Source organism: Streptomyces paradoxus (assembly GCF_014202475.1).
GTDB classification, from domain to species: domain Bacteria; phylum Actinomycetota; class Actinomycetes; order Streptomycetales; family Streptomycetaceae; genus Streptomyces; species Streptomyces paradoxus.
The window spans coordinates 1-55,733 of record NZ_JACHGV010000003.1; the positions used below are offsets into that span (position 1 = coordinate 1).

Below are 55,733 nucleotides of genomic sequence, written 5' to 3' on the forward strand. Positions count from 1 at the left end.
CGCCCGGTTACATTCCGAACCCGGAAGCTAAGCCTTACAGCGCCGATGGTACTGCAGGGGGGACCCTGTGGGAGAGTAGGACGCCGCCGAACAATTTTTGGGAAAACCCCCGTATCTTCGGATACGGGGGTTTTCTGCGTTTAGGGTCGATGTCATGCGCTATGACCTGGTGATCTTCGACAATGACGGTGTGCTCGTCGACAGCGAGCCCATCTCGAACCGTTTGCTCGCGGCGTACCTCACCGAACTGGGGCATCCCACCTCCTACGAGGAGTCCATTCGGGACTACATGGGATCGGCGATGCACCGGATTCATGAGCTGGTGCTGGAGCGGACGGGGCAGCGGTTGCCCGAAGACTTCGACGACGTCTTCCACGCGCGGGTGTTCGCGGCGTTCGAGCAGGACCTGGTGGCCGTGGCGGGGGCATCCGGAGTCCTGGAGAAGCTGGCCGCGGACGGGGTGCCGTACTGCGTGGCCTCCTCCGGGAGCCATGAGCGGATCCGGGTGGGGCACCGGACGACCGGGCTCGACCGGTGGTTCGACGAGAAGCGGATCTTCAGTTCGCAGGACGTAGGGCGAGGCAAGCCGGCCCCTGATCTCTTCCTGTACGCGGCCGAGCGGATGGGGGTCGCGCCGGAGCGGTGTGTCGTCGTCGAGGACAGTCCGCTGGGAGTACAGGCGGCTGTCGCAGCCGGCATGGACGTGTACGGGTTCACCGCCATGACGCCGGCGGACAAGCTGGCCGGTGCTACCCGGCTCTTCTCCGACATGGGGGAGCTGGCCGACCTGCTGGTGTGAGCCGTTCCCGGGAGACCAGCGGAAGTTGAGGCAAATTCATCTTTGGCTGGATCTACCCACGGGTAGGCCGGGGCCCTACGCTCGCCGCCATGACTCATGTGCTGCGGCGCGGCAGGGCCTCGTTGGCGTTCAGCTTCCTGGTGCAGGGTGTCGCCTTCGCTCTGCTCGTGACGAGGATCCCGGCCATCCAGGACCGGTACGGGGTCTCCGACGCGCTGCTGCCGGCGTTCCTGGCCGCCGTGCCGATCCTCGCCGGGGTCGGGAGCGTGACCACCGAGCGGCTGGTGAAGCGGGTGCGGCCGAGCCGGCTGCTGCGGTGGTCCCAGCCCGTAGTGCTGCTGGCGCTGCTCGGGGTCGGGGCCGGGGAGCGGATGGTGGAACTCGGGGTCGCGCTGGCGGCGTTCGGGCTGGCCGTCGGTGTGCTGGACGCGTCGATGAACATGCTCGGGGTGAGCCTGCAGCGGTCGTACGGGCGCAGCATCATGCTCAGTTTCCACGCGGCCTACAGCCTGGGCGGGATCGTCGGGGCCTCGTTGGCGTGGGTGGGTGCGCACTGGCAGCTGGCGCTGTGGGTGTCGTATCTGCCGGTCGTGCTGGTGCTGTTGCCGGCCGTGCTGGTGGGGAGCCGGTGGTACGTCGACGACCGGGATGCGGGACCCGTGGCCGAGGAGGAGGCCGGGGAGGGGCAGGCGGTCGTCTTCAAGTGGCTGCTGCCGTTGTGCCTGGTGATGACGGTCGCGTACATCGGGGACTCGACGGTCTCCAACTGGAGCGCCAAGTACCTGCAGGACGTGCTCGGCAGCTCCGAGCAGATGGCCACGGTGCCGTACAACGTGTACATGGTCACCACGCTGCTGGGGCGGGCGATCGGGGACCTCGGGGTGCGGCGCTTCGGGGCGGTCGCGGTGGTGCGGGGCGGGGCGCTGGTGGCGGCGGGCGGGTTCGCCGTGGTCGCCGCCGCGCCGGGGGCGTGGGTCGGGATGCTGGGGTTCACGCTGCTGGGGCTGGGACTGTGCGTGCTGGTGCCGCAGACGTTCGCGGCGGCCGGCCGGCTGTTCCCGGGGGCCTCGGACGCGGCCGTCGCACGGCTGAACGTCTTCAACTATGTGGGGTTCTTGATCGGTTCTCCGTTGGTCGGGGCGCTCGGGGATCTGTGGAGCTATCGCGGGGCCATGCTGGTGCCGATGGTGTTGGTGCTGGTGACGCTCGTGTACGCCCGGTCGTTCGCGCCTCAACCGGACCGATACGGTGGCGGTCATGAGCGGCCGCGCACAGCTGATGTGGGACGAGGCAGTAACGGGCTATGACTTCGGTCCGGGGCATCCGATGGACCCCGTCCGGCTCGCCCTGACCCGGAGACTGGTCGACGCCTTCGGGCTGGACCGTGAGGTGGAGGTCGTCGCCGCGAAGGCGGCCGGGGAGTCGACGCTGCGGCTCGTCCACCGGGAGGACTACATCCGGGCGGTGAAGGCCGCTTCGGCTGATCCGGCGGGGGCGGACCAGTCGTACGGACTGGGGACGGTGGACGATCCGGCGTTCGCCGGGATGCACGAGGTGTCGTCGCTGATCGCCGGCCAGTCGGTCGGGGCGGCGGAGGCGGTCTGGCGGGGTGAGGCGCTGCACGCGGTGAACTTCGCGGGCGGGCTGCACCACGCGATGCCGGGCGGTGCCTCCGGGTTCTGCATCTACAACGACGCCTCGCTGGCCATCGCGCGGCTGCTGGAGCTCGGGGCGGAGCGGGTCGTGTACGTCGACGTCGACGTGCACCACGGGGACGGGGTGCAGGCGGCGTTCTGGGAGGACCCGCGGGTGCTGACGATCTCGCTGCACGAGCATCCCCGGACGCTGTTCCCGCAGACCGGGTGGCCGGAGGAGACCGGGGCGGACTCCGCGGAGGGCTCGGCGGTGAACGTGGCGCTGCCGGCCGGGACGGGGGACGCCGGGTGGCTGCGGGCGTTCCACGCGGTGGTGCCGGAGCTGATCGCGGACTTCCGTCCGCAGGTGCTGGTGACGCAGCACGGGGCCGACACGCACTTCGAGGATCCGCTGGCGCACCTGGCGGTGTCGCTGGACGCGCAGCGGGCGGTGCAGGTGGCCTGTCACGACCTGGCGCACGAGTACGCCGACGGGCGGTGGGTCGCCCTGGGCGGGGGCGGCTACGCGGTGGTGGACGTGGTGCCGCGCTCGTGGACGCATCTGGTCGCGATCGCGGCCGGCCGGGCCGTGGAGCCCGAGGCGATGATCCCCGAGGGCTGGCGGCAGGAAGTGTTCGCGAAGACGCGGCAGTTGGCCCCGGCGCGGATGACGGACGGGCGCTGGCCGGTGGACTGGTCCGGCTGGGAGGCGGGGTACGACCCGGCTGACCGGCTCGACCAGGCGGTGCTGGCGGCCCGGCGGGCGGTGTTCCCGCTGCGGGGGCTGCTGGCGTGAGGGGGTGACGCCGGGCGTAGGCCGAGCGTGCGGTGTTCGCGGATTTTCAGGACAGGTGGGGTTCCGGTCACGCACGATCTTCGTGTGCTGACCACCGATGCCCTGCGTGCGCACCTGGTGGGCGCGCGGCTCGCCGGGACCGTGGCGACGTCGCGGGAGGAGAGCCTGCGCCGTTACCGGCTCTTCGCCGCCCGGGACCCCCGGGTGCTGCTCGGCATCGATCCCGAAGGTGCCTGGGGGCAGCGGGAGTTGATCGAGCTGATGGCGGACCGGTGTGGGGTTTCGGCCGATTGCCGGCATGTTTCCGGCCAGGACGTGATCGATCCGGAGCGGACCCTCGTGGCGCTGGACGCCTTCGCGGAGCGCCTCGCCGAGGCCGCCCGGCGGAAGGCCCCCGTGCTCCTCGGCACCGGGCACCCGCACCGGCTGCTCGGTTTCTACGGCGCTCTGGCAGACGCGCTGTCGGCGGCGGGATGTGCCGTTCTCACTCCCGCGCAGGGTCGCCGTGTCGACATAACGACCCGGTTCGGCCTACGTACGTACAACCTCGACTACGTACGAGGAGTCGCGCTGGTGCGGACCCCCGGCACGGAACGCCCCGGTTGTGAGCCCGGCGCACATACGCACTCACCTCTCCCGGTTCGTACCGTACTGGCCGCTTGTGCGGAGGCCGGCGGGCCCCTTCCCGAGCTGGTGATCGGAGACCACGGGTGGGCCTGCGGGGCAGGTCAGCTGGGGTTCGAGGCGATCGGGCCGGCCGATACGGACGACCCGGCGCTGTTCGTGGGGGAGGCCGAGGGGTCCGTGTCCGTCGTCGTTCCACTTGATGACGGCGTGCGGTCCGATTACTACCTGCCGCTTACCCGCTACGTACTCAATCGGGCGTGTCTGTCACAGTAGGCCGCCGATGGGTGCACCTCTTCCCCACTCGCATCACTGGCCCCTACATTGGGGAGTGAGCACGCAGCGACGAAGAGTCACCGGAAGGGGAAGCCGGTGGCCGTCGAGTGCGGAAGGTTCAGGTGTGTCATGGCTGCAGCTGGCGAGAGGCCTCTGAACGAGGTTCAGTTCCTTACCGTGGCGGAAGTCGCCTCGGTGATGCGAGTGTCGAAGATGACCGTGTACCGACTGGTGCACAGCGGTCATCTGCCCGCGATCCGTGTGGGGCGGTCCTTCCGCGTCCCGGAGCAAGCGGTTCACGAGTACCTCCGCGAGAGTTATGTGGGGGTGGAAACCGTCTGACGGCTGGGTCGGGGCGATCCCCACAGGGCACTTCGGATCTCCCCGGCCTCCTCGATTACGACCTCAGCGCTCGGACGGGTAGGCTGGCCCCTCGTAGGTCGTATGGGCCCATGGCGCCCAAACACCGAGTGATGAGAAGTGAGCGAGGGTAGTCGTGGGCTCTGTTATCAAGAAGCGGCGCAAGCGGATGGCGAAGAAGAAGCACCGCAAGCTGCTCAAGCGCACGCGCGTTCAGCGTCGCAACAAGAAGTAAGTTCGCGACGCGGACGCCGCGAGAGCGTTGCTGTGGCCCCCCACCACCGGTGGGGGGCCACACGCATATCCGTTCCGGCGTCCGGCGGTTCCGGTCACTTCGCGCATCGGGCGGTCATCACAGCGCGACAACAACCCGCTAAGTTGGCCCCACGGGGGAACGCGTCGGGGGGCGAGAGGTTCTGGAAGGAAGGCGCTGATCTTGGGCAAGGTCGTGCTCGTGACCGGAGTGGCCCGCCAGCTGGGGGGCCGGTTCGTCCGGCGGATCCAGCGGGACCCCGAGGTGGAACGGGTCGTCGCCGTGGACGCGGTGCCCCCCGAGCACCATCTGGGCGGTGCCGACTTCATCCAGGCCGACATCCGGCAGCCCGGGATCGCGCGGGTGCTCGCCGAGACGGGAGCCGACACGATCGTCCACCTGGACGTGACGGGCACGCCGCTGGGCAGCGGCAACCGGGCCTCCCTGAAGGAGACCAACGTCATCGGCACCATGCAGCTGCTCGGTGCCTGCCAGAAGTCCCCGTCCGTGCAGCGGCTGGTCGTGAAGTCCAGTACGAACGTCTACGGCTCCGCGCCCCGCGATCCGGCCGTGTTCACCGAGACGACCCCGCCCAAGTCCCTGCCCAGCGGCGGCTTCGCCAAGGACACCGTCGAGGTCGAGGGCTACGTCCGCGGCTTCGCGCGCCGCCGGCCCGACGTGGCCGTGTGCGTCCTGCGGTTCGCCAACATCCTGGGCCCGACCGCGGACACCCCGCTCGCCTCGTACTTCGCGCTGCCGGTCCTGCCGACCGTGTTCGGCTACGACCCCAGGCTGCAGTTCGTGCACGAGGACGATGTGATCGAGGTGCTGCGGATCGGCTCGCACGAGCCCCGGCGCGGCACGCTCAACAGCGGCACCTTCAACATCGCCGGCGACGGCGTGCTGCTGCTCTCCCAGTGCTCCCGGCGCCTCGGGCGTCCCACCGTGCCCCTGCTGCTCCCGGCGGTCACCTGGGCGGGCTCGCTGGTGCGTACCCTGGGGATGACGGACTTCTCGCCCGAGCAGATCCGGCTGCTCACGCACGGCCGGGTGGTGGCCACGGGCCAGATGCGCGAGACGCTGGGATTCCAGCCCAAGTACACGACCGCGGAGACGTTCGCGGACTTCGCCCGCAGCCAGGGGCCCGGACTCCTGCCACCGGAGGCCCTCGCGGGGGCCGTCGACCGGATCGCCGACCTGCCCCTCGCGGGCGGCGGACACCTCCCGACGCAGAGCGCCAACTGAGGAGCGCATCAACGATGGCGGACGCCAAGGTCATTCCGTTCGACGACGACCGGTCCCGGGGGAGCGCCGCGCAGCGTCCCCAGCGGCGCCGGAGCGCCGGGAACCGTCGCCCGGGCGCGGAGTCCGTGCCGGTACGTGAGGTGCAGCCCCTGCCCACCAGGGCTGTTCCGCAGGATGATGTTCCTGTGACTTCCGAGGAACAGCCGACGGAGCCTTCCCGGGGCGGCGAGGGCGGGCTGGAACGGCGCATCGCGGGCGGCCTGGCCTTCCTGCGCCGCCGCCTCACCGGGGACTACGAGGTCGACGACTTCGGCTACGACGAGGAGCTCACCGACCAGGTCCTGATGTCCCTGCTGCGCCCGCTGTACGACACGTACTTCCGGGTCGAGGTGAAGGGCGTCGAGAACATCCCGTCCGAGGGCGGGGCCCTGATCGTCGCCAACCATTCCGGCACGCTGCCGATGGACGGCCTGATGATGCAGGTCGCGGTGCACGACAACCATCCGGCGGGCCGGCATCTGCGCCTGCTCGCCGCCGACCTGGTGTTCATGCTCCCGGTGGTCAACGAGCTGGCCCGCAAGCTCGGTCACACCCTGGCGTGCGCCGAGGACGCGTCCCGGCTGCTGGAGCAGGGCGAACTGGTCGGGGTGATGCCGGAGGGCTTCAAGGGCCTCGGCAAGCCCTTCGCGGACCGCTACAAGCTGCAGCGCTTCGGCCGCGGCGGTTTCGTCTCGACGGCTCTGCGCGCGGGGACGCCGATCGTGCCCTGCTCGATCGTCGGGGCGGAGGAGATCTACCCGATGATCGGCAACGCCAAGACGGTCGCCCGGCTGCTCGGGTTCCCGTACTTCCCGATCACGCCGACCTTCCCGTGGCTCGGGCCGCTCGGGGCGATCCCGCTGCCGACCAAGTGGACGATCCAGTTCGGCGAGCCGATCCCCACGGACGGTTATCCGCCGGAGGCGGCCGAGGACCCGATGCTGATGTTCAACCTGACCGACCAGGTCAGGGAGCAGATCCAGCACACGCTGTACAAGCTGTTGGTGCAGCGGCGGTCGGTGTTCTTCTGAGACGCGGGGGCGCCCCCTGTCGAAGGGGCGCCCCCACCGTCGCCGTCTAGTCCGCGTCCTCGCTGTCGATGCCCAGGCCGGGCAGCAGGCCGGGCAGGAGCGGCGGGAGCGTCACGTCCGGCTCGGGGACGGGTGTGTCGCCCTCCGCCGACGGGGAGGTGCTCGCCTCGTTGTCCTTGGGCGGGTCGAGGAGGCCGCCGGTGTTGCCGCCGAGCAGGCCGTCGCTGTCGCCGCCGGAGCCGGCCGAGCGGCTGGGGCTGCCGCCGTTGCCGGTGCCGCCCTCGTCGCTGTGCCTGCTGCCGCCGCCGTCGCTGGGCCGGGCCGAGCGGTCGGTGCCGGAGGAGCCGCTGGGGGCCGCCTCGGTGGCGCCCTGCCGCTTGCCGTCGCCGCCGCTCGTGGCCGGGGGCTCGGGCAGCAGGGAGCGCAGCGGGGCGACATCCTCGTCTATGGCGTCGAACACCGACGACACCTGCTCGCTGACGTCCCCGAGTTGGACGGGCAGTCGCTCACGCAGTTCGCCCCAGGTCTCGCGGTGGGAGCGCGAGAACGCGGACAGGGCCTGCATGGGGCCCAGGGAGTCCGGGTCGCGCTCGTACGCCTCGCTCAGCAGCCGGTGGCCCTCGGACGCGTCGTGCCGCATGCCCGACAGGGCGCGGCGGATCTCGCCGAGGGACTCGTGGTCCAGGGGGCCGCTGCGGCCGCGCTCCATCAGGCGGCGGGCCTCGCTGAGCCGGGTGGAGGCGTGGTCGAGGTAGACCCGGCCGCGTTCGTCCGCCCCGTCGGCGAGGCCGAGCTTGACGTCCTCGATGCCGCGCTTGAGGCCGTAGAGCGAGTCGCCGGGCAGGGCGTCCGAGCTGGCGGCGGAGACTCCGCCGAAGGCGCTCGCGGCCACCCCGACGCTGAGTCCGCCCGCGGTGAGGCCCTTGGCGAGCCGGGAACGCGGCCGGAACTTCTTCAGGGAACCCGCGCGGTGCGCGCCGCGGGCCCGGGATCGCTGCTCGGGGACCGCGCTGTCCGTCGCCCCGCCGCCCGCGGTGCCCTCCTGGAGCATCGCCTCGAAGGCGGCCACCAGCTGGGCCCGCTGGACGACCTTGACCTCCGGGTCGAGCTCCGGCTTGGGCAACGCGCCGAGACCCGAGGCGAGCGCCAGATGGCGGGCCTGTTCACTCGGTTCCGCGACTGCCGGGGCCGGTGCCGATCCTTCGGGCTGCCCGGCCGCCGGGCCCTGCTCGGACTGCTCCTCCAAGGCCTGGGCGAAGGCGTTCGCCCGCCGGTGCGCCGATACGTTCGCGATCACTGGCGGCACCTCCTCTCGTCATGACGGTCGACTCCCCAGGGGGTCCTGAGGGTTGCACGCCCTGACCACGACCACACGATCGAGTGATCGGAGTCGGCCAGGGGGTGACCACAGGGAGCCTGCATCCCGCACAACGAGCGGCGCGGCACTTGGGTTACGGACGCCGGATGATCGGATGCCGAAGTCAACGGACTTTCACGGAACGTGAGTTGATGGTCGCCGAGCGTGCGGGGCGGTCAGCGGGCGTCTTCCGGGAGGAGCCGGGCGAGGGTGCGGACGGCCCGGTACTGGAGGGTCTTGATGGCGCCCTCGTTCTTGCCCATCACCCGGGCGGTCTCGGCGACGGAGAGGCCCTGGAGGAAGCGGAGCGTCACGCACTCCTGCTGCTGGGGGTTGAGCCGCCGCACGGCGTCGAGCAGGGCGGCGTTGGAGAGGGACTCCAGGACGGAGTCCTCGGGGGAGCGCTCGACCTCGTTGGCGTCGAGCATCTCGCCGGTGGTGACCTCCAGCCGGAAGCGGCTGGACTTGAAGTGGTCCGCGACCAGGTTGCGGGCGATGGTGACCAGCCAGGCGCCGAAGTCGCGGCCCTGCCAGGTGAAGGTGCCGATGCGGCGCAGGGCGCGCAGGAAGGTCTCGCTGGTGAGGTCCTCGGCCGTCGCCTTTCCCCCGACCCGGTAGTAGATGTACCGGTAGACGGTGTCGCTGTACTGGTCGTAGAGGCGGCCGAAGGCGTCGGACTCGCCGGCCTGGGCGCGCTCCACGAGGTCCATCATCCGGGCGCTGTCGCTGTCCGCCGCCGGGCGGCGGGCGGTGGCCGCCCCGGACGGGCGGCCTCGTCTGCCGACCGCGGCGCTGCCGTCGGCCAGTGCGTAGCACGGGCCGACGGGCGCGGCGGTGGCGAATGCGGGGACGGCGTACGCGGTGGGGACGAAGCCGCGCAACAGGTCTTGGACCCTTGCGCGCAGCGTAGCCAGGCCCGAGGCGTCAACCCCGACGTGTGGGTACACGGGACTCCCAGAGGCAGAGCTTCCATCACGTGCAGTGCGGGACCTTTCACCCGTCGTAGCGACGGAGGGGTACCGGTTTGCGTCTGAGGAGAATAACGCTTCGTGTAGGCACTGCTACACCGAGTTGCTCAAATCACCGATTACGTCGCTTCCGTAACCGATTGACGCCGGATCAAGTGCGGGAGGGTGAACGGTTGTTGATCGGAAAGCTTCGGATTGCAGCTGAGTCCAGGGCGTGTTGTGGCCGTGTGCAGCCAAGAGGACTGGACACGAGGTTGTGGGGGTACGCCTGTTGGATTTACGGCGATTGTCAGGCCGCAAACATCCGTGTCCCGGTTTGATCAGGTGGTCAGCGGCGGCGGCGGTGCAGGGCGATGGCGGCCGCCGTACCGCCGGCCACCGCGCCGACGCCCGCCGCGGCGGGGATGCCGACCTTGGCCGCCTTGCGGCCCGTGCGGTAGTCGCGCAGGCGCCAGTCCAGCTCGCGGGCGTGCTTGCGCAGCTTGCTGTCCGGGTTGATGGCGTAGGGGTGGCCGACCAGCGAGAGCATCGGGATGTCGTTGTGCGAGTCGCTGTAGGCGGCGCAGCGGCCGAGGTCCAGGCCCTCGGCGGCGGCCAGGGCGCGGACGGCCTCGGCCTTCGCGGGGCCGTGCAGCGGTTCGCCGACGAGCTTGCCGGTGTAGACGCCGTCGACGGACTCGGCGACCGTGCCGAGGGCGCCGGTCAGGCCGAGGCGGCGGGCGATGACCGTGGCGATCTCGACGGGCGCGGCCGTCACCAGCCAGACCTTCTGGCCCGCGTCCAGGTGGGCCTGGGCGAGGGCGCGGGTGCCGGGCCAGATGCGCTCGGCCATGTACTCGTCGTAGATCTCCTCGCCGATCGACTGGAGTTCGGCGACGCGGTGGCCCTGGACGATCGACAGGGCCGAGTCGCGGGCCTCCTGCATGTGTTCGGGGTCCTCGACCCCGGCGAGCCGGAACCACGCCTGCTGCCAGGCGAACTTCGCGAGCTCGCGCGTCTCGAAGAACTTCCGCTTGTACAGGCCCCGCCCGAAGTGGAAGAGGGCGGCGCCCTGCATGACGGTGTTGTCCAGGTCGAAGAAGGCGGCGGCCCGGTCGTCGCCGTGCACCGGGAACTGCGGTTCCTCGGTCGTGCCGGCGGCTTCCTGTGTGGACTTGCGGGCTGCCTCCGCCGAGGCCTCGCCTGCCAAAACGCTCCGCGCCGTGGCGGAGCGCCTACGGGGAGTGAGCCATCCGAGAGCGGCCATGGCGTGAGCATAGCCAGTTAGTTCGGGGGTTCCGGAGTCGGAAGGTTGGAAGCCTGTGAACTCTCGGCAAGCGTGTCGTTAAAGATGCCGCGCGGGGCGGACGCGGCCGGCGCGTCCTCTGGCGCTTTCGCGAGGGTTCCGCTTGCCCCCGGGCGCGCGACAATGGCCGACATGAGTCCCCTCTTCCGTCGCACGCCCCCTCGGGACCGGCTCGTCACCCTGATCCGCAAGCCCGGCTGTCATCTGTGTGATGACGCACAGGTCGTTGTGGAGAAGGTGTGCGGTGATCTCGGAGTCCCCTGGGAGCAGAAGGACATCACCGAGGATCGGGAACTGCACGACCAGTACTGGGAGCAGATCCCCGTCGTGCTGGTGGACGGCAGGCAGCACACGTTCTGGCGCGTGAACGAGGGCCGCCTGCGCAAGGCGCTGACCGACTGATCCCGCCCGGTGAGCGACTGACCGATCAGTCCAAAGTGGCCGCCGGGTCGCTTAGGATCGATGGCGGCTTGGTCTCGGGGGCGGGATTCACTGAGGAGAGTGTGCGGTTTTGCCCCCGAAAGACAAGGAACGGTGGTGCGTATGCGCCGGTTCCCTGCGCGTGCGCCGGGGGCGCGTGACCCCGGTCACGTTGGCCGGGCAAATCGGACACCATCTTTGTGCACGCGTTCACAAAGACATAGCCTGCTTTCGACGGGGCGGTCATGTAGGGACGTATGACCGCCTACAGCCCCGCTCTACCCGCAGGAGCACCGTGGCAACTGGCCGAACTCACCGACCGGCGACCCGCAGCCGAGGGATTCCCGAGGCCACCGTCGCCCGGCTTCCGCTGTACCTCCGCGCTCTGACCGCGTTGTCGGAGCGCTCGGTTCCCACGGTCTCCTCCGAGGAGCTCGCGGCCGCGGCGGGGGTCAACTCCGCGAAGCTGCGCAAGGACTTCTCCTACCTCGGCTCCTACGGGACCAGGGGTGTCGGCTACGACGTCGAGTATCTCGTCTACCAGATCTCCCGCGAACTGGGGCTCACCCAGGACTGGCCGGTTGTGATCGTCGGTATCGGTAACCTCGGCGCGGCCCTCGCCAACTACGGCGGTTTCGCCTCCCGCGGTTTCCGGGTCGCCGCGCTGATCGACGCCGACCCGGCCATGGCCGGCAAGCCCGTCGCCGGGATCCCGGTGCAGCACTCCGACGACCTGGAGAAGATCATCCAGGACAACGGCGTGTCGATCGGTGTCATCGCCACCCCCGCCGGTGCCGCCCAGGCGGTCTGCGAGCGGCTCGTGGCCGCAGGTGTCACCTCCATCCTGAACTTCGCGCCGACCGTGCTGTCCGTCCCCGACGGCGTCGACGTGCGCAAGGTCGACCTCTCCATCGAGCTGCAGATCCTCGCCTTCCACGAGCAGCGCAAGGCCGGGGAGGAGGCCGCCGCCTCCGACGGGGGCGCCCCCACCGCCGCCGCCCGCAGCGACTCCGCCGACCAGGGACCTGACGGGGACATGCCCGCCGTGATGCCGGCATGAGCCTCCTCGTCGTCGGACTCAGCCACCGCAGCGCCCCGGTCAGCGTCCTGGAACGGGCCGCGCTGAACGCGGACGCCCAGGTCAAGCTGCTCCAGGACACGGTCGCCGCCGAACCGGCCACCGAGGCCGCGGTGCTCGCCACCTGCAACCGCATCGAGCTCTACGCCGACGTGGACAAGTTCCACGCCGGTGTCGCCGAGCTGTCCACGCTGCTCGCCCAGCACAGCGGGGTCGGCCTGGAGGAGCTCACTCCCTATCTCTACGTGCACTACGAGGACCGGGCCGTCCACCACCTGTTCTCGGTGGCCTGCGGCCTGGACTCGATGGTCGTCGGCGAGGGGCAGATCCTCGGCCAGATCAAGGACTCCCTGGCCCGGGCGCAGGAGCTGCACTCCGCAGGCCGCCTCCTGAACGACCTGTTCCAGCAGGCCCTCCGGGTCGGCAAGCGCGCCCACTCCGAGACCGGCATCGACCGCGCCGGCCAGTCCCTGGTCACCTTCGGCCTGGAGCAGCTGGCCCGGGGCGGCGACGTGCAGCAGTGGGCCCGGGGCAAGAAGGCCCTGGTCATCGGGGCCGGTTCGATGTCCTCCCTGGCCGCGGCCACGCTCGCGCGGGCCGGGGTCGCCGAGATCGTCGTCGCCAACCGCACCTTCGACCGCGCCGAGCGCCTCGCCCAGATCCTCATGGAGGGCGACGACACGGACGTGGCGGCCCGCGCGGTACCGATGGAGTCGGTGCCGGCCGAGCTGACACGTGCCGACGTCACCGTCTCCTGCACCGGCGCGACCGGTCTGGTCCTGACGGCCGAGTCGGTCGCCGAGGCGATCGAGGGCCGCACGCCCGCGACGTCGGCCGTGCCCGGCGAGGACGGTCCGGGCGAGCCGGGCGGCGAGTCCGGCCCCGCGGCCGGCCAGGCCGCGCAGCGCGGCGGAGCGTCCGGCACCAGCCTCGGCACCGAGGACGGCTGTCCGCTGGAGCTGTCCGCGGTGCAGGGCACCGCCGGATTCTCCGTGCTGGGCGAGGCCGCCGTGGCCGGAATGGCCGCCGCCGATCTGGAGCAGCACGCGGCGTGGGTGGACAACGGCACGGCGGGCGGCGACCGGCGCGCCGCGGGCGGCCCGGCCCGGCCGGGCCCGGCCGGCACGCTCGACCCGGCCGCGGACACCGACGCCATCGCGGCGCTCGCCGCGACCGTCGCCGCCGTCGGCCGGATCCCCGAGCGCCGCAGGCCCGAGCCGGTCGAGGAGCCGCAGCGGCCCGAGCCCGTGCTCTTCCTGCTGGACCTCGCGATGCCGCGCGACATCGACGCGGCCGTGCACCGGCTGGCCGGGGTGCGGCTGGTGGACATCGAATCGCTGGCGGAGGCCTCCGCGGGCGCTCCGATGGCTGCCGATGTGGACCAGGTCCGGCGTATCGTCTCCGACGAGGTCGCGGCCTTCGGGGCAGCACTGCGGGCCGCGCACATCACCCCGACCGTGGTCGCCCTGCGCACCATGGCCGCCGATGTCGTGGCCGGCGAGATCGCCCGGCTGGACGGACGGCTGCCCGGTCTCGACGACAAACACCGAGCGGAGATCACCCAGACCGTGCGGCGCGTGGTCGACAAACTGCTCCACGCGCCGACCGTGCGGGTCAAGCAACTCGCGGCCGAACCCGGCGGCGCCGGGTACGCGGACGCGCTGCGGACCCTGTTCGACCTCGACCCCGAGACGGTGGCCGCCGTCTCCCGGGCCGAGGACAGCACCACCGAGAAAGACCGAGGGCCGGCATGAGTGACAAGGCGCTGAGGCTCGGCACCAGGCGCAGCAGGCTCGCCATGGCCCAGTCCGGGCAGGTGGCGGAAGCCGTGAGCCGCGTGACCGGGCGGCCCGTCGAACTCGTCGAGATCACCACGTACGGCGATGTCTCGCGCGAGGCGCTCGCCCAGATCGGCGGCACCGGCGTGTTCGTCACCGCCCTGCGTGACGCGCTCCTCAAGGGCGAGGTCGACTTCGCGGTGCACTCGCTGAAGGACCTGCCGACCACGCAGCCCGACGAGCTGGTCGTGGCCGCCGTGCCGGTGCGCGAGGACCCGCGGGACGTGATCGTCGCCCGGGACGCGCTGAAGTTCACCGACCTGCCCTCCGGGGCCCGCATCGGTACGGGCTCGCCGCGCCGCATGGCGCAGCTCAACGCGTACGCCCGCAGCCACGGCCTGGACATAGCGACGGTTCCGATCCGCGGCAACGTCGACACCCGCATCGGGTTCGTGCGCAGCGGAGAGCTCGACGCCGTCGTGCTGGCCGCCGCCGGACTGAACCGGATCGGCCGCGGTGACGAAGTGACCGACTTCCTGTCGGTCGACACGGTTTTGCCCGCCCCCGGCCAGGGGGCCCTGGCGATCGAGTGCACCGCGGGCAACGCGGACCTCATCGCCGCGCTCGCCGAACTCGACGACCCGTTCGCGCGGATCGCCGTGACGGCCGAGCGATCACTGCTCGCCGCCCTGGAGGCCGGCTGCAGCGCCCCCGTGGGCGCTTTGGCCGACTTGCCCCCACTCTCGGATCCGCTCGAGCGGGGGGACCCCCAGGCCGACGGGCAGATTGTCAAGGAAATGCGCCTGCGCGGCGTCGTCGGGACCACCGACGGCACGCGCATGGTGCAGCTGTCCACCACCGGTCCCGCGCCCGAGACGCACGACGGGGCAATGGCGCTCGGTCGCGAACTCGCGGCCGAGATGCTCGCCCAGGGCGCGGCCGGTCTGATGGGGGAGCGAGCACAGTGAGCCCCACCGCCCTTTCCGCCGGTCCTGAACACGGGCACGTCACCTTCCTGGGTGCCGGACCCGGAGATCCGGGACTACTGACTCTGCGCGCCGTGGAGGCGCTGGCGAACGCGGACGTCCTCGTCGCCGAGCACGAGGTGCTCGACGTCGTACGTCAGCACGCCAGGCAGGGCGTGTCCGAAGTGCACACGGACCCGGATCCTTCCCAGGATCCTGCTCCGGGCACAGGAGCGCCCCAGCTGACGGTAGTTGACGGCACGTCAACCACCGCGGCCGTCCCCGTGGTGCGGGATGCCGCACATCTTGTCATGGAGGCCGCGCGGGGCGGCAGGCGGGTCGTGCGTGCGGTGTCCGGGGACCCGGGCCTCGACACGTACGCCGCCGAGGAGATGCTGGCGTGCGCCGCCGCCGGGGTGCCCTTCGAGGTCGTCCCCGGCATCGCGAGCGCCGTCGGCGTGCCCGCCTACGCCGGTGTCCCGTTGCGGGACGCGCAGGGCGCGGACGTGCGGTTCGTGGACGCGCGGACGGCGTCGGACCGGTGCTGGACGGAGGTCGGGGCGTCGGACGGCACGGTCGTCGTGTCCACGACGCTGGACTCCGTCGCCGCGGCGGCCGGCGAGCTCGTCTCCGCCGGGCGCAAGCCGGACACCCCGATGACGGTCACCGTCGCCGGTACGACCACCCGGCAGCGCACCTGGTCCGCCACGCTGGGCACGATCGCGCAGACGCTGAAGCAGGCCAAGGTGCTGCCCTCGCCCGACGGCGGCCGGCCGGTGATAGCCGTGGTCGGTGAGCGTTCCGCCGCCGCCCAGCGCGACCAGCTCGCGTGGTTCGAGTCCAAGCCGCTGTTCGGCTGGAAGGTGCTCGTGCCGCGGACGAAGGAGCAGGCGGCGTCGCTCTCCGACCAGCTGCGGTCGTACGGGGCCGTGCCGCACGAGGTGCCGACGATCGCCGTCGAGCCGCCGCGCACGCCCCAGCAGATGGAGCGCGCGGTCAAGGGGCTCGTCACGGGCCGCTACGAGTGGATCGCCTTCACCTCGGTGAACGCGGTCAAGGCCGTGCGGGAGAAGTTCGAGGAGTACGGGCTCGACGCGCGGGCCTTCGCGGGCATCAAGGTCGCGGCCGTGGGCGAGCAGACGGCGAAGGCGCTGATCGCGTTCGGCGTGAAGCCGGACCTGGTGCCGAGCGGTGAGCAGTCGGCCGCCGGTCTGCTGGAGGACTGGCCGCCCTACGACCCGGTCTTCGACCCGATCGACAGAGTGTTCCTGCCGCGTGCCGACATCGCCACCGAGACGCTGGTGGCCGGGCTGATCGAGCTCGGCTGGGAGGTCGACGACGTCACGGCCTACCGGACCGTGCGGGCCTCGCCGCCGCCGGCGGAGACCCGTGAGGCGATCAAGGGCGGTGGCTTCGACGCCGTTCTCTTCACCTCGTCCTCGACCGTGCGGAACCTGGTCGGCATCGCCGGCAAGCCGCACAACGTCACGGTGATCGCCTGTATCGGCCCGGCCACGGCGAAGACCGCCGAGGAGCACGGGCTCCGGGTGGACGTCATGGCTCCGGAGCCGTCCGTCCACAAGCTGGCGGAAGCCCTGGCCGACTTCGGCGCGAAGCGCCGGGTGGCGGCCGTGGAGGCCGGCGACCCGGTGACGCGGCCGAGCGAGCGGCGGCCGGGGGCCCGGCGCAGGCGGTCGACGACGTAAGTAACTCCGGCTACGGCTACGCGGGAGTCACCGCGTGGCCGTAGCGCAGCAGGTTCTCCGGGTCGTAGACGGCCTTGTCGTGGCGCAGGCGTTCGTACACCTCGGGGGTCCAGGCCCGGGCGCGGTCCTGTTCGTCGCCCGGGGTGCCGTGGATGTTGACCATGGTGCGGCCCGTGCCGTACGGGGTCATGGCGGTGTAGAGGCCGCGCGTGGCCCGTTCGACGGCCTCGGCCACGGGTGGGGCGGGCATGATCCCGACCGACTCCATGAAGTAGCGGGCGTCGCGGGCGCAGACGGCGTCCTCGACGGCGGACGGGCGGGACAGCGCGCCGCCCATGTGCCGCAGTGAGGCGACGAGCAGCGGGTGGTCGGCGCCGGCGCCTGGGCCGACCTGCTCCAGGAACGTGTCGATGGCGTCGGGGGGCAGGTCCCGCAGGAGCATGCAGCACTCCCGTGCCGGGAGCGGGTCCTGGGGTTCCATGTGGATGCGGTCCAGGGCCGCGTAGTCCATCTCCTCGACCGTGTCGACGGCCACGGGGGCGGCCGCCCGCAGCGGCGCGATCATGGCTTCGGCTTCGGCGGCCTCGCCCGGCCAGGCGATCGCCACCCGGGCCCAGAAGCCACCGCGCAGGGGTTCCGGGATCTGCGGGATCGGCGGCAGGCGCAGGACCGAGAACATGCTGCACATCTCGTCCGGGACCGTGCGGGTCCAGTCCGTCCAGGTGTGCAGCAGGGTCTCCGCGTGCTCGGCGTGGCAGTGGATGCCGCCGCCGTAGAGCCGGGGCAGGGGCAGCAGTTCGGTGACGAGCGAGGTGACGACGCCTACGTTGCCCTTGCCGCCGCGCAGGGCCCAGAACAGTTCCGGTTCGTGCCGGGGGTCCGACTCGCGCAGGCGCCCGTCCGGGGTGACGACCTGGAAGGAGCGGACCAGGTCGGCGGCGAAGCCGTAGGCCCGGCCGAGGACCGGGAGTCCGCCGCCGAGGGTGTAGCCGACGACGCCCGCGTCGGTGGAGGTTCCGCAGAGCCCTGCCAGGCCGTGGGGGGCGGCCGCGGCCATGACGTGGCTCCACTTCGCGCCCGCGGCGATGGTGGCGGTGCGGGTGGTGGGGTCGACGTGGACGTCCGTCATGCGGGACGTGTTGATCAGCAGGCCGTGCTCGATCGGGAAGTTCGCGCCGTGGCCGGTGGCCTGGACGGCGACGGGGGTGTGGGTGGCGTGTGCCCAGCGCATCGCGGTGACGACGTCGTCGGAGCCGGTGGCGCCTATGACCACGTCCGGGGTGTGGAGGGAGGCCAGGTTGAAGCCGGTTACCTCGTCGGCGTAGGCGCGTTCGCCGGGGCGTAGGACCGGGCCGTGGATCTCTGAGAGGGCGAAGAGATCGGGGATTTGGTGGGGGGCGGTCATCGCGTCCTCCGTGGGGGCGGGTACGGAGGGACGGCGGCGGTGGGTGTGGGCCGGCCGTCGGGGTCCTTGTCCTTGCTGTTTCAGGATGGACCTGGGGGTGTGGGGGCGCATGCGGGGGCTGTGGGTTTCGGGGGTGCTCGAGGTTGTCGCTCGGGCCGGGTGGGTCCGCAGCCCGGCGTAGCGGGGTGCCTCCGCAGCGGGGGCGGGCCGACAAGGCGTCGGTATCGGGGGGTTTGGGGCGGGCGTAGCGTAGGGGCATGACGACGTACGGATCTTTTCCCGGTACTCGGCCGCGGCGGCTGCGGAGCAACCCCGTGATGCGTCGGATGGTCGCCGAGACCCGGCTGCACCCTGCCGATCTCATTCTTCCGGCCTTCGTGCGGGAGGGCATCGGCGAGCCCGTGCCGATCACCGCCATGCCCGGGGTCGTGCAGCACACCCGGGACAGCCTGAAGAAGGCCGCCGCGGAGGCGGTCGCCGCGGGGATCTCCGGGATCATGCTGTTCGGCGTGCCGGAGGAGTCGAAGAAGGACGCGCTCGGGACGCCGGGGACCGACCCGGACGGCATCCTCCAGGTCGCCCTGCGGGACGTGCGGGCCGAGGTGGGTGACGACCTGCTCGTCATGTCCGACCTCTGCCTCGACGAGACCACCGACCACGGGCACTGCGGCGTGCTCGACGAGCAGGGGCGGGTCGACAACGACGCGACCCTGGAGCGGTACGCCGAGATGGCCCAGGTGCAGGCCGACGCCGGAGCCCATGTCGTCGGGCCCAGCGGGATGATGGACGGCCAGATCGGGGTCGTCCGTGACGCCCTCGACCAGATCGGGCGGGAGGACGTCGCCATCCTCGCCTACACCGCCAAGTACGCCTCGGCCTTCTACGGGCCCTTCCGGGAGGCCGTCGGCTCGTCCCTGCGGGGGGACCGGAAGACCTACCAGCAGGATCCGGCGAACGTCCGGGAGTCGCTGCGCGAACTCGCCCTCGACCTGGAGGAGGGCGCCGACATGGTGATGGTCAAGCCGGCCGGGCCCTACCTGGACATCCTCGCCCGGGTCTCGGACGCCGTGGACGTGCCCGTCGCCGCCTATCAGATCTCCGGCGAGTACTCGATGATCGAGGCCGCCGCCGAGAAGGGCTGGATCGACAGGGACCGGGCGATCCTGGAGGCGCTGACCGGCATCCGGCGGGCCGGGGCGCGCAGCATCCTCACCTACTGGGCCACCGAGGTGGCCCAGAAGCTCAAGGACCAGTAGGTCTCAGGCTTCAGTAGGACAGCGCGTCGTCCATGTCGCGCAGCCAGTAGGTGACCTTCAGCGTGCTGTCGTAGTACACGCCCTTGGCCGGCAGGGCGGGGAGCGCCGAGGGGCCGCCGTCGCTGTTCGGCGTGCGGCCCTGGAAGCCGACCGTGAGCTTGCGGCCGGTCGTGCCCCATTCGCCGCTGCCGTCGGCCGCCGACAGTGAGACGCCCGCGTAGCCGGACTCGCCGGGGGCCAGGGTCGTCACCGCCTGCGGCTTGGAGTCCTTGATCGGCTGCGGGACCCACTGCATCTCGTCGAAGCGCAGCACCGGGTAGTAGGTGAGGTCGCACGGCTTCGATCCGGTGTTCTTCACCGTGAGCAGCATGTGGTTGAGGGGGCGGGGGACCGGCTTCGCGGTGACGGTGGTGTTGGAGCCGTTGCAGGAGACGCGGGTCTCCGTGGGGCTCTTCACGGCCTTCTTGGCCTTCGCCGCCTTCGTTGCCTTCGTGTCCTTCGTGGTCCGGGTACCGGTCGTGCCGCCCGCGCCCCCGCCGCTGTTCGCGCCCTCGGCCGGGTCCGTCGCCGTGACTGCCTCCGAGGCCGGCTCGGGCCGCGCGGCGCTCTCGTCCTTGGTGCCCGTGCCGTCCTGGCACGCCGTGAGGGCGAGGGCGGCCAGGAGGGCGACGGGGAGGGCGTGGTACTTGCGCATGACTGCGTTTCCTTTCGGACAAAGGCGGTTGGGAAGCAGGCCCGGGCGGGTCGCGCTGCCGGTGTGCCGGGAGCGGCGTGCTTGGATGACCAGAGCTTGTGCGGTGCTCCGTCCCGGCCGCCAGACCCGGCGGACGACCCGGGACGCTGGAACGCCCGCACACGCTCTGACCAGGGAGAACAGTCATTCCCTGGAACGGGGGAACGGGACACGGGGGATGGAGGATCGGTGTCGGAAGGCACGGCCGCGGCTGATTTCGCCGCGCAGTTGGGGGAGTTGAAGGAGCGCTCGGGGCTGAGCTACGGGGTGCTCGCCAAGAGGCTTCACATGAGTACGTCCACGCTGCACCGGTACTGCAACGGGGATGCCGTGCCGACCGACTACGCGCCGGTGGAGCGGTTCGCCCGGCTCTGCAAGGCGTCACCGGGGGAACTCGTCGAGCTGCACCGGCGGTGGGTGCTGGCGGATGCGGGGCGGGTGCGGAAGGGGAGTGGTGGTACGGGGGGTGAGGGTACGGCGGGGAGCGGTTCTTCGGGGGTGGCCTCTCCGGAATTGACCTCTCCGGAGACGACTTCTCCCGAGGCCGACGTTCTCGCGTCGGACAGCGGCTCTCCGGGTGAAGGCGAGTCGGAGGGGCCCGCGCGGCGGCGACACCGTCGCGCCCTGCTCGCCGGTGTCGCCGCGGCCGTGGTTCTCGGCGGGGTCGGTCTCGCCGTGGCCGTTCCCTCGGGCGGGTCCAAGGACGAGGGGCGGCGCGGCGCGGCGGTCTCCGGCGCTGGTGGCGGGCAGGAGGGGAAGGGAACAGCGGCTTCCGGGTCTCCGCCGGCCGGTTCATCGTCCGCGGGCGGCAAGGACAAGGGTACGGGGCAGGACAAGGACGGGAAGGGCAAGGGGGAGGGACCGGCCTCCGCGGCACCCACCTCGGCCTCCTCCGGCAGCGGCGGCGGCAAAGACACGGGCAACGGCGCCGGCCGCCCCGGGCGTGACACCGCCCCCGCCTCCGCTCCCCTCACCGTGAACACGGAACCGCACGCCTGGGAGGCCCCCTGCTCCCAGCGTTACTTGATCAATCTGCCGCCGGAACGGGTCGGGCCGCCGCCGCCGGAGCAGGACGCGCCCGGCTGGGTGGCGGCGACGGGGGCCGTGCCGTCGGGAGAGCAGTTCCTGAAGCTGACCGTGCAGGGGACGGGCGAGGAGACCGTGGTCGTCAAGGGGCTGACGGTCCGTATGGCCGGGAAGCGGGCGCCACTCGCCTGGAACGACTACGCCATGGGGTACCCGGGCGTCGGCTGCGGCGGTGGCGTGCCGACCCGGTTCTTCACGGTCGCCCTCGACGCCGCGCGCCCCGGTGTCGTGCCCGAGGCGGGGCACGCGAACTTCCCGTTCAAGGTGAGTGAGTCCGATCCGGAGGCGTTCTACATCCGGGCCGACGCCTCCGCGTACGACGTCAGCTGGTACCTGGAGCTGCGCTGGTCCAGCGGCGACCGGTCGGGCACGTTGACCGTGGACGACCACGGCCGGCCTTTCCGTACGAGCGGCAACAACGGGCGCCCGGCGTACGAGTTTCCGCTGGGCGGCGAGAAGTGGGTCGACGAGGGGACGACGGAGTAGCCCCGGGGGGTGCTCCGTGCGGTCGTGCTGCGCGGGCACCGTCAAATCGGTTGAACCGTTAGGTTGTTGACCGTCGTAGTGGTTGTTGATTGAACCACCTACTTTCAGGGAGACGTCGATGTCCGGAGCCCTCAGCCAGGATCCCGCCGAGCTGCAGAGGAGGATCGACAGCAGCAAGGCGCACCCGGCCCGGGTCTACGACGTGTTCCTCGGCGGCAAGGACCACTACCCCGCCGACCGGGACGCGGCCGCCGCCGCGCTGGCCGCCAACCCGCGCGGGTACCTCGACGTACGGCACAACCGCGACTTCCTCCGGCGCGCGGTGACCACGCTCGTGGAGCAGGACGGCATCCGGCAGTTCCTCGACATCGGGACCGGGCTGCCCACCGCCGAGAACGTGCACCAGATCGCGCAGCGCGTCGCGCCGGAGTCGCGGGTCGTGTACGTCGACAACGACCCGGTGGTGCTCGCGCACGCGCGCGCCCTGCTCACCACCGGTCCCGAGGGGCGCACGGACTACATCGACGCCGATCTGCGGGACCCGGCCCGCATCCTCGAACAGGCCGCCAAGACCCTGGACTTCGAGCGGCCGGTCGCGCTCTGCCTGGTCGCGATCCTGCACTTCGTCGCGGACGAGGAGGCGTACCCGCTGGTGAGCGGGCTGCTCGACGAGCTGCCCGGTGGCAGCCGGCTGGTGCTGAGTCATCTCACCGAGGACCTCAACCCCGAGAACATCCGCGCGGTCCAGCGGACGTACACCGAGCGCGGGTTCACCTTCGTGCTGCGTTCCCGGGCCGACGTCGAGCGGTTCTTCTCGGAGAACCGGCTGGAGATCACCGAGCCGGGGGTCGTCCCCGCGCACCGCTGGCGGCCCGACCATGCCGCCCCCGTCCCCGAGCAGCCGGACGCGTCCTTCCTCGCCGGACTGGAGGAGATCGAGAAGGTGCGGTACCACGACATCAACGACGTCACGGACGCGGACATCAACGTGTACGCGGCGATCGGCGCGAAGGGCTGAGACCAGGGGCTGAGCCTGGTCCCTTCCCGGACGGCCTCCGTGCGGTCCGGGCGTCCGGATCCCGGAAAGCTGCTTGTAGACGGCACGTATCTCTCTAGGCTGCGGGCAACAAGGCGTCACCGCAGCCGAAGGAGCCGTGTCATGACCGTCGCCGAGCCCCCTCCCACCCGCTCCTCCGTGCCTCCGCTCGCCGCACGGGCCCGGGCCGTCGGCGGCTCGCCCGTACGGGACATCCTCGCCGTCACCGCCCGCCCCGAGGTGATCAACTTCGCGGGCGGGCTCCCGGCACCGGAGCTGTTCGACACCAAGGGCATCGCCGCCGCGTACGAGGCGGTGCTCGCCGAGGCACCCGCACGGGCGCTGCAGTACTCCACGACCGAGGGCGAACCCGCCCTGCGGGACGCGCTCGCCGCCCGCACCACCGCACGCGGCCTGCCGACCGGGCCCGACGACCTGCTCGTCACCACCGGCAGTCAGCAGGCCCTCTCCCTCCTGGCCACCGCTCTCGTCGAACCCGTGGACACCGTCCTCGTCGAGAACCCCTGCTATCTCGCGGCACTTCAGGCCTTCGGCTTCGCCGGGGCGCGGGTCCTGGCCGTGCCCGGGGACGAGCACGGCCTCGACCCCGGGGCACTGGAGGAACTCGTCGTGCGTGAGCGGCCCAAGCTGCTCTACACCGTGCCCACCTTCCAGAACCCCACCGGCCGGACCCTGCCCGCCGGGCGGCGCGCCGCAGTGGCCGCCGTCGCCGCCCGGCACGGACTGTGGATCGTCGAGGACGACCCCTACGGTGAGCTGCGCTACGACGGTGAACGCCTGCCGTGGATCGCCGCCCACCCGGGCGCCGAGGACCGGACGGTGCTGCTCGGCAGCTTCTCCAAGGTCATGGCACCCGGGCTGCGCCTGGGCTGGCTGCGGGCACCCGGCGAGCTGCGGCGCGCCTGTGCCGTCGCCAAGCAGGCCGCCGACCTGCACACCCCGACCGTCAACCAGTTCGCCGCGGCCCGCTACCTCGCCGACAACGACCTGGACGCCCATGTCGCCCGTGTCGCCGGCGTGTACCGCGAACGCCGCGACGCGATGCTCTCCGGGCTCGCCGCGGCGCTGCCCGCGGGGTCGGTCTGGAACCGGCCCGAGGGCGGCATGTTCCTCTGGGCACGCCTGCCGGAGCCGTACGACACCACGGCCCTGCTGCCGCGGGTGGTCCGGCAGAACGTGGCCTACGTCCCCGGCGCGCCCTTCTACGCGGGCACGCCCGACCGGACGACGCTGAGGCTCTGCTTCGTGACGCAGACGCCGGCGGAGATCGAGGAGGGCCTGCGCAGGCTGGGGGAGGGGCTCAGTCCCACCAGAAGTGCCACACCGGCTGATTGAGGACCTGGTGCTCGGCGTAGGCGCGCAGGGTCGGGTCCGTGCCCTGGTGGATGTTGTCCGGGCAGAACGCGAAGTGCTCGGCGGCCACGGCTTCCGCCGCGGCCGGGGTGGCGGGCGGCGTGGCCACGGACAGCAGCAGGTGGTCGAAGCCGAGGGCGACGAGGCGTATGCCGAAGCGGTCCTCCCAGGAGCGGAGCACCGCGCTGAGGCGGGCGATGTCGCCCTCGTGGTTCGCCGGGCCCGTCCAGCCGATCGCCGTCGGGATGTCCGCGCTGCGGCGGGCCGGGACGAGGGCGAGGCGGGGCTCCTTGAGGGGGCCGCCGTCGACCAGCAGGGTGTCCGCGATGTCACCGGCCACGGTGTCCGGGTCCCGGTCCTGCCCGGGAGGCTCGGCCGGGCCGGGCCAGGGGGCGCCCTGCGCGGCATGCTCCTCCCAGTACTCCGCCAGGACCTCCCCGGCGTCGTGGTCCCCGGGGTAGGACACCTCGCCGGGCATCAACTGCCAGTGGTCCGGGCCGCCGTGGCCGTCGCCCGTCTCCAGGACGACCGGCAGGAGCCCCGCACGGCGGGCCGGCTCCAGTGCCGCCCAGCCGCCCGGGAGGGCCCGGCCGTCCGCGCACCACAGCAGCGGCTCGTGCCAGAGGCCCTCGTCGGTGGTGTCGACGAGCGCGCCGGCCGGGAGCCGGAGACCGAGGGAGCGGCCGCTCGGGTCTGACGCCAGCTGCGGCAGGGGATTGGGAAGAGTCGCCATGGTGGTGACTGTAGAGCCGGCCACTGACAATCAGCCCGGCCCGGCTGCCCGCCCCGACGGACTCACCGAGGCGCGGCACTCCACGGGGGAGTACCGCGCCTCGCGGCCTGCCTCAAGGGGCCGGGTATCAGAGCCGCTCGGGCGTCCGGATGCCCAGCAGGGCCATGCCCTGGTGCAGCGTGCGGGCCGTGACGTCGCACAGGAACAGGCGGTTCTCGATCTGCTCCCGCGTCTCGGCCTTCAGGACCGGACACTTGTCGTAGAACGTCGTGTACAGCGAAGCCAGCTGGTACAGGTACGCCGCCAGCTTGTGCGGGGCGTACTCCGTCGCCGCCTCCGCGACCGTCGCCGCGAACGCGTCCGCGTGCAGGCCCAGCGCGCGCTCCGCCTCGTGCAGTTCCAGCTCGGGGTGCGCGACGGGGCGGGAGGCGCCGGCCTTGCGCAGGATCGACTGGATACGGGCGTAGGCGTACTGGAGGTAGACGGACGTGTCGCCGTTGAGCGAGACCATCTGGTCCAGGTCGAACTTGTAGTCGCGGTTCGCCGACGTCGACAGGTCGGCGTACTTCACCGCGCCGACGCCCACCTGGGTGCCGCGCTCGGCGATCTCCTCCTCGGAGAGGTCCTGGGCCTTCTCCCGGACGACCGCCGAGGCGCGGTCGATCGCCTCGTCGAGGAGGTCGACCAGGCGGACCGTCTCGCCCTCACGGGTCTTGAACGGCTTGCCGTCCTTGCCGAGGACCGTGCCGAAGGCCAGCTGGTAGGCCTTCACGCCATCGCCCAGCCAGCCCGCCTTCCGGGCCGTCTCGAAGACCATCTTGAAGTGGAGCGACTGGCGGGCGTCCACCACGTAGATGATGTTGTTCGCCTTGAGGTTGAAGACACGGTCGCGGATCGCGGAGAGGTCCGTCGCCGCGTAGCCGTAGCCGCCGTCCGACTTCTGCACGATCAGCGGGACCGGGTTGCCGTCCGGGCCCTTGATGTCGTCGAAGAAGACACAGAGGGCGCCCTCGGAGCGGACCGCGACGCCCGACTCCTCCAGGAGGCGGCAGGTCTCGGCGAGCATGTCGTTGTAACCCGACTCGCCGACGATGTCCTCGTCGCGGATCTCCATGTCCAGCTTCTCGAAGACGGAGAAGAAGTAGATCTTCGACTCGTCGACGAACTTCTGCCACATGGCTAGGGTCTGCGGGTCGCCCGCCTGGAGGTCCACCACCCGGCGCCGGGCGCGGGTCTTGAACTCCTCGTCGGCGTCGAAGAGCTTGCGGGCGGCCTTGTAGAGGCGGTCGAGGTTCGACATGGCCTCCTCGCCGGAGACCTCGTCGGCCTTGTGGTCCAGCTCGTGCGGGTGCTCCTCCAGATACTGGATGAGCATGCCGAACTGGGTGCCCCAGTCGCCGATGTGGTGACGCCGCACCACGTTCTCGCCGGTGAACTCCAGCAGCCGCATGACCGAGTCGCCGATCACCGCGGAGCGCAGGTGACCGACGTGCATCTCCTTCGCCACGTTCGGCTGGGCGTAGTCGATGACCGTGGTGCCCGGCTGCCGCGCCTGCGGCACGCCGAGGCGGCCGGTGTCGTCGGCGTAGCGCGCGGCGAGCGTCTCGGTGATCGCGCGGTCGGTGATCGTGATGTTCAGGAAGCCGGGGCCGGAGACCTCGACGTCCTTGATCAGTTCACCCGACTCGACCCGGGACACGACCTGCGTCGCCAGCTCCCGCGGGTTCGCCTTCTCCTTCTTGGCGAGGGCCAGGATCCCGTTGGCCTGGAAGTCGGCCCGGTCGCTTCGTCGCAGCAGCGGGTCCGCGGAGCCGGCCTGCGGCAGAGCCGCCGACAGGGCCGCCGTGAGGCGCTGGTGGACGGAGTCGCTGAGGGACGTGACCGAGGCCATAGGTAAGGGTGCCGTTCTCCTCGAGGGGATCGATAGACACGGCCAGTATCCCATGCGGGTAAAGCCGTTTTTCTGGGCGCAAGGGGGTCTGGGACAATGGTGCGGTCAGCCGTGCGACCGTACCGGCTGCCCGATGCAGAAAGAAGGACGTGCCGATCGTGGCTCAGAGCACCGAGACCACCGACTGGGTCTCCCGTTTCGCGGATGAGGTCATCGAGGAGTCGGAGCGCCGGGCCCCGGGCAAACCCGTCGTCGTCGCGTCCGGTCTCTCCCCGTCCGGGCCCATCCACCTCGGGAACCTGCGCGAGGTCATGACCCCGCACCTCGTCGCCGACGAGATCCGCCGCCGGGGCCACCAGGTGCGCCACCTGATCTCCTGGGACGACTACGACCGGTACCGCAAGGTCCCGGCCGGGATCGCGGGCGTCGACGAGTCGTGGGCCGAGCACATCGGCAAGCCTCTGACGTCCGTCCCGGCGCCCAAGGGCTCCTCGCACCCGAACTGGGCCGAGCACTTCAAGGCCGCGATGATCGAGTCGCTGGCCGAGCTGGGCGTGGAGTTCGACGGGATCAGCCAGACCGAGCAGTACACCTCCGGCGTGTACCGCGAGCAGATCCTGCACGCCATCAAGCACCGCGGCGACATCGACGCGATCCTCGCCCAGTACCGCACGAAGAAGGCCCCGGCCAAGAAGCAGCAGGGCCAGAAGCCGGTCGACGAGGCCGAGCTGGAGGCCGCCGAGGGCTCCGGCGCGGCCGGCGAGGACGACGGCAGCTCCACCGCCGCCGGCTACTTCCCGTACAAGCCGTTCTGCGGCAACTGCGAGAAGGACCTCACCACCGTCACCTCCTACTCCGACGACTCCACCGAGCTGACGTACGCCTGCACCGCGTGCGGCTTCTCCGAGACGGTCCGGCTGAACGAGTTCAACCGCGGCAAGCTCGTCTGGAAGGTCGACTGGCCCATGCGCTGGGCGTACGAGGGCGTCGTCTTCGAGCCCTCCGGTGTCGACCACTCCTCGCCGGGATCGTCGTTCCAGGTGGGCGGGCAGATCGTCGGCATCTTCGGCGGCAAGCAGCCCATCGGGCCGATGTACGCCTTCGTGGGCATCAGCGGGATGGCGAAGATGTCGTCCTCGCGGGGTGGCGTGCCGACCCCGGCGGACGCCCTGAAGATCATGGAGCCGCAGCTGCTGCGCTGGCTGTACGCGCGGCGCCGGCCCAACCAGTCCTTCAAGGTCGCCTTCGACCAGGAGATCCAGCGGCTCTACGACGAGTGGGACCGGCTGGACGCCAAGGTCGCCGACGGCAGCGCCCTGCCGGCCGACGTCGCCGCGCACTCCCGCGCGGTGCGGACGGCCGCCGGTGAGCTGCCCCGCACGCCCCGGCCGCTGCCGTACCGGACGCTGGCGTCCGTCGCGGACATCACCGCCGGGCACGAGGACCAGGCGCTGCGCATCCTCAGCGAGCTCGACCCGGAGCAGCCGCTGACCTCGCTCGACGAGGCGCGGCCGCGCTACGACAGGGCCGAGGCCTGGATCAACGCGCACGTCCCCGCCGACCAGCGGACCATCGTGCGCGACGAGCCGGACGCCGAGCTGCTGAAGTCGCTCGACGAGCAGGGCCGCGAGTCGCTGCGACTGCTGCTCGACGGGCTGGCGGACCACTGGTCGCTCGACGGTCTGACGCACCTCGTCTACGGCGTGCCGAAGGTCCAGGCCGGGTTCTCCGCCGACGCCACGCCGAAGGAGCTGCCGCCGGAGATCAAGACCGCCCAGCGGTCCTTCTTCGCGCTGCTGTACCACCTGCTGGTGGGCCGGGACACCGGGCCCCGGCTGCCCACGCTGCTGCTGGCGGTGGGGCAGGACCGGGTGCGGGCCCTGCTCGGGGAGTAGGAGCAGGGGCGTACCGGCGCGGTCACGCCGCACGAAGAAGGGGGCCCTCACCCGAGGGCCCCCTTCTTCGTGCCGGTGTGCCGGTCAGGCGATGTGCTCGTCCGTCAGCTCCGCGTTGAGACGGTTGGAGAAGCGCTTCATCATGCGCTTCACCTCGGCCTCGTCCAGGGCGACGCCGTACGTCGCCTCGACGTCGGAGATGAACCCGCGCGGGGTGGGCGCTCCGTTCCCGCCCTTGGTCGACTCACGGAAGACCTGGTAGTAGTCCTCCTCGGTCGGCTCCGGCGGGCCGCCGCCGTCACCCAGCTCACGCGTGCGGCCCGGGCCCACCGGGATCGGGAAACTGCCGGTGTCCTCCGGGGACGGGGCCGGGGCGTCGTGCGGCCGGTCTTCCAGGTACTGCTCGGCCTGCTGCTGCTCCGCGAACCACTGGGCGTACTGCTCCGGGTCGTAGGCCGGGTCGTAGCCGCCCTGGTACTCGACCTCGCGCGGAGTGTTGAACCACGGGCTCTGGTCGGGTCCCGGCTCTGCCTCCGCGTACTCGGCGACCGGGACGCCGTCCAGCTCCGGACGCTGCTCGCCGGGAGGAACCGTCCCCTGGGGGACGGGCGCCGCCCCGACGGCACGACCGCCCGCGGTCCGGTCGGGTGCGGCCGCCGCGTCCAGCGCCTGCCGGGGAGCCGGTGGGATCAGCGCGGGCTCGATGCCCGCCGCCGCCAGCCCCGCCGGAGCCGTCTCCGCCAGCGGCACCCCGTACTTCGCCAGCCGCAGCGGCATCAGGGACTCCACCGGCGCCTTCCTGCGCCACGCCCGCCCGAACCGGGACCGCAGCCGCGCCTGGTAGACCAGCCGCTCCTGCTCCAGCTTGATCACCTGGTCGTAGGAGCGGAGCTCCCAGAGCTTCATGCGGCGCCAGAGGAGGAACGTGGGGACGGGGGAGAGGAGCCAGCGGGTGAGGCGGACGCCCTCCATGTGCTTGTCGGCCGTGATGTCGGCGATACGGCCGATCGCGTGCCGGGCCGCCTCGACCGCGACCACGAACAGGATCGGGATCACCGCGTGCATGCCCACACCGAGCGGATCCGGCCACGCGGCGGCGCCGTTGAAGGCGATCGTCGCCGCCGTCAGCAGCCACGCCGTCTGGCGCAGGAGGGGGAACGGGATCCTGATCCAGGTGAGCAGCAGATCCAGAGCCAGCAGGACACAGATGCCCGCGTCGATGCCGATCGGGAAGACGTAGGAGAAGTTCCCGAAGCCCTTCTTGAGGGCCAACTCGCGGACTGCGGCGTACGAACCGGCGAAGCCGATGCCGGCGATGATCACGGCACCGGCCACGACCACGCCGATGAGAACGCGGTGCATCCGAGTCAGTTGTGGCGCGGCCACCCGTTACTCCCCTCCCCTTGCCTGTTGTTGCGCGCAACAGGGTGGCACACATGTGCGGAGGACGGGTGGCCGGATCCCGTCGGGACTGTTCAGCTCTTCGACGCGGGCTTCTTGGACGGCGAGGCCGAGGCGCCCTTCGAGGGCCCGTCCGACGCCCCCTTGGAAGGCGACTTCGACGCCGGCTTCGACGCCGAGGCGGACGGGGCGCCGCCCGCCTTGCCGCCCTCGCCGTTCGCCTCGGACACCGCGCCCACCGCCTCCTTGGCGGCCTTCTCCGCGTCCTTCAGCATGTCCTTGCCGCTCGGCGTCTTGTCGCCGGCCAGACCAGCGCCGTAGTAGTCCAGCGTGACCACGACGTTCTCGACGCGCGCCACGACCGTCTGCTGCTTGAAGGTGCCTTCCTTCTTCTTCAGGTCGTAGTGCACGGCCGTCGCCTGGTCACCCGTGCCGGTCACCGGCTCCGTCTTGACGCTCTTGGCGCCCTCGACGGCCTGGGCCTCCTGGACCTGCTTCTCGAAGTGCTCCTGGGCGAGCTTGTCCGCCGGGCCACGGGTGACGTCCGACTCGAAGCGCAGCATCGACACGTTCAGCCAGCGGAACTGCGAACCCTTCACGCCGTTGTTGTCGAGGCTGTTCCAGGAGCAGCTGCCCCGGGTCGAGATGTCGTCCGACTTGCCCTCCTTGCCGGACTTGCCCTTCGGAACGAGGTCCTCCAGCGTCTTCTTCGAGAGCACCTTGCACGGCTCCGGAAGCTTGCCGTAGGCCGCCGCCTGCACCGTCGGTGACGGACTCGCCGACGCCGACGCCGCGGCCTTCGCGGCCTTGTCCGTGCTGTCGCCAGAGCCGGAGTCCGAGGAGCAGCCGGCGGCGACCAGCATCACGGGGACGGCGGCCGCGCAGACAAGGGCGCGGTTGCGGCGCTTCGCTCGCTGGTCTCGCTCTACTCGCTGTGCTCGTCGCTGCATGGTTCCTTCACTCATGACGCTCGTGATTCCCTGCGGTCGGAACGGGTCCGAGTGGTCACCGTACGCGGTGAGGCAACCGTGTGTTCTTCCTTCGCGTGCTTTGCGGGCAGGGGTGAAGGGGCCGTGAAGGGGCCTCAGTCCCCCAGTGAATCCGCCAGCTGCGAGGCCAGTTTCTGCGCCCTGTCCTGCATTTCCTTGCTGTCCGGCACGACGCCGACCGTCGTCGGCTGCTCCGCGTACTCGATGGTCACGATGACGTTGGACGTGCGGAACGCCACAGTCACCGTCCGCTGCTTGGCCGTCGAACCGGAACTGCTCAGCCCGTCGTCGAGGAACGCCTCGTCGCCGAGATCCTCCAGCACCCGGGGCTGCAGTTCGGTCGGCGTCGCCGAGGGCGCCACCGAAGGCGACGAGGAACCGGACGGCGAGGGGGAGCCGGCCGGGGAGGCGGCGGAACCGCCCGGCGGGGTGCTGCCGGCGGCCGCCGTCTCGGTGGCCGTCGGGTGGGGCAGGTGGGCCGACGCCTCCTGCTCCGCGAAGAGTTGCTCGGCCTGGCTGTCGTCGCTGACGGCGTTGTCGTAGGAGACGACCCGCTCGAAGTCGATCAGCAGATGGTCGGTGGCCGCCGCGGAGTCCACCTTCCAGCGGCAGCCGACCTTGCGGTCGGTGTCGAAGGTGGTCGTCGGCTCGCCCTCGTAGGCCGTCTCGCGCTGCTCCTCGTCGCTGATCTGCCGGATGCCGGGGAGCAGTTCGTCGAGCGTGCTCTCGCCGACCTCGACGCAGGGGTCGGGCAGGGTGCGGTAGCGGCCGGGCTCGGCGGCGGGCGATGCCGTGCCGGTGTCACCGGGGTTGGAGCCGTCCGTCGGGCCGTCGTCGGCCGAGCCGCCGGTGCAGCCGGCCAGTACCGCCGCGAGGAGCACGGCGATACCGGGTACGCACGCCTTTCGTTGCACGTGGTGGCTCCTCTCGACACGGATATTGGCTTGCCGCCGTACGGCGGGCGATGGACACAATGTGTATCGCACGCACTGCCGTGGACGCCGGTCCGATTTCCCTTTCGTCGACCTTGGCTCCGGTATTTGCTGTTGAAGACTTCTGTTCGGTTACGGGGGATTGAGGGCGTTATGTCGTACGTAGAGATACCGGGTGCGAAGGTACCGATCCGGATGTGGACCGACCCGGCCTCGGTCGAGGGCTCGGCGCTCCAGCAGCTCCAGAACGTCGCCACGCTGCCGTGGATCAAGGGCCTGGCGGTCATGCCCGACGTGCACTACGGCAAGGGCGCGACGGTCGGCTCGGTCATCGCCATGCAGGGTGCGGTGTGCCCGGCGGCGGTGGGCGTCGACATCGGCTGCGGAATGTCGGCGGTGAAGACGTCCCTGACGGCGAACGACCTGCCCGGCGACCTGTCCCGGCTGCGGTCGAGGATCGAGCAGGTGATTCCGGTGGGCCGGGGGATGCATGACGAGCCGGTGGACCCGGGGCGCTTCCACGGGCTGGCCACGGCCGGGTGGGACGGGTTCTGGGGGCGGTTCGACGGGGTCGCCGAAGCGGTCAAGTTCCGTCAGGAACGTGCCACCAAGCAGATGGGAACGCTCGGCGGCGGAAACCACTTTGTCGAAGTTTGCACAGATACGGACGGTTCCGTCTGGCTGATGCTGCACTCCGGTTCCCGGAACATCGGCAAGGAGCTGGCCGAGCATCACATCGGCGTGGCCCAGCAGCTCCCGCACAACCAGGGTCTGGTCGACCGCGACCTCGCGGTCTTCGTCGCGGACACCCCACAGATGGCTGCCTACCGCAACGACCTGTTCTGGGCCCAGGAGTACGCGAAGCACAACCGCTCGATCATGATGGCCCTCCTGAAGGACGTGGTCCGCAAGGAGTTCAAGAAGGCCAAGCCCACCTTCGAACCGGAGATCAGCGCGCATCACAACTACGTGGCCGAGGAGCGCTACGACGGCATGGACCTGCTCGTGACCCGCAAGGGCGCGATCCGGGCCGGCTCCGGCGAGTACGGGATCATCCCCGGCTCCATGGGCACGGGTTCTTACATCGTGAAGGGCCTCGGCAACGCCAAGTCCTTCAACTCCGCGTCGCACGGCGCGGGCCGGCGCATGAGCCGCAACGCGGCCAAGCGCCGGTTCACCACGAAGGACCTGGAGCAGCAGACGCAGGGTGTGGAGTGCCGCAAGGACTCCGGGGTCGTCGACGAGATCCCCGGCGCGTACAAGCCGATCGAGCAGGTCATCGACCAGCAGCGGGACCTCGTGGAGGTCGTGGCGAAGCTGAAGCAGGTCGTCTGCGTGAAGGGCTGACCGGCTCTACGACTCCCGGTGCACCTTCGTGTTCGACGCCTGGGCCCGGGGGCGCAGGACCAGGAGGTCGACGTTGACGTGGGCGGGGCGGGTGACCGCCCACGTGATCGTTTCGGCGACGTCGTCGGCCGTGAGGGGCTCGGCGACGCCCTGGTAGACCTTCGCCGCCTTGGCCTCGTCGCCGCCGAAGCGGGTCAGGGCGAACTCGTCGGTCTTGACCATGCCGGGGGCGATCTCGATGACGCGGACCGGCTGTCCGACGATCTCCAGGCGGAGGGTCTCGGCGAGGACGTGGGCGCCGTGCTTGGCGGCGACATAGCCCCCGCCGCCCTCATAGGTGCCGTGGCCCGCGGTGGAGGAGACGACCACGACCGTGCCGTCGCCGCTCGCGATCAGCTTGGGCAGCAGGGCCTGGGTGAGGTTGAGGGTGCCGATGACGTTCGTCTCGTACATCCGGCGCCAGTCGGCCGGGTCGCCGGTCGCGACCGGGTCGGCGCCGAGCGCGCCGCCCGCGTTGTTCACCAGCACGCCGATCGTCTTGAACGCCGTGGCGAACTCGTCGACCGCGGCGCGGTCGGTGACGTCGAGGGCGTACGCCGTGGCCTGGTGGCCGGCCTTGGTGATCTCCTCGGCCAGGGCCTCGATGCGGTCCTTGCGGCGCGCGGTGAGGACGACGCGGTAGCCCGCCGCCGCGAGCTGCCGGGCCGTGGCGGCGCCGATTCCGCTGCTCGCACCCGTGACGACGGCGATGCGGGAGGCTGCGGGCGGGGCTGCGGTGGCCATGGGTGCTCCTCGGGTCCTCGGGCGTGCGGCGGCCCGGCGTGCGCGCCGGGCTCGCGGCCAGGATAGGCAGGCCCCATGGTGGGAGAATGAGGCTGGGGGGTCCCCTGTTCTCCCGGAGGCGATCATGGGCGAAGCGCGTGAGGTCATGGACCGGCTCACGGACGCGGTCACCAAGCACACGGATCTGAAGGCCGTCGGCGAGCTCTACGCCGAGGACGCGGTCGCCTTCACGCCCGACGAGGGCGAGCTGCGCGGGCGCGACACCATCGTCGAGTACTGGCGGACGATGACGGAGGCGGTTCCCGGGGCGACGTTCGAGGTGCTGCACTCCTACGAGGCCGGTGACACGGCCATCGACGAGGGGATCTACCGCGGCCGCAACACCGGGCCGCTGGAGCTGCCCAACGGTGAGACGCTGCCGCCGACGCAGAAGGAGGTCCGGATCCGCGGGGTGGACATCGCCACGGTGAAGGACGGGCGGATCGTCGACTACCGGCTGTACTTCGACGAGATGGACTTCCTCGGGCAGCTGGGGCTGCTGCCCGACGAGCCGTTCTGAGGCTCCCAAGAGGGGTCCGGTCAGTTTCCCCGCGGGGCGTACATGATCACGGCCATGCCCGCGAGGCAGACCAGCGCGCCCGTGATGTCCCAGCGGTCCGGGCGGTAGCCGTCCGCGACCACGCCCCACAGGATCGAACCGGCGACGAAGATCCCGCCGTACGCGGCGAGGACGCGGCCGAAGTGGGCGTCCGGCTGGAACGTGGCGACGAAGCCGTAGGCGCCGAGCGCGAGGACGCCGCCGGCTGCCCAGAGCCAGCCCTTGTGCTCGCGCACGCCCTGCCAGACGAGCCAGGCACCGCCGATTTCGAGGAGGGCGGCGAGGGAGAAGAGGGCGGCGGAGCGGAGCACGGACATGGCGGTCAGCTTCGCATGCGCGCCCGGTGACGCCGGTGTCAGTCGCCGGGGTTGCCGGCGTCGTAGCGCTCGCGGGCGTCCTTGACCTCGTCGAAGTGGTTCTCCGCCCAGTCCTTCACGGCGGTCAGCAGCAGGGCCAGATTGTGGCCCAGGGGCGTGAGTTCGTAGTCGACGCGGACCGGGACGGACGGGGTGACGGTGCGGGTGAGGAGGCCGTCGCGTTCCAGTGATCGCAGGGTCTGGGTGAGCATCTTGGGGCTGACGCCGGCGATCCTGCGGCCGAGGTCGCTGTAGCGCAGGGGGCCCGGGGCGAGGGCGGACACGACGAGGCTGACCCACTTGTCGCTGATGCGGTCCAGGAGCTGGTTGGTGGGGCAGCTCTTCAGGAACGCGTCGTACTCGATGCGGGCCTGCTCGCGCCGCTGGGCCGCCGTCATCGTGGCCATGGCTCACCTCCGGGGTACGTACGCACTCGCAGGTAACTACTTACCGATGGATAGTAACTCTTCCTAGGGTTGTGCGCAGTGGCCGGGAGAACGTCCCGGCTACCGACGATCCAGGGAGCTTTGCTGTGCGTGCTGTAGTGGTGAACTCGTTCGGTGGACCGGAGGCCGTGGAGGTCGTGGAGACCGAGGTGCCTGAGCCGGGTGCCCGTCAGGTCCGGATCAAGGTCGCGGCGGCCTCCCTGAATCCCGTGGACGCGGGGGTGCGGACCGGTGTCTTCGGGGGTGCGGGCCGGCGGATCGGGCTCGGCTGGGACGTCGCGGGGACGGTGGACGCGGTGGGCGCGGACGGTTCGTGGAGCGTCGGGGACGAGGTGGTGGCGCTCGACTACGGCATGGACAAGCCGCTGGGCACGCATGCCGAGTACGTCGTCGTGGACGCGGACGCGGTGGCCCCGGCGCCCGCCACGGTGGACGCCGTTCACGCGGCGACCCTGCCGCTGAACGCACTGACCGCCGCGCAGGCCCTGGACCGGCTGGAGTTGACGCCGGGCCGGTCGTCGCTGCTGGTGACGGGGGCGGCCGGTGCGGTCGGCGGGTACGCGGTCCGGCTGGCCGCGCACCGGGGGATACCGGTGACCGGGCTGGCACGGGAGGGGGACGAGGCGTTCGTACGGTCCCTGGGGGCCCGGCACGTCACGGGTGACGCCATCGCGGACCGGGACTTCGACGCGGTGCTGGACGCCGCCGTCCTCGGTGAGCCGGCCCTGGCGTGGGTGCGGGACGGGGGCCGGTACATCGGCGTCATCCCGCACGCCGAGCCCGCCTCCGTGCGGGGTGTGCGGACCGGTGCGGTCGAGGTGAGCGCCGACGGGGCCCGGCTGGCGGAGCTGGTGCGGCTGCTGGACGAGGGGGTGCTGACGACGCGGGTGGCCGAGACGTACGCCCTGGACGACGCCATGAAGGCGCACGCCCGGCTGGACGAGGGCGGGGTGCGGGGGCGGCTGGTGCTCGTGCCCTGACGGTGCGCGGCCCGCCCGGGCCTCGACGCCCGGGCCTTGTGGGCACCGGCGCGGGCGAGGGGCAGGGCTTCCCGGGGCCGAGGGGGCCCACCGGGGACCGGCCGACGGGGCCGGCGGGCGTGGTGGGGCCGGTCCGGGCCCCCTTTCGGGAATACCCCCACGTGGGCAGCCGTTCCCCAGGTATAGTTGAACCGTAAACAACCTGGAGGGTGAGCGACCATGCAGTTCGGGATCTTCAGCGTCGGCGACGTCACGCCCGACCCCACCACCGGCCGGACGCCCACGGAGCGCGAGCGGATCAAGGCCATGGTCGCCATCGCGCAGAAGGCCGAGGAGGTGGGGCTCGACGTCTTCGCGACCGGCGAGCACCACAACCCGCCCTTCGTGCCCTCGTCCCCGACCACGATGCTCGGCTACGTCGCGGCCCGCACCGAGCGGCTGATCCTCTCCACGGCCACGACCCTGATCACCACCAACGATCCGGTGAAGATCGCCGAGGACTTCGCGATGCTCCAGCACCTGGCCGACGGCCGGGTGGATCTGATGCTGGGGCGCGGGAACACCGGCCCGGTCTACCCCTGGTTCGGGCAGGACATCCGGCAGGGCATCAACCTCGCCGTCGAGAACTACGCCCTGCTCCACCGCCTGTGGCGCGAGGACGTCGTCGACTGGGAGGGCAAGTTCCGCACGCCTCTCCAGGGCTTCACCGCCACGCCCCGCCCGCTGGACGGCGTCCCGCCGTTCGTCTGGCACGGCTCCATCCGCTCCCCGGAGATCGCCGAGCAGGCCGCGTTCTACGGCGACGGCTTCTTCCACAACAACATCTTCTGGCCGGCCGACCACACCAAGCGCATGGTCGAGCTGTACCGCGAGCGGTACGCCCACTACGGGCACGGCACGCCCGAACAGGCGATCGTCGGGCTCGGCGGGCACGTCTTCATGCGGAAGAACGCGCAGGACGCCGTGCGCGAGTTCCGGCCCTACTTCGACGTCGCCCCGGTCTACGGGCACGGGCCGTCGCTGGAGGACTTCATGGACCAGACGCCGCTGACGGTGGGCTCCCCCCAGCAGGTCATCGAGAAGACGCTGGCCTTCCGGGAGTACGCGGGCGACTACCAGCGCCAGCTGTTCCTGATCGACCACGCCGGGCTGCCGCTGAAGACCGTGCTGGAGCAGATCGACCTGCTGGGCGAGGAGGTCGTGCCGGTGCTGCGCAAGGAGTTCGCCGTGGACCGCCCGGCGGACGTGCCCGACGCCCCCACGCACGCGGCCCGGCTCGCCCGGAGCCGAGGGTGAGGGGACGGTAGGGCCGGCCTCCGCGGTTGCCCGATCCCTGGTGAGAGGGCAGTAAGAAGGACGCTCCGGCGCAGCGCATACGGTTCCGGGAACCCCCGGGCTTGGCACACTGGACGCGTGCCCCAAACAGTGCTGCTCGCCGAAGACGACCGCGCCATCCGCAATGCCCTGGAGCGGGCCCTGACCCTGGAGGGCTACCAGGTCATGGCGGTCGCCGACGGGGTCGAGGCGCTGGCGCAGGCCCACCGCAACCGTCCGGACGTGCTCGTCCTGGACGTGATGATGCCCGGCATCGACGGGCTCCAGGTCTGCCGGGTGCTGCGCGCCGAGGGCGACCGGACGCCCGTGCTGATGCTGACGGCCCTCGTGGAGACCGCCGACCGGATCGCCGGCCTGGACGCGGGCGCCGACGACTACGTCGTCAAGCCCTTCGACGTGGAGGAGGTCTTCGCCCGGCTGCGCGCCCTGCTGCGCCGCACCAGCCCGGTGGGCGCCGGGAGCGCACCGGCGGCCGAGGCGCCCCGGCCCCTGCCGGAGCGGTTCATCGACGCCGCCGGCATCCGCATGGACCCGCAGGCGCGCCGGGTCTGGCGCGGCGCGCGCGAGCTGGAGCTGACCCGCACCGAGTTCGAGCTGCTGGAACTGCTGGTGCGCAACGCGGGCATCGTCCTCGACCACTCGACGATCTACGACCGCATCTGGGGCTACGACTTCGGGCCCGGCTCGAAGAACCTCGCCGTCTACGTCGGCTACCTGCGCCGCAAGCTCGACGAGCCGGACGCGCCGCAGCTGATCCACACGGTCCGGGGCGTGGGTTACGTGCTGCGGGAGGACTGAGTGGGCCGCCTGCGCCGGCTGCTGGTCGGGCGGCGGCCGGGGCTGGTCTCGCTGCGCACCACCTTCGCGGTGTCCTTCGCGGCGGTGACCGCGGCCGTGACGATCCTGGTCGGCATCCTGTCGTACAGCGCCGCCGCGCGGCTGGTGCGGGTGGACCAGCAGACCGTGTTCGACGAGGTCGTGCAGGATCTCCGCGACGAGGTGCGGGAGAACCACATGACGCCCGGCGACTTCTCGTCCGCCGCGCCGGGCCACGACCTGGTGCGGCCGGCCCGGACGGACGTGCAGGTGCTCGGCCCGGACGGGCACGTCGTCGACCGGGGCAGCCCGGGGCTGCCGGTCACCGGCGCCGACGTGCGGATCGCCGCCGCGGCCTCCTCCGGGGAGGTGGCCGAGCACAAGGACGTCGACGTGGGCGACGACGTCTACCGCGTCGCCACCGTCTCCCTCGGCGACGGCCGGGGTGCGGTGCAGGTCGCCCAGGAGTTCAGCGACGTCGAGGACCTGCTGCGGGTGCTCCAGCAGCGGACGCTGCTGCTCGTGGCCGCCGTGGTGGTCGGCGCCGGGCTGTTCGGCTGGTGGCTGGCCCGGCGGATCACGCGCCGCCTGGTCGTGCTGACCGACGCCGCCGAGGACGTCGCCCGCACCCGCCGCCTGGGCATCCAAGTGCCCGTGGCCGGACACGACGAGGTGGGCCGCCTCGGCCGGGCCTTCGACCGCATGCTGGGCCGGCTCGCCCAGTCCGAGGAGGACCAGCGCCGCCTGGTCCAGGACGCGGGCCACGAGCTGCGCACGCCGCTCACCTCGCTGCGCACGAACATCTCCCTGCTGCGCCGGATCGGCGAACTCCCTCCGGAGGCCCGCGAGGAACTGGTCGCCGACCTGGGCCAGGAGGCCCGTGAACTGACCGACCTGGTCAACGAACTGGTGGATCTCGCGGCCGGGCAGTCCGACACCGAGCCGCCGCGGCGGGTGGACGTCGCGGACATCGCCGAGGAGGTGGCGGGGGTGGCCCGGCGGCGCAGCGGCCGGGAGATCCTGCTGCGCGCGAGCGGCGACACCACGACCGACGGCCGGCCCGGGATGCTGACCCGGGCGCTGTCCAACCTCGTCGAGAACGCGGTGAAGTTCGACCAGGGCGGCCGGGCCCCCGTCGAGATCGTCGTCTCGGGGCCCGCCCGCCCCGGCACGATCCGGGTCGAGGTCCTCGACCGCGGCCCGGGCATCGCCGACAGCGACCTCACCCGTGTGTTCGACCGCTTCTACCGGGCCGCCGACGCCCGCTCCCTGCCGGGCTCCGGCCTGGGGCTGTCCATCGTCCGCGAGGTGGCACTGGCGCACGGGGGAGCGCCGTTCGCCTTCCGGCGGGACGGGGGCGGGACGGTCACCGGGTTCACCGTGGGCGGGCGGCCGGCGGCGAACGGCGACGGGTGAGAAGCGGGCGTGCAGCCGGGCCGCCACCGCCGTCGCGAGGCGGTCCGTCAGTCCCCGAGGGAGTAGAACCGCACCGGGGAGTTGGGCCGGAACCCGATCCGCGGGTAGACGGGTGCTCCGGCGGCGGTCGCGTGCAGCGTGGCCCGGGTCAGGCCGGTCGCCCGGGCCCCCTCGTGCAGCGCCTTGCGGGTCACGGCCTCCCCGTACCCTCGCCGCTCCCACGCCGGATTGGTGGCGACGAGCACGACGAAGAGCCGCCCGTCCGCCTCGACGGTGGCGGCGCAGGTCACGGGGACCCCGTCCCGCAGCCCCAGGTACGCGAACACCCCGCTCTTCCACAGCGAGGACCCGGCGAGCCCGTCCCGCCCGTCCTCCAGGGGGAATCCGTAGGCGCGCGAGTTGATGTCCGCGTAGGAGTGCAGGAGTTCGTCGTCACGTACGCGCACGAAGGTCAGCTCGGGGTGGACGGGGTCGGGAACCGGCAGCAGGTCTCCCGCCGTGCCGGTGCCCGGGAAGGCGTACCGCAGCCCCGCCCGCCCGGCGGATTCGTCCAGCGCGGCGCGTGCCGGGCCGTCGAGCAGATCCTCGAAGACCCACAGGAACCCGGAGTGGGATTTCGACCGCATGATCCCGGCGGCCTCGTCCAGCCGCTGCTTCAGCAGTCCGGGGTCCGCGCCGACGTCGGTCAGGGTCACGCAGTTCCAGAAGGCGAACCGGCAGTCGGCCCACCGCACGGCGATGCCCGGCAGGTCGCGCACGTCGGCATCCGGATCCCGGTCGAGCACCATGGCCCGCCAGACCGTTGCGAGCTGCTCCACCGATTCGACCGACTCCGCGAGATCACGCACCAGGGCCCCCTCAGGTCACCGACTTCCGCCGCACTCCTACTGCCCGTCAGACGCCCGGCTCATCCACCGGCCCGGCGAGGGCACGTCGTCCGGGGGAGAAGCGCGGCGTGCGCCCGGCCGGTCCCTGTTTCGCGACCACCCGAGGCGCCCGGCCGGACCGTTGCATAAAATCCACTCCCATGGCGAAGCCCGACGAGCTGATCGTTGACATCGCTGCCCGTGTGGAGTCCGGGCAGAGCACTCAGATGTCCCTGACCGTGGTCACCGGTGGTGCTGTCATCACCGGCAGGCTGGCTCCAGAAGCCGTGTGGAGGCAGAGAGTCTCGGAGGTGCTGACCAACTCCGCCCGGCTGGGCGAGTTCTCCGCGGTCTTCGACACCCCGGTGGAGAAGGGCGGGCCACCGACACATCTGCACTTCCACGTCGCCCGCATCCTCCAGGGCACCGTGGGGATCCCGGAGACGGGCGGGATGTACCGCGTCGCGATCGAGGACGTCAGTGCCTGGACCGTGGGGGACTTCAGCTACTCGGATCACTGACCCGGCACCCTCGGTCTCCGCGCCCGCCCGTGGCGGATCCGTCATGGGGCCGTGGCAGGGCGCGGGGCACCGTGGAAGACCTGGCTGGTGTGCCAGGCACGGTGGGCGGCCGCGACGGGGCGCGTGCCCGGCTGCGGGCCGACCAGCGGGCGGCCCGCGAGCGCTGTGACGTGCTCGTGGGCGGCGGTGCTGTGCCCGATGAAACGCTGCGAGACCAGGATGCGGTGGCCGTCGCCGACTCCGAGGACACCCTTGTCGAAGAGCTTGTGGTGCAGCGAGCACAGGCACAGCCCGTTGTCGACGTCGTCGGGTCCGCCGAACGCCCACCAGCGCACGTGCGCGGCCTCCAGCCCGACCGGGACCGTGCCGATCCGGCCGTCGTAGCCGCAGAAGGCGCACCGGTACTCGTAAGCGGTCAGCACCAGATCGCGCATCCGCCGGCTGCGCTGCCGGCGTACCTCCGGGCGCCGCCCGGTCTCCGGTTCTTCCAGCTCCAGGCCGACGGCCTCGCAGAGGTCGCCGTGCAGGGAGGGCGGGAAGTGCAGGTCGAGCAGGACCCGCGCGATGCGGCCGAGCAGCGCCGGTTCACGCCGCAGGGCCGCCCTCAGGTCGGGCGCGAGCCGCCCCGCCGCACCCGTCTCCCTCAGCTCCCGCACGCCGCTGCCGGGGCTGCCCGGCCCGCGCTCGGTCCGCACCTCCCACACCCCGTCGCTGACGAGGTGGTGGAACGGATACGCAGGGCTCGTCCTGTTGGGCGGGCCGTACTCGGCCAGCAGCCGGGCCAGGTCCTCCTCCACCGCGCCGTAGCGCAGCTCGCCGTCGGCGTTCTCCTGGAACCGGCCGAGGGCGTAGAGGAACAGCAGGGGCTTGTGCGGCGCCCTCGTCCCGCCCCTGCTCCACTGCCGTAACGTCGCGCTGCGCTCCAGCCAGTCCATGGCCGCTGATCGTATGCCGGTGCCTTACGCGGACGTCACGCTTCCCGCTGGGCGTCGATCTCGGCGATCAGTGCCTCGATGCGCTGCCTGATCTCGTCGCGGATGGGGCGGACGGCTTCGACGCCCTTGCCGGCCGGGTCTTCCAGGGCCCAGTCGAGGTACTTCTTGCCGGGGAAGACCGGGCAGGCGTCGCCGCAGCCCATGGTGATGACGTAGTCGGACGCCCGGACGGCCTCGGTGGTGAGGATCTTCGGTTCGGCGCCGGCGATGTCGACGCCGACTTCCTTCATCGCCTCGACGGCGGAGGGGTTGACCCGGTCGCCGGGGATGGAGCCGGCGGAGCGGACCTCGATCCGGTCGCCTGCGAGGTGGGAGAGGAATCCGGCAGCCATCTGCGAGCGTCCGGCGTTGTGGACGCAGACGAACAGCACGGAGGTGAGCGGGCTGGAGGACATCGGTTCTTCCTTCGATCGGGGCGCCCTCGGGCGGAGGGATACGTATCCCGGACATCAGCCCCGGCTGGTATCAGCTCGGAGTGATGTGACAGTATCAGCCCATGCTGACGTCAGTCGACACTGATCTGATCCGGGTCCTGGCCGATCCGCTCAGGCTTCGCATCGTGACCTTGCTGGCCAGGGAGACGCTGTGCACCACCCACCTGGTGGAGGAGACCGGTGCCCGGCAGACCAACCTCTCCAATCACTTGAGAGTGCTGCGCGAGGCCGGGGTCGTCGAGACGGAGCCGTGCGGCCGGTACACGTACTACAGGCTCTGCCCGGACGTCATCGCCCAGCTCGCCGGCCGGTTCAACGACCTGGCCGAGTCCGCTCGCCATGCCGCCGACAACAAGAGGGCCTGCCCGTGACCCGCACCGAAGCATCCGCGACCGCCGAGGAGTCCTCGGTCGTCGCGAAGCTCTCGACGCTCGACCGCTTCCTCGCCGGGTGGATCCTGCTCGCCATGGCCGTCGGCCTCGGCCTGGGCCGTGCCGTCCCCGGCCTCGACGACGCCCTCGCCAAGGTCGAGATCGGCGGCATCTCGCTGCCGATCGCCCTCGGTCTGCTGATCATGATGTACCCGGTGCTGGCCAAGGTCCGCTACGACAGGCTCGACGCCGTCACCGGCGACAAGCGGCTCATGGCCTCGTCGCTGGTCGTCAACTGGATCGTCGGCCCCGCGGTCATGTTCGCGCTGGCCTGGATCTTCCTGCCGGACCTGCCCGAGTACCGCACGGGCCTGATCATCGTCGGCCTCGCCCGCTGCATCGCCATGGTCATCATCTGGAACGACCTCGCCTGCGGCGACCGCGAAGCCGCTGCCGTCCTCGTGGCGCTGAACTCGGTCTTCCAGGTCCTGGCGTTCGGCCTGCTCGGCTGGTTCTACCTCGACCTGCTGCCCGGCCTGCTGGGCCTGGGCAACGGCGAGCACCTCGACATCTCCATGGGGAAGATCGTCCTGAACGTCGTCATCTTCCTCGGCGTCCCGCTGCTGGCCGGCTTCCTCACCCGCCGCATCGGCGAACAGAAGCTGGGCAGGGAGAACTACGAGTCGGGCTTCCTCCCGAAGATCGGCCCGTGGGCGCTGTACGGCCTGCTCTTCACGATCGTCATCCTCTTCGCCCTGCAGGGGAAGACGATCACCTCGCAGCCGCTCGACGTCGCCCGTATCGCGCTTCCGCTGCTGGTGTACTTCGCCGTGATGTGGTTCGGCACCTTCGCCCTCGGCAAGGTCATCGGCCTGGCCTACGACCGCACCGCCACGCTCGCCTTCACGGCGGCCGGCAACAACTTCGAGCTGGCCATCGCGGTCGCCATCGCCACCTTCGGCGTCACCTCCGGCCAGGCCCTGTCCGGTGTGGTCGGCCCGCTCATCGAGGTGCCCGTCCTGGTCGCGCTGGTCTACGTCTCCCTGGCATGGCGGCGTACGTTCGGCCCCGGTCGGCAGTTGACGGCGGCACCGCGGGAGGGCTGATGCACCGCCTGGGCCGCACCGGCACCGCAGCGCAGACCGCGACGGCCCGCTCCTGCGCGTGGACACGGACTCGGGCCCCCGGCACTCCCGGGCGGTGATCCTCCCGCCCGTACGCGAAGCCCGCGACCGTGGCCTGCTCAAGGCCGGCCCGATGTTCTCCCGCCTCACCCCCGGCGGGGCCGAGTGGGCCGACGGCACCCGCACCGAGGCCGACGCGATCATCCGTTGCACCGGCATCCGGCCCGCGCTGTCCCACCTCACGGCGCTCGCCCTCCCGGCGCAGGACGGTCAGGCGGCGGACGGCGCGACGGTCAGCAGCTTGCCCATCGCGGCCAGCACGGACGGCTCGACCCGGTAGTACACCCAGGTGCCGCGCCGCTCGGAGGTCAGCAGCCCGGCGTCCTTCAGCTTCTTCAGGTGGTGGCTCACCGTCGGCTGGGAGACGCCGACATCGGAGATGTCGCACACGCACGCCTCGCCGCCCTCGTGCGAGGCCACCGCGGAGAACAGCCGCAGCCGCACCGGGTCGCCCAGGGCCTTGAACATCCGTGCGGCGGTTTCGGCCTCCTCGGCGGTGAACGGGCGCTCGGTGAGGGGCGGACAGCACGGCACCACGGTCTCGGGAACCTCGGGTTCCAGCAGCGGCAGCACCTTCGTCGTATTCGACATACGTCTATGTTGACATACGTCGAACCAAGTCGGCGAGGGTGAGCTGCCTCCGGTGAATCATCCCCTCTCGAATTCGATGAATGTCTATGTTGACGGTCATCGAAGCAAGTGCCATGCTGGCAACGCAAGCCATCGACGAATGTCGAAGCAAAAGGGGAACCTCGTGGCCGTGTCCATCAACAGCGTGCTCGACACTGATCAGCTGCCCGTCGTGGTCATCGGAGCAGGTCCGGTCGGGCTGGCCGCGGCGGCCCACCTCGTCGGGCGCGGCATCGAACCGCTGGTCCTGGAAGCCGGACCGTCGGCCGGTACCGCCGTACGCGACTGGGCGCACGTGCGGCTGTTCTCGCCCTGGTCCGAGCTCACCGACCCGGCCGCCGAAAAGCTGCTCGCCCCGGCCGGCTGGACCCGCCCCGACGGCTCCGCGTACCCGACCGGCGGTGACTGGGCCGAGCAGTACCTGCAGCCCCTCGCCGACGTCCTCGACGGCAAGATCCGTTACGGGGCAACCGTGACCGGCGTCGCCCGCGCCGGGCGCGACCGCATCGTCGACTCCGGCCGCGACGAGCAGCCCTTCACCGTGCACATCCAGCACGCCGACGGCCGCGAGGAACGGATCAGCGCACGCGCGGTCATCGACGCCTCCGGCACCTGGTCCACCCCCAGCCCCATGGGCGCCGACGGTCTGCCCGCGCTCGGTGAGAGGTCCGCCGCCGACCGCATCTCCTACCGGGTGCCCGACCTGGGCGATCCGGCCGTGCGCGCCCGATACGCGGGCAAGCGCACCGCCGTGATCGGCTCCGGCGCCTCCGCCTTCACCGCCCTCGCCCGTCTCGCGGACCTGGCCGAGGACGAGCCGGGCACCCACGCGGTGTGGATCCTGCGCCGCGGTATCACCGGCTCCACCTTCGGCGGCGGCGAGGCCGACCAACTGCCCGCCCGCGGTGCCCTGGGCCTGCGCGCCAAGGCCGCCGTCGAAGCCGGTCACGCCGGCGCGGCGACCGGATTCCGTACACAGGCTGTGGAGCGCGACGGCGATCGGCTCGTCCTCGTCGCGGAGGACGGCCGCCGCCTGGATCCGGTCGACGAGGTCATCGTCCTGACCGGCTTCCGCCCCGACCTGTCCTTCCTCTCCGAGGTCCGCCTCGGCCTCGACGAACGCCTCCAGGCCCCGACCGCACTCGCCCCGCTGATCGACCCCAACGTCCACTCCTGCGGCACCGTCTACCCGCACGGCGTCAACGAACTGTCCCACCCCGAGCAGGGCATCTACCTGGCCGGCATGAAGTCCTACGGCCGCGCCCCCACGTTCCTCGCCATGACCGGCTACGAGCAGGTCCGCTCCATCACCGCAGCGATCGCCGGCGACCGTGAGGCCGCCGAGCGGGTCGAGCTGACCCTGCCGGAGACCGGCGTGTGCGGCGGCGCGGGCCTGTTCGACGAGCCGGAGAACTCCGAGCAGGCCGGCGACGGATGCTGCTCCGCGCCGAGCTCCCTCCAGATCGGCAGCGGCACCCCGGCCACCGGTCCCGGTGGCTGCTGAACACCCGCATACGAGAGAGGTTCGCCATGTCCCGCGTACAGCTGGCCCTTCGCGTCCCGGACCTGGACGCGTCCGTCGCCTTCTACAGCAAGCTGTTCGGCACCGAGCCCGCCAAACTCCGAGACGGCTACGCCAACTTCGCCATCGCCGAGCCCCCGCTCAAGCTCGTCCTCATCGAGGGCACGGCGGGGGAGGTCACCCGTATGGACCACCTCGGTGTCGAGGTCGAGAGTGCCGAGCAGGTCCACGCCGCGACCACCCGTCTCAGCGAGGCCGGTCTCGCCACGACCGAGGAGAACGACACCACGTGCTGCTACGCCCTCCAGGACAAGGTCTGGGTCCACGCACCGGGGCAGGAGCCCTGGGAGGTGTACGTCGTCAAGGCCGACGCCGGCACTCTGGACAGGCAGCGGGGCAGCACCTGCTGCGCAGACTCGGCCACGGCCGGCAGCGGCGCGAAAGAAGCGGCCACCGCGAGCAGTTGCTGCTGACCTCCTGAGGGCTCACCTTCACCCACCAGGCCGCGACCGGAACGGGAGACCGGTCGCGGCCGCGCGTCGTCCGGTCCGGGGCGGACGCCACACCGCCGCACCCTGCCTGCCCACCACGAAAGCGCAGTTCAGGGCCACACAAGGCAGTACGGCTGATGCCCCGCCTCGTGCAGCCGGTGCGAGAAGTCCTGCCACTCGTGCAGCAGCTGGTAGACGTTGAACGCGTCCCGGGGGCCGCCGCGGTCCGGGACCGTCGACCAGATGAACGCCGCCGCGCCCACGGCCTCCTCGCCGATGCCGCGCAGCGGGTCGACGACCGTCATGGGGAGCTTGACCACCGCGTAGTCGGGGTGCAGGACGACCAGTTCCAGGGGCGGGACCTTGTGCAGGGGGACGCCCTCGATGCCCGTGAGGACCATGGCCGCCATGGTCTCGGGCTTGATCTTCGTGAACATGCCGTTCATGCCGAGCTCGTCGCCGCCGAGCTCCTCGGGGCGCATCGAGATCGGGACGCGGGCCGCGGTCGCGCCGTCGGGCGCACCGAAGTACTTGTACGTCACCCCCACCCGACCACCATTCCCGCTGCTCCCGGCCCGAAGATCGTCGACCTGCCGTTCAGTACGTCCGGCGGCCCGCTCCGGTTCACTCGGTACACCCTGTGTCTGACGCGGTTCCTGAGCGTCCTCCGCCTCGCGCCGGTGCCTTCCCCGCCGGGCACGTCGAGGACCCAGGTCATCAGTCCCCTCGCCCAGTCCGCCACCGCGATGCATATCTCCACCCGACTGCTTTTCTAGGACGCGTCGCCCCCGCCGCGCAACCCGATCATCGTGTCAGTGACCTCCCCCACGGCCGCCCGGCGAAACGTACGCCGAAACATCTGACCGCAGGATCTCCGCAGCTTCCGACCACACCGGGCCGTTTGAGCTGTGGGTATCAGGGTCCAGTCTCGCAGACGACGGGGACCGGGGGGCCGGTTGTCCCACGCCCCGCCCGCCCACGCCCCTGGCCTACCCTGAACAGGTCACTGGCACCCGGAGCCCGACAGCGTCGGAGAAGGTCGGAGAAGTCGCAGGTCATGAGTGAACTGGCATATCCGTATGAAGCACCGGCCTCGCAGGCTCTTTTCGACCGCGCGGCGGCCGTCACGCCCGGCGGTGTGAACTCCCCGGTCCGGGCCTTCCGGGCCGTCGGCGGCACCCCGCGGTTCATGGTGTCCGGGACGGGCCCGTACCTGACGGACGCGGACGGCCGGGAGTATGTGGACCTGGTGTGCTCCTGGGGTCCCATGATCCTCGGGCACTCCCACCCCGAGGTCATCGCCGCCGTGCAGGACGCGGTCTCCCGCGGCACGTCCTTCGGCACGCCCGGTGAGGGGGAGGTCGCGCTCGCCGAGGAGATGACCGCCCGGGTCGCGCCGCTGGAGCAGGTGCGGCTCGTGTCCAGCGGGACCGAGGCGACCATGTCCGCGATCCGGCTGGCGCGCGGGTTCACGCAGCGCACCAAGGTGATCAAGTTCGCCGGGTGCTACCACGGGCACGTCGACTCGCTGCTCGCCGCGGCCGGCAGCGGGGTCGCCACCTTCGCGCTGCCCGACACCCCGGGCGTCACCGGTGCCCAGGCCGGCGACACCATCGTCCTGCCGTACAACGACCTCGACGCCGTGCGCGAGGCCTTCCGGGCGCACCCCGGCGAGGTCGCCTGCGTGATCACCGAGGCCTCCCCGGGCAACATGGGCGTCGTACCGCCCGCCGAGGGCTTCAACCAGGGCCTCAAGGACATCTGCGCCGAGAACGGCGCCCTCTACGTCTCCGACGAGGTCATGACCGGCTTCCGGACCAGCCGCGCCGGTTGGTTCGGCGTCGACGGCGTGGTCCCCGACCTGATGACCTTCGGCAAGGTCATGGGCGGTGGTTTCCCCGCGGCGGCCTTCGGCGGACGCGCGGACGTCATGGCCCACCTCGCCCCGGCCGGGCCGGTCTACCAGGCCGGCACCCTCTCCGGTAACCCCGTCGCGACCGCCGCCGGCCTCGCCCAGCTGCGGCTGCTCGACGACGCGGCGTACGCGAAGGTCGACGCCGTGTCGAAGGAGATCCAGGGCCTGGTCACCGAGGCCCTGACCAAGGAGGGCGTCGCGCACCGGCTGCAGACCGCCTCCAACATGTTCTCGGTGTTCTTCACCGACCGGCCCGTGCGCAATTACGAGGACGCCAAGACGCAGGAGTCCTTCCGCTTCACCGCGTTCTTCCACTCGCTGCTCGCGAACGGCGTGTACCTGCCGCCGTCCTCCTTCGAGTCCTGGTTCGTGTCCACCGCGCACGACGAGCGGGCCGTGCAGAAGATCGCCGACGCCCTCCCGGCGGCGGCCCGCGCGGCCGCGGAGGCGACGGCATGAGCGACGCGACGAGCCCCCGGAGCGACGAGGACATCACCGTCGTCCACCTGATGCGGCACGGCGAGGTGGCCAACCCGGACGGCATCCTCTACGGCCGTCTCCCCGGCTACCACCTGTCCGACCTGGGCCGCCGGATGGCCGACCGGGTCGCGGAGCATCTGTCCGGCCGTGATGTGACGCACGTGGTCGCCTCGCCGCTGGAGCGGGCGCAGGAGACCGCCGAGCCGATCGCGAAGGCGCACGGGCTCGGTCTCGCCACGGACGAGCGGCTGATCGAGGCCGACAACATCTTCCAGGGCAAGACGTTCGGCGTCGGGGACGGGGCGCTGCGCAAGCCCGGCAACTGGAAGCACCTGGTCAACCCGTTCCGGCCGTCCTGGGGCGAGCCGTACGTCGACCAGGTCGTCCGCATGATGAGCGCGCTGAGCGCGGCGAAGGACAAGGCCCGCGGGCACGAGGCGGTCGTGGTCAGCCACCAGTTGCCCATCTGGATCGTCCGGTCCTACGTCGAACGCCGCCGCCTCTGGCACGACCCGCGCAGGCGCCAGTGCACACTCGCCTCGCTGACGACCTTCACGTACCAGGGCGACCGCATCGTCTCCGTCGGCTACACCGAGCCGGCCCGCGACCTGGTCCCACCCCACCTCCTCGCCGGCGCAAAGCCGGTGAAGGGCCAGGACAAGGCGTTCGGAGCGTAGGCGCGACCGGTCGCGCGATCGGTCGGTCACTTGGCCCGGGCCAGGTGACCGACCGGGCCGGCCACCCCGGAGCCTTCGGGAAGCGGTGGCGGTTCTCGCTTCGCCCCTTCTGATCGCTTACGACCTCTTCGTTACGAAATCTGCAAACTTCACCGGAACCTCCCCGTTCGCCACGTCCTCTGACTGGGTGACCAGCACGACGTCACGAATCGGGGATGCCATGCGCGCTCTCTCCCGCAGGGGAATGCTCGGACTCGGCGCGGGAGCCGCCGCCGCTGTCTCGCTCGCCGGATGCGGCGGGCTCACGGGCTCGGACGACTCCGGCCATGCCGACGGTTCCGGCGGCGACTCCGTACAGGGCGGATCGAAGCCGAAGCCCACCGCCCGGCCCATCGGCGACGGCTCCACCGCCCACACCGGCAGGCAGCCCCACCAGCCCGGCAAGCCCGAGCCGCTGGAGCCGGGGCAGACCCCGCCGCAGTTCGTCGTGTTCTCCTGGGACGGCGCCGGCGAGGTCGGCAACGGCCTCTTCCCGCGCTTCCTGGACCTCGCCAAGGAGCACGGCGCGAGCATGACCTTCTTCCTGTCCGGGCTGTACCTGCTGCCCGAGTCGAAGAAGCGCCTCTACAACCCGCCGAACAACCCGCGCGGCGCCTCCGACATCGGCTACCTCACCGACGAGCACGTCAAGGACACGCTGAAGAACGTCCGCCGGGCGTGGCTGGAGGGCCACGAGATCGGCACCCACTTCAACGGGCACTTCTGCGGAGAGTCCTACGGCTCGGTCAAGAACTGGACGCCCCGGCAGTGGCGCAGTGAGATCGACCAGGCGAAGTCCTTCGTGAAGGAGTGGCGCACCAACACCGGCTGGACCGACCTGCCGCCGCTGCCGTTCGATTACGACAAGGAGCTCGTCGGCGGCCGTACGCCCTGCCTGCTCGGGCAGGACAACCTGCTGCCCACCGCGCGCGAGCTCGGCTGGCGTTACGACGCCTCCTCGCCCGGCGGCCTCCAGGTCTGGCCCACCAAGCGCCAGGGCATCTGGGACCTGCCCCTCCAGCAGATACCTTTCCCCGGCCGCGGCTTCGAGGTCCTGTCCATGGACTACAACATGCTGGCCAACCAGTCCCTCAACACCACGAAGGCCCCGGCCCACAACTACCCGGGCTGGCGGAAGCAGTCGGCGCAGGCGTACATCCAGGGTTTCAAGCGGGCATACGAGACAAACCGGGCACCGCTCTTCATCGGCAACCACTTCGAGCAGTGGAACGGCGGCATCTACATGGACGCCGTCGAGGAGGCCTTCAAGTACATCGCCCGGGAGAAGGAGAAGGGCGCGGATGTGCGTCTCGTCTCCTTCCGGCAGTTCGCCGACTGGCTGGACGTGCAGAAGCCCGAGGTGCTCGACAAGCTCCGCACCCTCGGCGTCGGGCAGCAGCCGGCCGGTGGCTGGCGGGAGTTCACCGGCAAGGCCTCCACACCCAGCGAAGACGCCTCGCAGAACGCCGCCTGAAATGCGGTTTTCCACCCGCAAGGGGGGTGGGCGAGACCCCCAGAACGGGCATGCGAAACTTTTCACATGAGTGCCGACAGCGCCCCCCAGCGTTCGAACCGCACGACCCGTGCCGCCGAGCGCACCCGCCGTGTCCGCCGTAGCGCCGCCTTGACCGCCGGTCTCGCCGCGACCGCGCTGCTCGTCACCGCGTGCGGCTCCGGCGGCACCTCCGGCGGGGGCGGCAACACCAACTTCGTCACCGGCACCGACGGCATCGCCACGGCCGCCAAGGGCGAGCGCACCCCGGCGCCCGACCTCTCCGGCAAGACCATCGCCGGCAAGACCCTCGACGTCGCCGACTACAAGGGCAAGGTCGTCGTCCTCAACGTCTGGGGTTCCTGGTGCAACCCCTGCCGCGCCGAGGCCAAGTACTTCGCGAAGGTCTCCAAGGAGTACGCCGGCAAGGGCGTGCAGTTCGTCGGCATCAACACCCGCGACACCTCCACCGGCGCCGCCCTCGCGTTCGAGAAGGACTGGGGCATCACCTACCCCAGCCTCTACGACCCGACCGGCAAGCTGCTGCTGCGCTTCAAGAAGGGCACGCTCAACCCGCAGGCGATCCCCTCCACGCTCATCCTCGACCGCAACGGCAAGATCGCGGCCCGTTCGCTGTCCGCGCTCAGCGAGGAACGGCTGCTGAAGATGCTCAAGCCTGTCGTCGCCGAGAAGTGAGCGGAGTAGTGACGTGAGCGCAGTCACCACGCTCGCCGCGGTCGCGGACCCCAACGGCACGGTGCTCAACGGCGCCCTGCTCGTGGCCCTGCCGATCGCGCTGCTCGGCGGACTCGTCTCCTTCTTCTCCCCGTGCGTCCTGCCGCTCGTGCCCGGTTATCTGTCCTATGTGACGGGGGTCGCCGGAACCGACCTCGCCGAGGCGCGGCGCGGCCGGATGGTGGCGGGCGCCTCCCTGTTCGTGGTCGGCTTCACCGCCGTGTTCGTCTCCGGCGGGGCCCTGTTCGGCTACTTCGGGCAGACGCTCCAGGAGCAGCAGGGCGTCCTGTCCAAGGTGCTCGGCGTCCTCATGATCCTCATGGGCGTCTTCTTCATGGGCCTGATGCCCTGGCTCACCCAGCGGGAGTTCCGCTTCCACCGGCGGCCCGTCGCCGGGCTGGCCGGCGCGCCCCTGCTCGGGGCGCTGTTCGGCATCGGCTGGACGCCCTGCATCGGCCCCACCCTCGCCTCCGTGCAGGCGCTCGCCATCGACCAGGCCAGCGCCGGGCGCGGAGCCGTCCTGACCATCGCGTACTGTCTGGGCCTGGGCGTGCCCTTCGTGCTCGCCGCGGTCGCCTTCCGCAAGGCCCTCGGAGCCTTCGGCTGGATCAAGCGCCACTACGTCTGGGTGATGCGGATCGGCGGCATCATGATGATCGTGACCGGTCTGCTCCTGCTGACCGGCGCGTGGGACCGCATCGTGCAGGAGATGCAGGTCTGGTCCGACGGCTTCACTGTGGGGATCTGATCGATGAGCAAGACCACCGCCTCCGACCCGGCCCCCTCCGCCGCCGAGGACCAGGAGCTGGGCGACGCCGGCTCCCAGCTGTCCACCGCCCCCAAGGAGGACGCGCCCAACCTCCCCGCCCTGGGCGTCATCGGCTGGGCCCGCTGGTTCTGGCGGCAGCTGACCTCCATGCGGGTCGCGCTCCTGCTGCTCCTGCTGCTGTCCCTCGGCGCGATTCCCGGCTCGCTCATCCCGCAGTCCGGCCAGGACGAGACGAAGGTCGCCGACTTCCGCAAGGGCAACCCGACCCTCGGCGACATCTACGACAAGCTCGGCCTGTTCCACGTCTACAGCTCGGTGTGGTTCTCCGCGATCTACATCCTGCTGTTCGTCTCCCTCATCGGCTGCATCGTGCCCCGCACCTGGCAGTTCGTCGGCCAGCTGCGGGGCCTGCCGCCCGGCGCGCCCCGGCGGCTGAACCGGCTGCCCGCGCACACCACCTGGCGCACCACGGCCGAACCGGAGCAGGTCCACCAGGCCGCCCTGGCCCTGCTGAAGAAGCGCCGCTTCCGCGCCCACCTCACCGGGGACGCCGTCGCCGCCGAGAAGGGCTACCTGCGCGAGCTGGGCAACCTCGTCTTCCACATCGCCCTCATCGTGATGCTGATCGCCTTCGCCTGGGGCCAGCTCTTCAAGTCCGAGGGCAACAAGCTCGTCGTCGAGGGTGACGGCTTCTCCAACACCCTCACCCAGTACGACGACTTCAAGTCCGGCAACCTCTTCACCTCCGACGACCTGGTGCCGTTCAGCTTCAACCTGAAGAAGTTCACCGGCACCTACGAGCGCACCGGCCCCAACAAGGGCACCCCCCGCGTCTACAAGGCCGACCTCACGTACAGCGCGGGCCCCTACGGCAAGGACGAGAAGACCACCGTCGAGGTCAACCACCCGCTGGAGATCGGCGACTCCAAGGTCTACCTCGTCAGCCACGGCTACGCCCCGGTCATCACCGTCCGCGACGCCCAGGGCAAGGTCGTCTTCGACGACGCCGTACCGCTGCTGCCGCTGGACGCCAACGTCACCTCCTCCGGCGTCGTCAAGGTCCTCGACGGCTACCGCAACGCCCAGGGCAAGAAGGAGCAGCTGGGCTTCAACGCCTTCTTCGTGCCGACGTTCGGCGGCTCCGCCAGCGGCACGATGCTGTCGCAGTTCCCCGCGCTGGACAATCCGCTGCTCGCGCTGTCCGCCTACCACGGCGACCTCGGGGCCGACTCGGGCATCCCGCAGAGCGTGTACCAGATGGACCGGACGAACATGAAGGAGTTCAAGGACTCCCAGGGCAAGCTGTTCAAGAAGCTGCTGAAGCCCGGCGAGACCATGAAGCTCCCGAACGGCGCCGGTTCGGTCACCTTCGGCAAGGACATCAAGGAGTGGGCCGGCTTCCAGGTCGTCCAGCAGCCCGGCAGCGGCTGGGCCCTCGCCGGTGCCCTCGCCGCGATCGGCGGCCTCGCCGCCTCCCTGTTCATCCAGCGCCGCCGCGTCTGGGTGCGCGCGGTCAAGGGCGCCGACGGCGTCACCGTCGTCGAGATGGCCGGCCTCGGCCGCAGCGAGTCCGCGAAGGTCCCCGAGGAACTGGGCGACCTCGCCGGGACTCTCTACGAGCAGGCTCCGGGCGCGCCCGCCCCCGACGACCCCGCAGATTCCCCCGACCCCGCCCAGGAGCCGGGTACCGAAACCCCCGTACCTGCCGAAGGGGCTGAGAAGTGACTCTCGCCGCCGCCACGAACGAAAACCTCGCGCAGATCAGCAACGTGCTGATCTACTCCGCGATGGCCGTCTACACCCTGGCCTTTTTCGCGTACATCGCCGAATGGCTCTTCGGCAGCCGCAGCAAGGTCGCCCGGACCGCCGCCGCGCTCACCACCAAGGCGGACGCCAAGAAGGCGGCCCCGGCCGTCACCGTGAACCAGGCCGGCGGCACCGCCGTGCTGGAGCGGCCGAAGGTCACCGTGCGGGCCGCGGCCGGCCGGCGTGACGTGCCGGACGGGCCCGGGGCGCACGGTGGGGACGAGCAGGGCGACCTGTACGGCCGGATCGCCATCTCCCTCACGGTGCTCGCCTTCCTGGTCGAGTTCGGCGGTGTCCTCACCCGCGCCCTGTCGGTGGAGCGGGCGCCGTGGGGCAACATGTACGAGTTCAACATCACGTTCTCCACGGTCGCGGTCGGCGTGTACCTCGGGCTGCTGGCGCTGAAGAAGAACGTGCGCTGGCTGGGCCTGTTCCTGATCACCTCGGTCCTGCTCGACCTGGGCCTCGCGGTCACGGTCCTCTACACCGCAAGCGACCAGCTGGTCCCGGCGCTGCACTCGTACTGGCTGTACATCCACGTCTCGACGGCCATCTTCTGCGGCGCGGTCTTCTACGTCGGCGCGGTCGGCACCATCCTGTACCTGTTCAAGGACTCCTACGAGAGCAAGCTCGCGAGCGGCGGCACGCCCGGCACCTTCGCGACCTCCGTCCTGGAGCGGCTGCCCTCCTCCGCCTCCCTCGACAAGTTCTCCTACCGCGTCAACGCGGCCGTGTTCCCGCTGTGGACGTTCACGATCATCGCGGGCGCCATCTGGGCGGGCGACGCCTGGGGCCGCTACTGGGGCTGGGACCCGAAGGAGACCTGGTCCTTCATCACCTGGGTCGCCTACGCCTGCTACCTGCACGCCCGCGCGACCGCCGGCTGGAAGGGCCGCAA

Annotated in this window: 55 protein-coding genes and 1 rRNA gene (1 of these 56 running past the window's edge); 38 read left to right on the top strand and 18 right to left on the bottom strand. The window is 71.2% G+C overall.

The features are described from left to right. From rrf to HNR57_RS09645, 9 genes are all read left to right on the top strand, one after another. Positions 1-92 (top strand): 5S ribosomal RNA (gene rrf, locus HNR57_RS09605); the annotation flags it as partial. Between the two features lie 62 nt (positions 93-154). Next, on the top strand, positions 155-799 hold the full coding sequence (locus tag HNR57_RS09610; RefSeq protein ID WP_184558926.1) for an HAD family hydrolase: 645 nt from the start codon (positions 155-157) through the stop codon (positions 797-799). Between the two features lie 89 nt (positions 800-888). Continuing rightward, positions 889-2,106 (top strand): MFS transporter, encoded by a 1,218-nt coding sequence (locus HNR57_RS09615; RefSeq protein WP_184558928.1) that lies wholly within the window; start codon positions 889-891, stop codon positions 2,104-2,106. Beyond that, positions 2,057-3,229, top strand: coding sequence for an acetoin utilization protein AcuC (locus HNR57_RS09620; RefSeq protein WP_184558930.1), 1,173 nt, complete (start codon positions 2,057-2,059; stop codon positions 3,227-3,229). Before HNR57_RS09615 ends, HNR57_RS09620 begins: the two co-directional genes overlap by 50 nt. A gap of 84 nt (positions 3,230-3,313) precedes the next feature. Continuing rightward, on the top strand, positions 3,314-4,129 hold the full coding sequence (locus tag HNR57_RS09625; RefSeq protein WP_184558932.1) for a phosphatase: 816 nt from the start codon (positions 3,314-3,316) through the stop codon (positions 4,127-4,129). Positions 4,130-4,258: 129 nt separating this feature from the next. Continuing rightward, entirely contained in the window at positions 4,259-4,471 is a 213-nt protein-coding gene (locus HNR57_RS09630) for a helix-turn-helix domain-containing protein (protein ID WP_159045100.1), read from the top strand. A gap of 154 nt (positions 4,472-4,625) precedes the next feature. Beyond that, positions 4,626-4,724: a 30S ribosomal protein bS22 gene (locus HNR57_RS09635; protein ID WP_003948845.1), complete on the top strand. Its 99-nt coding sequence runs from the start codon at positions 4,626-4,628 to the stop codon at positions 4,722-4,724. A 201-nt stretch (positions 4,725-4,925) separates the two neighbouring features. Next, positions 4,926-5,987, top strand: a complete 1,062-nt coding sequence (locus HNR57_RS09640) for an NAD-dependent epimerase/dehydratase family protein (protein ID WP_184558935.1) — start codon at positions 4,926-4,928, stop codon at positions 5,985-5,987. 14 nt (positions 5,988-6,001) lie between these two features. Next, a complete protein-coding gene (locus HNR57_RS09645; protein WP_184558937.1) occupies positions 6,002-7,057 on the top strand; it encodes a lysophospholipid acyltransferase family protein in 1,056 nt (351 codons plus the stop codon). A gap of 46 nt (positions 7,058-7,103) precedes the next feature. On the opposite strand, the gene HNR57_RS09650 is transcribed toward HNR57_RS09645, so the two are convergent. The 3 genes from HNR57_RS09650 to HNR57_RS09660 form a co-directional block, all read right to left on the bottom strand. After that, complete coding sequence (locus tag HNR57_RS09650) at positions 7,104-8,354, bottom strand: DUF5667 domain-containing protein (RefSeq protein ID WP_184558939.1); 1,251 nt, start codon at positions 8,352-8,354, stop codon at positions 7,104-7,106. A gap of 236 nt (positions 8,355-8,590) precedes the next feature. Continuing rightward, positions 8,591-9,361 (bottom strand): ECF subfamily RNA polymerase sigma factor, BldN family, encoded by a 771-nt coding sequence (locus HNR57_RS09655; RefSeq protein ID WP_184558941.1) that lies wholly within the window; start codon positions 9,359-9,361, stop codon positions 8,591-8,593. A gap of 349 nt (positions 9,362-9,710) precedes the next feature. Continuing rightward, complete coding sequence (locus HNR57_RS09660) at positions 9,711-10,628, bottom strand: HAD family hydrolase (RefSeq protein WP_184558943.1); 918 nt, start codon at positions 10,626-10,628, stop codon at positions 9,711-9,713. A gap of 162 nt (positions 10,629-10,790) precedes the next feature. Between HNR57_RS09660 and HNR57_RS09665 the strand changes: the two genes are divergently transcribed. The 5 genes from HNR57_RS09665 (at position 10,791) to HNR57_RS09685 (ending at position 16,614) form a co-directional block, all read left to right on the top strand. Beyond that, a complete protein-coding gene (locus tag HNR57_RS09665; RefSeq protein ID WP_184558945.1) occupies positions 10,791-11,069 on the top strand; it encodes a glutaredoxin family protein in 279 nt (92 codons plus the stop codon). A 313-nt stretch (positions 11,070-11,382) separates the two neighbouring features. After that, positions 11,383-12,147 carry a redox-sensing transcriptional repressor Rex gene (locus tag HNR57_RS09670; RefSeq protein ID WP_184558947.1) on the top strand — a complete coding sequence of 255 codons (765 nt, stop codon included), beginning with the start codon at positions 11,383-11,385 and terminating at the stop codon, positions 12,145-12,147. Further along, entirely contained in the window at positions 12,144-13,919 is a 1,776-nt protein-coding gene (locus tag HNR57_RS09675; protein WP_184558949.1) for a glutamyl-tRNA reductase, read from the top strand. Before HNR57_RS09670 ends, HNR57_RS09675 begins: the two co-directional genes overlap by 4 nt. Further along, on the top strand, positions 13,916-14,911 hold the full coding sequence (gene hemC / locus HNR57_RS09680; RefSeq protein ID WP_184558951.1) for a hydroxymethylbilane synthase: 996 nt from the start codon (positions 13,916-13,918) through the stop codon (positions 14,909-14,911). Before HNR57_RS09675 ends, hemC begins: the two co-directional genes overlap by 4 nt. Then, positions 14,908-16,614 (top strand): bifunctional uroporphyrinogen-III C-methyltransferase/uroporphyrinogen-III synthase, encoded by a 1,707-nt coding sequence (locus HNR57_RS09685; protein ID WP_184558953.1) that lies wholly within the window; start codon positions 14,908-14,910, stop codon positions 16,612-16,614. The genes hemC and HNR57_RS09685 overlap by 4 nt, the downstream gene beginning before the upstream one ends. A 16-nt stretch (positions 16,615-16,630) precedes the next feature. Here HNR57_RS09685 and HNR57_RS09690 read toward each other — a convergent pair whose 3' ends face one another. Next, on the bottom strand, positions 16,631-18,019 hold the full coding sequence (locus tag HNR57_RS09690) for an FAD-binding oxidoreductase (protein WP_184558955.1): 1,389 nt from the start codon (positions 18,017-18,019) through the stop codon (positions 16,631-16,633). A 257-nt stretch (positions 18,020-18,276) separates the two neighbouring features. Between HNR57_RS09690 and hemB the strand changes: the two genes are divergently transcribed. Further along, positions 18,277-19,275 carry a porphobilinogen synthase gene (gene hemB / locus HNR57_RS09695; RefSeq protein WP_184558957.1) on the top strand — a complete coding sequence of 333 codons (999 nt, stop codon included), beginning with the start codon at positions 18,277-18,279 and terminating at the stop codon, positions 19,273-19,275. Between the two features lie 10 nt (positions 19,276-19,285). Here the strand turns inward: hemB and HNR57_RS09700 are convergent, their stop codons facing one another. Further along, positions 19,286-19,969 (bottom strand): DUF4232 domain-containing protein, encoded by a 684-nt coding sequence (locus tag HNR57_RS09700; RefSeq protein ID WP_184558959.1) that lies wholly within the window; start codon positions 19,967-19,969, stop codon positions 19,286-19,288. A 228-nt stretch (positions 19,970-20,197) separates the two neighbouring features. Between HNR57_RS09700 and HNR57_RS09705 the strand changes: the two genes are divergently transcribed. The 3 genes from HNR57_RS09705 (at position 20,198) to HNR57_RS09715 (ending at position 23,972) form a co-directional block, all read left to right on the top strand. Beyond that, the gene (locus HNR57_RS09705) at positions 20,198-21,580 is read left to right on the top strand and encodes a helix-turn-helix domain-containing protein (protein ID WP_184558961.1); all 1,383 of its coding nucleotides are present in this window, start codon (positions 20,198-20,200) and stop codon (positions 21,578-21,580) included. 118 nt (positions 21,581-21,698) lie between these two features. Next, positions 21,699-22,598, top strand: a complete 900-nt coding sequence (locus HNR57_RS09710) for an SAM-dependent methyltransferase (protein ID WP_184558963.1) — start codon at positions 21,699-21,701, stop codon at positions 22,596-22,598. A 141-nt stretch (positions 22,599-22,739) separates the two neighbouring features. Continuing rightward, the gene (locus tag HNR57_RS09715) at positions 22,740-23,972 is read left to right on the top strand and encodes an aminotransferase-like domain-containing protein (RefSeq protein ID WP_184558965.1); all 1,233 of its coding nucleotides are present in this window, start codon (positions 22,740-22,742) and stop codon (positions 23,970-23,972) included. Here the strand turns inward: HNR57_RS09715 and HNR57_RS09720 are convergent. Further along, positions 23,938-24,723 (bottom strand): DUF4253 domain-containing protein, encoded by a 786-nt coding sequence (locus tag HNR57_RS09720; RefSeq protein WP_184558967.1) that lies wholly within the window; start codon positions 24,721-24,723, stop codon positions 23,938-23,940. The genes HNR57_RS09715 and HNR57_RS09720 overlap by 35 nt on opposite strands. Positions 24,724-24,850: 127 nt before the next feature. Beyond that, complete coding sequence (gene argS, locus HNR57_RS09725) at positions 24,851-26,614, bottom strand: arginine--tRNA ligase (protein WP_184558969.1); 1,764 nt, start codon at positions 26,612-26,614, stop codon at positions 24,851-24,853. 149 nt (positions 26,615-26,763) lie between these two features. Between argS and lysS the strand changes: the two genes are divergently transcribed. Beyond that, entirely contained in the window at positions 26,764-28,509 is a 1,746-nt protein-coding gene (gene lysS, locus HNR57_RS09730) for a lysine--tRNA ligase (RefSeq protein ID WP_184558971.1), read from the top strand. Positions 28,510-28,593: 84 nt separating this feature from the next. Here lysS and HNR57_RS09735 read toward each other — a convergent pair whose 3' ends face one another. From HNR57_RS09735 to HNR57_RS09745, 3 genes are all read right to left on the bottom strand, one after another. Next, positions 28,594-29,871 (bottom strand): DUF2637 domain-containing protein, encoded by a 1,278-nt coding sequence (locus HNR57_RS09735; protein ID WP_184558973.1) that lies wholly within the window; start codon positions 29,869-29,871, stop codon positions 28,594-28,596. Between the two features lie 113 nt (positions 29,872-29,984). Then, positions 29,985-30,875, bottom strand: a complete 891-nt coding sequence (locus HNR57_RS09740) for a DUF3558 family protein (protein ID WP_184558975.1) — start codon at positions 30,873-30,875, stop codon at positions 29,985-29,987. A 119-nt stretch (positions 30,876-30,994) separates the two neighbouring features. After that, the gene (locus HNR57_RS09745) at positions 30,995-31,813 is read right to left on the bottom strand and encodes a DUF3558 domain-containing protein (protein ID WP_184558977.1); all 819 of its coding nucleotides are present in this window, start codon (positions 31,811-31,813) and stop codon (positions 30,995-30,997) included. 171 nt (positions 31,814-31,984) lie between these two features. On the opposite strand from HNR57_RS09745, the gene HNR57_RS09750 reads away from it, so the two are divergent. Further along, positions 31,985-33,178 carry an RtcB family protein gene (locus HNR57_RS09750; RefSeq protein WP_184558979.1) on the top strand — a complete coding sequence of 398 codons (1,194 nt, stop codon included), beginning with the start codon at positions 31,985-31,987 and terminating at the stop codon, positions 33,176-33,178. Positions 33,179-33,184: 6 nt separating this feature from the next. On the opposite strand, the gene HNR57_RS09755 is transcribed toward HNR57_RS09750, so the two are convergent. Continuing rightward, positions 33,185-33,961, bottom strand: a complete 777-nt coding sequence (locus HNR57_RS09755) for an SDR family NAD(P)-dependent oxidoreductase (RefSeq protein ID WP_184558981.1) — start codon at positions 33,959-33,961, stop codon at positions 33,185-33,187. Between the two features lie 124 nt (positions 33,962-34,085). Here HNR57_RS09755 and HNR57_RS09760 point away from each other — a divergent pair, with 124 nt between their 5' ends. Then, complete coding sequence (locus HNR57_RS09760; protein WP_184558983.1) at positions 34,086-34,520, top strand: ester cyclase; 435 nt, start codon at positions 34,086-34,088, stop codon at positions 34,518-34,520. Positions 34,521-34,540: 20 nt separating this feature from the next. Here the strand turns inward: HNR57_RS09760 and HNR57_RS09765 are convergent, their stop codons facing one another. Beyond that, positions 34,541-34,876 carry a YnfA family protein gene (locus HNR57_RS09765; RefSeq protein ID WP_184558985.1) on the bottom strand — a complete coding sequence of 112 codons (336 nt, stop codon included), beginning with the start codon at positions 34,874-34,876 and terminating at the stop codon, positions 34,541-34,543. Between the two features lie 38 nt (positions 34,877-34,914). Beyond that, on the bottom strand, positions 34,915-35,322 hold the full coding sequence (locus HNR57_RS09770) for a winged helix-turn-helix transcriptional regulator (protein ID WP_184558987.1): 408 nt from the start codon (positions 35,320-35,322) through the stop codon (positions 34,915-34,917). 125 nt (positions 35,323-35,447) lie between these two features. Between HNR57_RS09770 and HNR57_RS09775 the strand changes: the two genes are divergently transcribed. The 4 genes from HNR57_RS09775 to HNR57_RS09790 all read left to right on the top strand — a co-directional run bounded on the left by HNR57_RS09775 (position 35,448) and on the right by HNR57_RS09790 (position 39,908). Then, a complete protein-coding gene (locus HNR57_RS09775; protein ID WP_184558989.1) occupies positions 35,448-36,341 on the top strand; it encodes an NADP-dependent oxidoreductase in 894 nt (297 codons plus the stop codon). Positions 36,342-36,560: 219 nt separating this feature from the next. After that, a complete protein-coding gene (locus HNR57_RS09780; protein ID WP_184558991.1) occupies positions 36,561-37,637 on the top strand; it encodes an LLM class flavin-dependent oxidoreductase in 1,077 nt (358 codons plus the stop codon). A gap of 117 nt (positions 37,638-37,754) precedes the next feature. Then, positions 37,755-38,474 (top strand): response regulator transcription factor, encoded by a 720-nt coding sequence (locus HNR57_RS09785; protein WP_184558993.1) that lies wholly within the window; start codon positions 37,755-37,757, stop codon positions 38,472-38,474. Next, entirely contained in the window at positions 38,475-39,908 is a 1,434-nt protein-coding gene (locus HNR57_RS09790) for a sensor histidine kinase (RefSeq protein ID WP_184558995.1), read from the top strand. A gap of 47 nt (positions 39,909-39,955) precedes the next feature. Here the strand turns inward: HNR57_RS09790 and HNR57_RS09795 are convergent, their stop codons facing one another. Beyond that, positions 39,956-40,756, bottom strand: coding sequence for a GNAT family N-acetyltransferase (locus HNR57_RS09795; protein WP_184558997.1), 801 nt, complete (start codon positions 40,754-40,756; stop codon positions 39,956-39,958). A 179-nt stretch (positions 40,757-40,935) separates the two neighbouring features. On the opposite strand from HNR57_RS09795, the gene HNR57_RS09800 reads away from it, so the two are divergent. Beyond that, the gene (locus tag HNR57_RS09800; protein WP_184558999.1) at positions 40,936-41,295 is read left to right on the top strand and encodes a hypothetical protein; all 360 of its coding nucleotides are present in this window, start codon (positions 40,936-40,938) and stop codon (positions 41,293-41,295) included. 41 nt (positions 41,296-41,336) lie between these two features. On the opposite strand, the gene HNR57_RS09805 is transcribed toward HNR57_RS09800, so the two are convergent. Next, positions 41,337-42,230, bottom strand: a complete 894-nt coding sequence (locus HNR57_RS09805) for a phosphorothioated DNA-binding restriction endonuclease (protein ID WP_184559001.1) — start codon at positions 42,228-42,230, stop codon at positions 41,337-41,339. 35 nt (positions 42,231-42,265) lie between these two features. After that, positions 42,266-42,685, bottom strand: coding sequence for an arsenate reductase ArsC (locus HNR57_RS09810; RefSeq protein WP_184559003.1), 420 nt, complete (start codon positions 42,683-42,685; stop codon positions 42,266-42,268). Between the two features lie 101 nt (positions 42,686-42,786). On the opposite strand from HNR57_RS09810, the gene HNR57_RS09815 reads away from it, so the two are divergent. The 3 genes from HNR57_RS09815 to HNR57_RS40850 are packed head-to-tail and all read left to right on the top strand — an operon-like array spanning position 42,787 to position 44,559. Further along, a complete protein-coding gene (locus HNR57_RS09815) occupies positions 42,787-43,095 on the top strand; it encodes an ArsR/SmtB family transcription factor (RefSeq protein WP_184559005.1) in 309 nt (102 codons plus the stop codon). Then, on the top strand, positions 43,092-44,201 hold the full coding sequence (gene arsB, locus HNR57_RS09820; RefSeq protein ID WP_184559007.1) for an ACR3 family arsenite efflux transporter: 1,110 nt from the start codon (positions 43,092-43,094) through the stop codon (positions 44,199-44,201). The genes HNR57_RS09815 and arsB overlap by 4 nt, the downstream gene beginning before the upstream one ends. Positions 44,202-44,259: 58 nt before the next feature. Continuing rightward, positions 44,260-44,559, top strand: a complete 300-nt coding sequence (locus HNR57_RS40850) for a hypothetical protein (protein ID WP_376772212.1) — start codon at positions 44,260-44,262, stop codon at positions 44,557-44,559. On the opposite strand, the gene HNR57_RS09830 is transcribed toward HNR57_RS40850, so the two are convergent. Next, positions 44,490-44,870, bottom strand: coding sequence for an ArsR/SmtB family transcription factor (locus HNR57_RS09830; protein ID WP_184559009.1), 381 nt, complete (start codon positions 44,868-44,870; stop codon positions 44,490-44,492). The genes HNR57_RS40850 and HNR57_RS09830 overlap by 70 nt on opposite strands. Before the next feature lie 139 nt (positions 44,871-45,009). Between HNR57_RS09830 and HNR57_RS09835 the strand changes: the two genes are divergently transcribed. Together HNR57_RS09835 and HNR57_RS09840 are read left to right on the top strand one after the other, a co-directional pair. After that, positions 45,010-46,413, top strand: coding sequence for an NAD(P)-binding domain-containing protein (locus HNR57_RS09835; protein WP_184559011.1), 1,404 nt, complete (start codon positions 45,010-45,012; stop codon positions 46,411-46,413). 26 nt (positions 46,414-46,439) lie between these two features. Further along, positions 46,440-46,904 carry an ArsI/CadI family heavy metal resistance metalloenzyme gene (locus tag HNR57_RS09840; RefSeq protein ID WP_184559013.1) on the top strand — a complete coding sequence of 155 codons (465 nt, stop codon included), beginning with the start codon at positions 46,440-46,442 and terminating at the stop codon, positions 46,902-46,904. A 128-nt stretch (positions 46,905-47,032) separates the two neighbouring features. Here the strand turns inward: HNR57_RS09840 and HNR57_RS09845 are convergent, their stop codons facing one another. Further along, a complete protein-coding gene (locus tag HNR57_RS09845; RefSeq protein WP_003974483.1) occupies positions 47,033-47,470 on the bottom strand; it encodes a hypothetical protein in 438 nt (145 codons plus the stop codon). A 509-nt stretch (positions 47,471-47,979) separates the two neighbouring features. Between HNR57_RS09845 and hemL the strand changes: the two genes are divergently transcribed. The 7 genes from hemL to ccsB form a co-directional block, all read left to right on the top strand. Continuing rightward, entirely contained in the window at positions 47,980-49,296 is a 1,317-nt protein-coding gene (hemL, locus tag HNR57_RS09850) for a glutamate-1-semialdehyde 2,1-aminomutase (RefSeq protein WP_184559015.1), read from the top strand. Continuing rightward, on the top strand, positions 49,293-49,994 hold the full coding sequence (locus tag HNR57_RS09855) for a histidine phosphatase family protein (RefSeq protein ID WP_184559017.1): 702 nt from the start codon (positions 49,293-49,295) through the stop codon (positions 49,992-49,994). Before hemL ends, HNR57_RS09855 begins: the two co-directional genes overlap by 4 nt. Positions 49,995-50,214: 220 nt before the next feature. Continuing rightward, positions 50,215-51,507, top strand: coding sequence for a polysaccharide deacetylase family protein (locus HNR57_RS09860; RefSeq protein WP_184559019.1), 1,293 nt, complete (start codon positions 50,215-50,217; stop codon positions 51,505-51,507). Between the two features lie 66 nt (positions 51,508-51,573). Further along, positions 51,574-52,221, top strand: coding sequence for a TlpA family protein disulfide reductase (locus tag HNR57_RS09865; RefSeq protein WP_184559021.1), 648 nt, complete (start codon positions 51,574-51,576; stop codon positions 52,219-52,221). Positions 52,222-52,234: 13 nt separating this feature from the next. Continuing rightward, entirely contained in the window at positions 52,235-53,008 is a 774-nt protein-coding gene (locus tag HNR57_RS09870; RefSeq protein ID WP_184559023.1) for a cytochrome c biogenesis CcdA family protein, read from the top strand. A 3-nt stretch (positions 53,009-53,011) separates the two neighbouring features. After that, the gene (resB, locus tag HNR57_RS09875; protein WP_184559025.1) at positions 53,012-54,754 is read left to right on the top strand and encodes a cytochrome c biogenesis protein ResB; all 1,743 of its coding nucleotides are present in this window, start codon (positions 53,012-53,014) and stop codon (positions 54,752-54,754) included. Continuing rightward, positions 54,751-55,733: the 5' portion of a c-type cytochrome biogenesis protein CcsB gene (ccsB, locus tag HNR57_RS09880; protein ID WP_184559027.1), read on the top strand. Its footprint extends 100 nt past the window's final position; only the first 983 of its 1,083 coding nucleotides appear in the window; its start codon is at positions 54,751-54,753; the stop codon falls past the right edge of the window. The genes resB and ccsB overlap by 4 nt, the downstream gene beginning before the upstream one ends.

What these genes read in the sequence shown, in the direction of transcription:
- HNR57_RS09610 (WP_184558926.1), top strand. Translation starts at nt 155, where the DNA reads ATGCGCTATGACCTGGTGATCTTCGACAATGACGGTGTGCTCGTCGAC.
- HNR57_RS09615 (WP_184558928.1), top strand. Translation starts at nt 889, where the DNA reads ATGACTCATGTGCTGCGGCGCGGCAGGGCCTCGTTGGCGTTCAGCTTC.
- HNR57_RS09620 (WP_184558930.1), top strand. Translation starts at nt 2,057, where the DNA reads ATGAGCGGCCGCGCACAGCTGATGTGGGACGAGGCAGTAACGGGCTAT.
- HNR57_RS09630 (WP_159045100.1), top strand. Translation starts at nt 4,259, where the DNA reads ATGGCTGCAGCTGGCGAGAGGCCTCTGAACGAGGTTCAGTTCCTTACC.
- HNR57_RS09645 (WP_184558937.1), top strand. Translation starts at nt 6,002, where the DNA reads ATGGCGGACGCCAAGGTCATTCCGTTCGACGACGACCGGTCCCGGGGG.
- HNR57_RS09660 (WP_184558943.1), bottom strand. Translation starts at nt 10,628, where the DNA reads ATGGCCGCTCTCGGATGGCTCACTCCCCGTAGGCGCTCCGCCACGGCG.
- HNR57_RS09665 (WP_184558945.1), top strand. Translation starts at nt 10,791, where the DNA reads ATGGCCGACATGAGTCCCCTCTTCCGTCGCACGCCCCCTCGGGACCGG.
- HNR57_RS09675 (WP_184558949.1), top strand. Translation starts at nt 12,144, where the DNA reads ATGAGCCTCCTCGTCGTCGGACTCAGCCACCGCAGCGCCCCGGTCAGC.
- hemC (WP_184558951.1), top strand. Translation starts at nt 13,916, where the DNA reads ATGAGTGACAAGGCGCTGAGGCTCGGCACCAGGCGCAGCAGGCTCGCC.
- HNR57_RS09690 (WP_184558955.1), bottom strand. Translation starts at nt 18,019, where the DNA reads ATGACCGCCCCCCACCAAATCCCCGATCTCTTCGCCCTCTCAGAGATC.
- hemB (WP_184558957.1), top strand. Translation starts at nt 18,277, where the DNA reads ATGACGACGTACGGATCTTTTCCCGGTACTCGGCCGCGGCGGCTGCGG.
- HNR57_RS09700 (WP_184558959.1), bottom strand. Translation starts at nt 19,969, where the DNA reads ATGCGCAAGTACCACGCCCTCCCCGTCGCCCTCCTGGCCGCCCTCGCC.
- HNR57_RS09710 (WP_184558963.1), top strand. Translation starts at nt 21,699, where the DNA reads ATGTCCGGAGCCCTCAGCCAGGATCCCGCCGAGCTGCAGAGGAGGATC.
- HNR57_RS09715 (WP_184558965.1), top strand. Translation starts at nt 22,740, where the DNA reads ATGACCGTCGCCGAGCCCCCTCCCACCCGCTCCTCCGTGCCTCCGCTC.
- HNR57_RS09720 (WP_184558967.1), bottom strand. Translation starts at nt 24,723, where the DNA reads ATGGCGACTCTTCCCAATCCCCTGCCGCAGCTGGCGTCAGACCCGAGC.
- argS (WP_184558969.1), bottom strand. Translation starts at nt 26,614, where the DNA reads ATGGCCTCGGTCACGTCCCTCAGCGACTCCGTCCACCAGCGCCTCACG.
- HNR57_RS09735 (WP_184558973.1), bottom strand. Translation starts at nt 29,871, where the DNA reads ATGCACCGCGTTCTCATCGGCGTGGTCGTGGCCGGTGCCGTGATCATC.
- HNR57_RS09740 (WP_184558975.1), bottom strand. Translation starts at nt 30,875, where the DNA reads ATGAGTGAAGGAACCATGCAGCGACGAGCACAGCGAGTAGAGCGAGAC.
- HNR57_RS09750 (WP_184558979.1), top strand. Translation starts at nt 31,985, where the DNA reads ATGTCGTACGTAGAGATACCGGGTGCGAAGGTACCGATCCGGATGTGG.
- HNR57_RS09755 (WP_184558981.1), bottom strand. Translation starts at nt 33,961, where the DNA reads ATGGCCACCGCAGCCCCGCCCGCAGCCTCCCGCATCGCCGTCGTCACG.
- HNR57_RS09760 (WP_184558983.1), top strand. Translation starts at nt 34,086, where the DNA reads ATGGGCGAAGCGCGTGAGGTCATGGACCGGCTCACGGACGCGGTCACC.
- HNR57_RS09765 (WP_184558985.1), bottom strand. Translation starts at nt 34,876, where the DNA reads ATGTCCGTGCTCCGCTCCGCCGCCCTCTTCTCCCTCGCCGCCCTCCTC.
- HNR57_RS09770 (WP_184558987.1), bottom strand. Translation starts at nt 35,322, where the DNA reads ATGGCCACGATGACGGCGGCCCAGCGGCGCGAGCAGGCCCGCATCGAG.
- HNR57_RS09780 (WP_184558991.1), top strand. Translation starts at nt 36,561, where the DNA reads ATGCAGTTCGGGATCTTCAGCGTCGGCGACGTCACGCCCGACCCCACC.
- HNR57_RS09800 (WP_184558999.1), top strand. Translation starts at nt 40,936, where the DNA reads ATGGCGAAGCCCGACGAGCTGATCGTTGACATCGCTGCCCGTGTGGAG.
- HNR57_RS09805 (WP_184559001.1), bottom strand. Translation starts at nt 42,230, where the DNA reads ATGGACTGGCTGGAGCGCAGCGCGACGTTACGGCAGTGGAGCAGGGGC.
- HNR57_RS09810 (WP_184559003.1), bottom strand. Translation starts at nt 42,685, where the DNA reads ATGTCCTCCAGCCCGCTCACCTCCGTGCTGTTCGTCTGCGTCCACAAC.
- HNR57_RS09815 (WP_184559005.1), top strand. Translation starts at nt 42,787, where the DNA reads ATGCTGACGTCAGTCGACACTGATCTGATCCGGGTCCTGGCCGATCCG.
- HNR57_RS09830 (WP_184559009.1), bottom strand. Translation starts at nt 44,870, where the DNA reads ATGTCGAATACGACGAAGGTGCTGCCGCTGCTGGAACCCGAGGTTCCC.
- HNR57_RS09835 (WP_184559011.1), top strand. Translation starts at nt 45,010, where the DNA reads ATGTCGAAGCAAAAGGGGAACCTCGTGGCCGTGTCCATCAACAGCGTG.
- HNR57_RS09840 (WP_184559013.1), top strand. Translation starts at nt 46,440, where the DNA reads ATGTCCCGCGTACAGCTGGCCCTTCGCGTCCCGGACCTGGACGCGTCC.
- hemL (WP_184559015.1), top strand. Translation starts at nt 47,980, where the DNA reads ATGAGTGAACTGGCATATCCGTATGAAGCACCGGCCTCGCAGGCTCTT.
- HNR57_RS09855 (WP_184559017.1), top strand. Translation starts at nt 49,293, where the DNA reads ATGAGCGACGCGACGAGCCCCCGGAGCGACGAGGACATCACCGTCGTC.
- HNR57_RS09860 (WP_184559019.1), top strand. Translation starts at nt 50,215, where the DNA reads ATGCGCGCTCTCTCCCGCAGGGGAATGCTCGGACTCGGCGCGGGAGCC.
- HNR57_RS09865 (WP_184559021.1), top strand. Translation starts at nt 51,574, where the DNA reads ATGAGTGCCGACAGCGCCCCCCAGCGTTCGAACCGCACGACCCGTGCC.
- resB (WP_184559025.1), top strand. Translation starts at nt 53,012, where the DNA reads ATGAGCAAGACCACCGCCTCCGACCCGGCCCCCTCCGCCGCCGAGGAC.